The sequence below is a fragment of the Lacticaseibacillus saniviri JCM 17471 = DSM 24301 genome (assembly GCF_001311785.1).
GTDB classification, from domain to species: Bacteria; Bacillota; Bacilli; order Lactobacillales; family Lactobacillaceae; genus Lacticaseibacillus; species Lacticaseibacillus saniviri.
In genome coordinates, this window is the sequence record NZ_BBBX01000020.1 from 1 (window position 1) to 54,072 (window position 54,072).

The window sequence follows — 54,072 nt, forward strand, 5'->3', positions numbered from 1 at the left end:
ACCAAAATATGGCATACTTTGTTATAGATGAAGAAAGGAAGCGAGGATATGAGTAGTAATGGGTTAGAAGATGTCGAGGGTATCTTCAATCGTGAATTGCATCACCTGGATACCTCACTCAGTACTAGTGAAGTCGAAATCACCAAATTATTCCCAGACGCCTTTATGGCAGCACACACAAAATCGACTTCAATGGATCAGTTCATGGCTGATTTGGGCATCAATAGCGAGGAACAGCTGCATGAATATCCAATTGATCAATTGAACGCCAAAGTCGCGGCCGAAAGTGATTTTGCCAGCTGGGATGATATGTTGAAAGCAGCCGGTAAAGCTTATCTCGAAAATAAATAAACGAAATCCCGATTATCGATGACTGATAATCGGGATTTTTTTGCGTATTTCAGTTAAGAATGCATTTCGAGAAAATAAATAACAAAATCAGATTGTTATTCGCATCAGTCTCAAATATACTAGTTATTGAGTTATTAGATTTTAAACTGATTACGCCTGCTCAAAATATTACTCTATCGAAAGTTATTTTTTCACCAAAGTACTGTTCCTTTTAACGTTGTCATGATATAAATGATAATTTATAAAAATAATTCGCAAAATATTATCCATGTTGTTCAGGAGGGCTTCCAATGACATTAGCACAGCTCGCTAAATCCAATCGATATCCAATAGTTTTATTGGTTCTGGGATTTCCAAAAGGTACCTTTCAAATTCTCCTTCGTGGGATGACTTACTCAAAACATTATGGACTGAAGCTGAAATTGATAAGGACTATTACTATTTTATAGATGAAAATAACCACGACGACAGCGGAGCGACATATAACGATAACTTCTTTACTGCTAAGACTGCGGCTGGTAATGAACTTGAACAAGTTTTTCACAAAAATTCTTTGCTGGTCAATTAGTCATTGATGGACTTACGAAAGAGACTGCGCTGTTTGAGAATCTCTCGCCACTAAAGTTTCGTATTGCTCAACTACTACAGGGTTACAAGTTGAACAGTGAAACAGAAGCTGAATTACCGCTATTTAGAAAATTTTTTATCAAAAGCAAAAATGATAGTTACGACTAATTATGATACTTTCATTGAAGATCAACTTGCTCAAGAAAATGGGGAATCTCCCACCGTCTACATTGGAGAGAACGGCTTCTTTAACGATACTGACGGTACAGCAGAAATTTTTAAAATTCACGGAAGTGTAAATAAGCCAAACTCATTAGTCGTAACCGCAAATGACTACCAGCAATATGACGAGACAAAACTACTCATCAGTGCCAGACTCCTAGTAGGTCTGCTCCATTCCCCTATAATTTTTCTAGGATACTCTCTGACTGACAGAAATGTAGTTAACCTTCTAAGTGATTTTTCAGCACACTTTCCAGGGTCGGATATAACAGAAATCGCAAACAAAATCATTGTTGTTGACTATGACAAGAACAATCGCAGACTTGAAGAAACGGTTAGAGTTAGAGAAATCCCCACTTCGAAAGACATCACTTATACTTCCCTAAGAACCGAAAATTATGCGCCGATCTATGAACAAATAAGTAAAATTGACGAAGGGGTCAGTCCGGCTGAAATTAGAAAATATTCAGGTTTAATCAAACGGCTGATTGTCGATTCCGAAAATCACGGCACACTCCAAGATACATTGGTAGCACTCTATCCACTGGATGAGCTTGAGTCTAGAATCGATAATGGACAAAAATCGCAATAGCGTTAGGTGACAGAGAAAATTTTCAAGTTGCAACCTTGGCAAACTACATTGAAGACTATTTTTCTGAGCATCCTAAATATAGAAATAAAGATGCACTATCATTTGTTGCCTCAAATAGCACTAATGCTCGGACTCCTTTTGCGAGAATCTGGAACAACACGGACCATTTGCCGAACAGTTTAAGTAAGTCAAAAGTAAAAAAACTTAACACCATGATTAAGAAAAATGGGACGCTCCAAGCTATCAGAAACCACACAACTAAGTCATATCACACTAAGCTTCCTGAAGGGTTTTTACTTGCCGAACAAGATTTGTCACAAAAATCAGTAGAACAGCCGATTTAATCATCTGGAATATCGAGGCTTTTAATCGCTCAGAGCTTAAAACCTTTATGATGAAAACCGTCCTGCCGCGACTATTAGCAAATATTAAAACTGATGCTTCCGGTAATGATCGAAGCTATTACCGAAAGCTATTGATGGCATATGACGTACTGATCAACGGAGATATGACGCAAAAAAGCCCACAGATTAAGCCGGGTTTAGAGAAAGAAAAATGAAAACCCTCTTCGCAGACTTGGATCTCATCTATCTGTTCATATCAATCAATAAAGCGTGACTTCTTAGCCCATTAATAAAATCGATTTCTGTCACGCTTTGCTGGTTTAAAAAAAAAATTTTTCTGACAACGAGTTTCATCTCTCTGGACAATACAATTTGAATATCGTAAATATTTGAACTTTCAGGCAAAATAACTAAATTTCCGAATTACCAAAAAGTAGGAATGCTGATATATCAGCATTCCTACTTTTTTACGAAGCTATTCAAAAATTAGTAAGGAGAGTACAGGATTTGAACCTGCGCGCCGGTATTAACCGGTTCGCCGGATTTCGAGTCCGGTGCATTACCACTCTGCCAACTCTCCAATAAACAACAAGAATATTATATCAAACTATGCCAGCCTTGCAAAGCAGAACTTCTAGTGGGCACAGAACGCAAAAAAAGGATCTCACCTTTCGGCGAGATCCTTTTGATTAGCAATCAGAGATTATAAAGCCCATGGAGACAGGCCAGCAGCGTTGTATAAACGGATGGCGTCTGAAATTTGGGTGTCAACACTGTTGCTACCATTGATCCAGAGGCTTTGGAATAAGCCGTGAGCTGAACTTGATGGGTTCTGAGCAGTTGACTGCCAGTTAGATTCACGAGTGATGATGGCATCCCATGTTGATGCGGAAACACCAGTTGCAGCAACCATCTTGTTTAAGACGTAGCTCTTCAAGTCAGAACCGTAGTTGGTTGTGGTTGAAGCTGTTGCGGCTGTGTTAGTTGTTGTCGCAGCCTGAGTTTGTGTTGCCTGCTGTGTTTGTTGTGCAGGTTGTGCTTGTGTTGTTGTCGTGTTTTGGGTTGTTGCTTGTGTTGCTGTACCGCCAACCTTCACGATTTCGCCTGGGTGGATTAAGTCATAACCACCAACTGTGCGGCCATTGAGTGTTTCAAGACTTGCCACACTCATGCTGTGTGCGTTAGCGATGCTCATGTATGTGTCACCAGCTTCAACGGTCACTGTGCCGTTACCGTTATTAACGGCTGCGTGTGTTGTGCTTGTTGAGAGACCTGCGACACCTAATGTCAATGCTGCTGCGGTAGAGAATAAAAGAGTCTTAATTTTCATAGTTTAAAATTTTCCTTTCGTGTTTGCCTTTGCTTATGTATACAAGATTAAAGCATCAGCATTACAGCGACATGTAGCTCAAATTACGATTAAATTACCATATGGGATTTTGCAACGTCGCTGTAACATTCAAGAATTATTTCATTTTTTACAAAAACAACGCCTGTTTTCTGTAAAATCACCGCATCAGTTCCCTCCTAATAGATTAAAATAGCGTGCTGCCTCGGCCAACAAACCGCGACAACACGCTATTTCATTTGTGATTGAGACTCTTAATGATCAGCATCATGGGCCGCCGCCACTCATTGGCCATTTCTGGCAGATCGCGCAATTCGGCTGCTGGTGTTGGCTCCACAACATCGGCGATGACAAACTGATGTGTCACCAACGTGTGCAAATATGTCGTCAGACTGCGGTGATATTTGGTGACCTGCGAACCTAAGAACTCGGTTTCGCGCTTTCCCTCATCAAAGTAACGATCAACGGGAAAAACGGTTCGTTCGCCGCTTTGAACAAAGTCTTGATCACCGGATGCAGTGAAGACGGGATGTTCCACGGAGAATAAGAAGATGCCATCAGGCAACAGGAATTTGCGCACATGGTCCACCAATGCGGCAAAGGATGGCAAGTAGTGAATCGCCAGTGAGGAGAAAACCATGTCAAACTGATCAACATCAAAGTCGACCTGACTGATGTCTCCTACCATATAGGTAATCCGTGGATCGCCATTCTTTTCCTTAGCCGTTGCAATCATTTTCTCTGAGAGATCCACGGCGACAACTGATGCAGCACCGTGATCGACAAAATATTTGGCGTGCCAACCATAGCCCGCACCCAAATCCAATATCTTCTTATCGGTTAAGTCCGGTAGCATCGCTTCAAGCGCTGGCCATTCACCGGCCCCTTTTAGCCCTTCTTCGCTCCGCCGCATATGGGCGTATTGATCAAAAAAAGTAGGATCATCATAAGGATTCATTTTGCTTCGCCTCTTCGTTTCTTTAATGTCGCCACAATATTGGCATAGGATGTTTCATCTATTGTTAGTTTATGCCGATAGACCCAATAAGCCAAGACAATTCCGATTAATGGAATCAAAGTAATCAATCCGAGCAACAACTCAGTTCGGTTCAATGGCACATTGTGAATCACCTGTTCAACCGCGCTTTTCTTAGCTACTGCAGATAAGGTGCCCCGTTGCGCGTCTCGCTCTAATGTTGAGATGTGTTGTGTGGCCGCAAAGATGCCAACACCGGCATAAATCACGATGGCCAAGAATTGCCCGGCCGCCATCCCAAGTTTGGTCACAAACGGCCGCACGGAGAAGATAATCCCTTCATTGCGCTGTCCCGTCAGATACTCATTGTACTCAACGGCATTGGCGATATTAATAATCAAAATGAGGTAGTAGATACCATTACCAACAGAAGGCAAAATATTCGCCGCTGACAGCAACCAAGCCTTGCCTGCGCCCCAGTTATCCGGCACCAGTAAGCCGACCGCTAACAGCAATGCATAGCCGATAACGGCCATGATGGTCGCAGCCCGAATCAAGGTCATACGACTGAAGCGCTTGGAGAGACTGGAGAAAGTGGTAAATACCACAACGCCCGCTGCCTGGCCCAACAGAATGAAAATAATATTCCATGAACCCGAATAGCCAAGCGAGAAGATCAGATAGAAGTTAAACACAGTGGTACTCAGGGTGGTCACAATCATATAGATGAAAAGCAACAGCGCGTTCCAAAGCACCTGATCATTTTTCTTCAGGACGGCCATGATGGCACGAAACGATACTTTGACTCGTGGTGTGTTCTCCTGCTGCGCAATGACAGCAGGGTCCTCGTGCACCCCAAATACGGTCAAGCCCTGTGTGAACAGCATGAGTCCCGTAAAAATAATTGCAATCCACGCGTACCCACTGACAGTGCTGCCGCCTAGAGCATGGTCCCCGACGGTAAAATATTGCACCAAGGTATTGGTCAGGAATGCACCAATACCCGCCATCAATGAGGTTAGCGAGGTCAATGCATTGCGATCATCCGCGTTACTCGACAGCGCCGGTAACATCCCCCAATAAGCGATGTCGTTCATTGTAAAGAAGATATTGAATAAGAGATAGAGAATCCCAAAGGCCACGATATAAGGCCAGCCCTGTAAGGTATTGGTGAACGAAATCACCACGATAACCGCGGTGCCCAGTACCCCAATGACAATCCAGGGTTTGAACTTACCGAAACGCGTATGGGTGGCATCAAGAATATTCCCCATGATGGGGTCCAGAATGGCATCGATAATCCGTGCGACCACAAACACAATACTGATGACAAAAAATTCTTGGACGCTGAGTTGTTTTGTCAGCATCACATAGGTAATGAGGTAATTGAGGAACAGACCGGCTGCGGCCATATCGCGACCAACCGTCCCGAGCGCAAAGGCCCACAAGTTCCCCTTACTGAGCTTATTCTCCTTCATTCAAGTCGCCACCATTCCAATTTTTCCAATCAATTAATGTTAATTGCGTTTCTTGCTTCAAAAACTGCCAGACAAAATGCCAGTATGTGTCCCCTGCTGTGAGCGCAGCCATCCCGTGTTGTGCCCCCGCCACCAGCATTTTGGCTTTTGGTGTGGGTGCCGCGGCATAATTGGTCCAGCATGCTTGCGGGCACAAAAGTATCCGCGTCCCCATGAAAGAACAACATCGGCACGCGGGCTTGCTTGAGTGCTTCGAGCGAACTGGCCGCTTTTAACCGCCAGTGTAGTCGCCACTGAACCAACCAACCAAAAGTCGTGATGAGGGGCCAGGATGGCACATGATAGAGCTGTTTGAGTTGGTAGCGGAATTCATCAGCAACGGAAGTGTAGCCACAATCTTCAATAATCGCTTTCACATTGGCCGGCAGGGGTTCGCCTGCGGTCATCATCACCGTGGCACCGCCCATCGAAATGCCATACAGAACAATTTGTGCTTCCGGATCACGCCGCAACAGGACCTGAATCCAATCCACGATGTCCAGCCGGTCCAAGTAGCCCATTTGGATGTAATCCCCTTCGCTCTGGCCGTGGCCCTGGGCATCGGCCAGAAAAATATTAAAGCCGAGCTGATCGAAAATGGTGCTTTGTCGTACATCTCTTCGTGTCGACCGCCGAAGCCGTGACACAAAATGGCCCATTGATGCGTGGCTCTTTCGGGATGCGTGTAATACCAGCCTTTCAGTGTCAAATGTTGCCGATTGACCATTGAATCTGGCTCAATGGTCACACTGTCCAACCAGTCCTGCTTGAATTGAGCGAGTTTTGCCTCATTCAAATCTGCCGGGGCGTCAATCTGATTGTGATCTGCCTCAAACACTGCCTCGCGGCTACCCGCGCGCTTGAGGGCGAGATTGAATAGAAATTGTGTGGCTACTGCGAGTCCGCCACACAGAACAACAATAATCATTGCTAGAATCCACCAGAGCATTGTTTAGCCTCATTTCTGTGTATCAGCTTGTTGACGTTTGGCAAAATTGACCATCGATGTTGGCACACTGCCATTATAATCTTGCCGCGCAATCGCTGTTGTCTGGTCCGAAAACGCCTTGGTCGCTTGCTGATACGTCGCGTTATTATTTTGAATCATGGCGTCCAACACCTGATCGGCCTTATCGATGTAGGCCAATAACCGTTGATTGGCCTCCGGCTGGGCGGTGTTGTTTTGTAAAATCAAGCGGATATCAGCTAACTTTGTTTGCCCGCTTTAGCATCGGCCACCAATTCACTCTGCTTGGCACCATATGAAGCGGCATTAATGGGCTTCATCACCTGATCACAGATGGCGTTGAACTGTTTTGGCGCTGCGCTTGTGTGAGTTGTGTACTCTTAATGACTGTTTTTGGTGCATTCGTTGAGGCTGGTTTCTTAGACTGACATCCCGCCAATCCAAATCCTGTTATCAAAATAGCCGTCCAGTAGATTATTTTTCTCACGGTGCATCCCCCTTTATGTGTATTGTGCCATAAGCTGGTGCCTACCAGCAAAAGAAGACGACCATTATATAACGTTTATTATGAATTTAATTTATAAAGTTATGTTGATTATAAGTTTAACTAGTGATATATTATTTCTACAGACAAATAGAAAATTCTAAAAAGAGGTGCTTCAGATGCAGACACAATCCTATACCGTATTGATTAACCAGTATTTAGAACGCTTACTCGTTTTTGAAACCGTTTTTAGCGAATACAATCAAACAACACGTAATATCGTTAAGGGAAACTGCTACGCCAGCGAAAGCCTGGAGCGCATCAAAGACTATTTTGCTAAGAATGCGATCCGTTTCGATCGCTTTGTTTCCCAGATCAACCAGGTGCAAGCACCCGATGGTTATCTCACCTTCAATCAACGGTTACTCGCCGCCCTTGAACAATTTAATACCGGCGTGTTGACCACTTTCAACGCGATTTCGTGTGACAAAATCGATCAGGAACAATTTGAAACCGGCATTTCCTATCAAGAATCTGCCAAAGCTGAAATTTCCGCCGCTTTTGACTATATCGGTCAGCCCATCATCTAGTATACTGAGAGTAACAAGATGAGGTGATGAATTTGGTAACATGGCACTTAATGTTTCACGAGCCTGAATTCACTCGCAAGCAAATTCAGGCGCTGGTTGCGCAATTGAACGCAAATGATGAATTCGGTGGTTTCCCCATTAAATCTCAGTTTGGTACGGCCACGAGTCAATTCATTGCGGTTGATTGCCAGCTTCAAGTGGTCAATGCGATTGATCACCTCACGCTCGAACAGATGCTCAAGTTTCTACTGATTATGGCAAACCAACTCGAGCAAGCACCGCCTGCCTTGTATTATGGCGTGATGGCGCAAACCATCGAACAATTGGGCATCGAATGGCACCCACTCAACAAGCAAGCCATCGATGTCATCTATTGGCAGAACATCCCCAGTCATTAAATCGGACGCCAAATACTTATGTGAACGACAAAAGAGAGGCTAAAGCATCGCCCATTATGGGGATGTTTCAGTCTCTCTTATTTTTCTATCAGCAACACTAACCTTGATAGTCGTCAGCGTCTGTTGAATAAGCAATTTCTTTTTGCGCTTCAAGCGCCGACAGCCGACCCGCTAACGCCTCATGAATTTTCTGGTAGGCATCGCTACCCAATGTCATCCGCAATGCCCCATGGCCATCTTCCACACGGGCAATGATTTGGTGGGCCATCTTGGCTGGGTCACCGGCAATCATCTTAACGTAATCAGCAACGTCCATGCCCGGAATCTCGCCCTTCATCTGACGCATTATTTGGTCGACTGGTGTGTTCTGATAGGCCGTCATCTCAGCACCAAAAGCACCATTACCGCCAACAAAATTCGTTCGAATGCCACCCGGTTCGACAATCGTTGTTTGCACATTAAACGGCGCGACCTCTGCAGCTAATGCTTCAAAAGCAGCTTCAACCGCCCATTTAGAAGCACTATACATGCCCATTGCTTGCGTTGAATACTCTCCGGCCATACTTGAAATTTGAACAATCTGACCGTGCCCCTGCTCCCTGAAATGAGGTAGAAATGCTCTTGCGGTACTCAATGAGCCAAACAAATTGACGGCAAAAACATCTGCCACCTGTTGAGCGCTAATACTTTCCACCGCACCATATAATCCGTAGGCCGCATTATTGAGTAGAACATCGATGGTCCCTAGCGCAGCGAACGCGCGATCAACAACCGTGTGAACCGCTTGATCATCCTTGAGGTTCATTGTCATCGCCCACAATTGATCCCCGTATTTTTGCTTTAAATCGGATAAGGCGCCCTCACGACGGGTAGTCGCTGCCACGCGATCACCTCGCTCGAGCAATTCACGCACGACCGATGTTGCCAAACCGCCAATTGCACCAGTAATAAACCATGTCTTCATCCTAAAATACCTCCATCTTTGTTTTAATTGTTGATGACAGGCTGTCTTCGACCACGTGCGCCGCATTAACCGATAGTGCTATCGTCAAACTATACGGTGAGTATAGCGATAGTTCTATCGCTTGTCAACTCATTATTCGTCGATAATCGAATCTTAGGCGATAGAATTATCGACAACTGTCTGCTATCATGAGAGCATGAAACCTAAAAATGAAACTGTTCGCCGGCAGATTATTGATGCCGCCACCGACCTCATCATCGAAACCGGTATTGCCGGCACCTCGACAGTTAAGGTGGCCAAACGCATCAACGGCGCCCAATCCAATATTTATTCTTATTTCAAGAGCAAAGAAGCCCTCATTGCCGGTGTCTTTGATTACCATCAAAAATTGATAACGGCAACGCTCGCTCCCGCCCTTGAGGATGCCACATCACCAAAGGCACTTATCACTTCGGTCGCTTCGGCATTATTTGAGTTTGCGACGACTCACCCAACTTCGATTCAAATCATTGCCGCTTTTCGCGCTCAACCGAGTCTGCGTCATCAGCTACCCGCGATTGATGAAAATGACGTCTTCACCAAATTATTCGGCCTGTTCCGCCGCTACCAACAAGATGGCCTCATCAAACCCATTCCCGCCGAATTTCTCGCTGAAGCGACGTTTTCAATTATCGTGGACTACTGCAACGCCAAATTGGCTGGCGAGGCGTATACGAGTGCACTCGATGAGACAACGGTAGCCCAGTTGATTGCTGATTTGGTTCTGCTCCGGGCATAAAAATAGGCGTTGCGACATAACCCTGTGGTTACGTTGCAACGCCTTATTTTAGTTTGCGATTAAAGATCCAGATTACCCTCACGCTTACCTTCACTCGGTAACAGAATCGTCTGACGATTGCCGTCATCGTATGCCATTACCTTAGCGGGAAAGCTGGGCTGATAATCAAATGGCAGATCAACTGAGAGTTCAGTTGGATCGTCTTCTTGTGAGAAATGCATGGTGACTTGACCATCATGATTCTCGACAGCAAACGTCAACAAGTTGTGCAAGTCGACGACACCTTGCAAGTTTGATCGATTATCATCCAGATGGAATCAATTAATTCGCCCGGCAGACTTGAAATCACGCCGAATGTCGCAAATCGACTATGTGTTGGATCAAACATGGCGGTTCCTCCTACATGCTGCAAATTTTGGTCGTAGCTTAAGCTTCTTCGGCAATATCTGCGAACTTTGCCTTCACAAATTTTGCCAAATCGTTGGCATCCACCTTAACCGAACGGCCGATCTTACCAGCTGAGACAATGATTGCTTGGCCCTTTGCTTCATCCGAAATAAAGATAGGATACTTTGGGTAGCGTTCATAGATGCCAATTGGCGTGTTCGCGCCATGCTCATAGCCTGTGGTTGCGATCAGGTCCTTTAACGGTACCATGCCGACCTTCTTGTTGCCAGAAACAGCACTCAGCTTCTTGTAATCAATATGCCGATCAAGTGGCACCACGCCCACAACGGGCCCCGTCTTGTTACCGGTCAACACCAGCGTCTTGTAGATTTCGTGATCCGAATAATCGAGATGATCGACTGATAATTGCGCCACATCACCTTCTTGATGGGTCGCAAAACTGAGTGATTCGTAGCTGATATTATGTTTGTCTAATATTTTTTCAACTAAGGTTTTACCCTCAGTGTCTTGATGTTTCTTACTCATGGGTTACCTCCCAAGATTAGGCACCCTCATACTCCATCAGGGTGAAGATGTCATAATCTTTAATCTTCTCGCGACCATGCAGGTCCTTGAGTTCAACCAAAAAGGCTGTACCGACAACAATGCCGCCCAACTGTTCAACCAATTCAATGGTTGCGGCAATGGTGCCGCCAGTGGCTAACAAGTCATCGCAGACCAAGACTTTTTGACCAGGCTTGACGGCGTCCTTGTGCATGTATAATGTGGCTTGACCGTATTCCAGATCATAGCTCGCACTCACGGTTTCGCGAGGTAACTTCCCCTTTTTACGCGCTGGGGCAAAACCAACCCCCATTTGATAAGCGACAGGACAGCCCACGATAAAGCCGCGTGCTTCAGGTCCGATAATCATTTCAACGCCCTTGTCTTGGGCATAAGCGGCGATTTCATTCGTGGCTGCGCGGTAGGCATCACCATCCGCCATCAGGGGTGAAATATCACGAAAAACGATACCGGGTTCTGGAAAATCTGGGACACTTGCGATGTAGTCCTTAAAATTAATTGTCATGTTGTTCCTTCCAATCATCATTATACTCAAGCAACGTTGGCGTCAATGCCTTGATTGGCGTCGTCTGTAACCTGTGAGCGAGCGCTAAGAATGTTTGCCGAGCTTGATAAGCCGGAGCGCTGTCCAGTGCCCGCTTTGCCGGTTTTGCGACCGGCGAAATGAAAGCACCGTCTATTGTAACAAATTCGAGTTCAAAAAACACCTGAACACTAAAATCACTTGGGAAACCGTCAGATGCGTTTCCTTTGCTACCAGGCCGAGTTGATGCTTATCAAACTGTGGATGCGCAATCAAGAAGCGCATCACCAGCCCGAATTCCTCGCGATTTGGAATGGGCACAAGATCCGTGGGACTTCCATAGAAGATGACACCCAGCGGTAATTGCACCTGATGAATGGCTTGCTGCAACTGTGCTTCGCTCGCTGGCAAGTCAACCAACACAACACTTTCACCTGGTGTCAGGTCATCTATCATCTTGGTTGGGCCACCGAATTGGAACCGTTGTTCGAGTTCTTTTTGACCCGTACATCAAAAAACACATAGGTCTTCGAGGTGTGAAACTGTTCAGCACTCAGCTTTGGCAAGCGGTAATCGATCACTTGTGGCTGCACCACTTGCATGTCTTTCAACATCAATTGCAGTTTGGTTTGATTCTTCCACGTGTTCTCGTCCAAATGCACCGCGAGTTTGGTTTGCGATGGAGCTGTCAATGCAGGTGCCAGCTCACCAAAGCCAAAGCCAATCACGTCGACCCCGTTATCGACTTTCATCTTGAGGTGATTGCCACCCTGGCCAATCTGACGAACATCTTGAATGGCTTGTGGCTTCACTTCAAAGGTCGGTTCCGGATTCCCCGGGCCAAATGGTGCGAGTTGTCGCAACTCTTGATAATGATCGAGCGTCAAATCACTCGGTTCGAGTCGCGCACTAATTTCAAGTGGTGGTTTGGTCTGGTCCGCTAACTGCGTTTTGGCCGCTTCTTCCATCGCTTGGTGTACGGCTTCAATATTATCCGTCGGCATGGTCAAACCCACAGCCATATGATGGCCACCAAAGTGCGTCATCAATTCCTTGCTGGGCGCGAGGCTATTAAATAGGTGGTAAGCCGCCACTGAACGCCCCGACCCCTTGGCTTGCGTACCGGCATCGTTGATGTTGAGCACCAAGGTAGGTTTACCGGTGGTTTCAACGACACGGCTGGCCACAATCCCAAGCACCCCTTCGTGCCAGCCCTTTTGGCGCAGAATGAGTGTTTTCTTGCTTTCATTTTCAGGTAAGGCAGCTTGTGCTAACGCATCCTTGGTGATTTTTTGACCAGTTGCTGGCGTTGGTCGTTTAATGTATTAATTTGTTTGGCCAAATCCATGGCCAATTCATCGTCAAAGGTGGTCAGCAGTGTGACCCCGTCCTTGGCATCCCCTAATCGACCCAAAGCGTTCAGCCGTGGCCCGATGACAAAACCAATGGTCGTCTCGGTCACAGATTCTTGCGCGACATCTGCCACTTCAAGCAAGGCGCTGAGGCCAATCCGTGGTTGTGTGCGAATCATCTGGAGCCCCAACTGCACAAGCACCCGGTTCTCATCAACCAATGTCACCAAGTCAGCAACAGCGCCCAATGCAGCGAGATCCACACTCTCAACGGGTGGTTCCTCTAACAAGGCAGTGGCAACCTTAAAGGCCACACCGGCCCCGGACAAGTCACCAAAGGGATACTGGCTACCCGGATACCGCGGGTGCACAACGGCGACTGCGTTTGGTAGCTGGTCAGGCAATTCATGGTGATCAGTGACCACAACATCCATCCCTGCAGCCATTGCTTCATCGATTACGGCCGCACCTGCAATCCCGTTATCGACCGTAATCAATAATTGGGTGCCACTCTTTTGTAAGTAGCGATAGACATCCGCATTGGGCCCGTAGCCATCCGTGAAGCGATTAGGAATGAAGACCTCTGCTTCAGCACCGATACTCTCAAGCGTTTCAGCCATAATCGCGGTACTCGTCAGGCCATCGACATCGTAATCGCCATAGATAGTAATTTTTTCGCCATTGGTCACCGCCTGTTGAATGCGAGCGACCGCTTTATCCATATCGTGTAACAAAAAGGATCGTGCAGCTGACTGAGATCGGGATGTTGGAACTTATCCCAAGCATCTTTGGTCATGATGCGCCGCCGAATCAACTGTTGCGCTAAAAACGGTGACACCTTGAGCGCTGCTGTCACCGCATTAATTTGTGTATTATCTGGTGTATCGAGGTATTGCCAATCATAGCGTGAGTCCACAATATCCGTCCTTTCTAACCGTCCCAGTATAGCAAAATTTCATGCGAAAATTAAGTAAAGTTGTTGGTTAATTTTACTAAAGATGCTAGAATGACTTTAGTAAAGAAGGAGGTCATTGCGATGATTACCAAGGATCAGCTCATCACTGCTTTTAACAACCAATATAATGAAAACCCTACCAATTTCTATTTTGCCCCCGGCCGCATTAATCTCATCGGTGAACACACCGATTACAATGGTGGTCATGTGTTCCCCTGTGCCATTAGTTTGGGCACCTATGCCGCTGTGGCACCGAATCACACTAATCAATGGCGGATTTACTCCCAGAATTTCACGGATCAACCTGTGCAATCATTTTCGCTGGCTGATTTGACCCAACAACCCGGTGGGGATTGGGCCAATTACGTGACCGCCATGCTCGATGTGCTGCAAAAACAACATCACACATTTGACGAAGGCCTCGATGTCCTGATTTGGGGTGATCTGCCTAATGGTGCCGGACTCTCCAGCTCCGCTTCCCTCGAATTATTGATTGGGACCATCGCTAATTTGCAATATCACTTGAACATCCCGATGCTCGAGCTGATTAAGGCCGGCAAGGTGGTCGAAAACCAATATATCGGCGTCAACTCTGGCATCATGGATCAATTCGCCATCGGTATGGGTAAGGCCAACCACGCGATTTTGCTCGATACCAACACCCTGGAATACGATCAATTGCCGTTAAACCTCGATGACAACGTGATTGTGATCATGAACACCAATAAACGACGCGAGCTTGCCGATTCCAAATATAATGAACGCCGCTCTGAATGTGAGGCCGCCCTGGCCCGCATTCAAACCAAGTTCGACTATGCCAGCCTGGGTGCGATGACGGAAGAAGAATTCGATGAAACCACCAGTTAATCAATGATGGCACCTTAATCAAGCGGGCCCGCCACGCGGTGTTTGAAAATCAGCGCACATTGCGGGCCGCAACCGCACTGGATGAACGCGATCTCGCCAAATTGGCCGACTAATGAATGCATCGGGTAGCTCTTTAGCGTATGATTATGAGGTAACGGGTATCGAACTCGATACCCTGGTCTCAAGTGCTTGGCAGCAGCCAGGTGTCTTGGGCGCCGCATGACGGGGGGCTGGCTTTGGTGGGTGTGCGATTGCGATTGTGAATCAAGCACAGGTCGCCAACTTCACCAAGGCGGTTGGTGAGCGGTATCGTGCAGTCATCGGCTATGACGCCGATTTCTACGTGGCCGAAATTGCTGACGGTCCTCGAGCAATTTTTGAAGCATAATTAGCTCGAATTCATAGGAGGTAACGTGATATGACAATTGCAGTATTAGGTGGTGCCGGCTACATCGGTTCCCACACAGTCGCACGACTAGTTGAAGCAGGTGAAGATGTTATCGTCATCGATAACTTGGTGACAGGCCACAAGGGTGCCATTAACCCAAAGGCACGGTTCTATCAAGGTGACGTACGCGATCGTGATTTCTTGCGCAGTGTCTTTAAGCAGGAACAGGTCGACGGGATCGTTCACTTCGCCGCTAGCTCCATCGTGCCCGAATCGATGCGTGACCCACTGAAATATTTTGACAACAACACCTATGGCATGATTGCCCTACTTGAGGTCATGAACGAGTTCAACGTCAAAAACATTGTCTTCTCTTCGACCGCAGCCACTTATGGCGAACCTAAGCAGGTCCCAATCAAGGAAACGGACCCACAGGTGCCAACCAATCCTTATGGCGAAAGTAAGCTCGCCATGGAAAAATCATGCACTGGTCCGATGTTGCCTACGGAATTAAGTTCGTTGCCTTGCGCTACTTCAATGTGGCCGGCGCCATGCCGGACGGCTCCATCGGTGAAGACCACAATCCTGAAACCCACTTGATTCCTATTATTTTGCAAGTGGCTGCAGGCACACGTGACAATCTCCAGATTTTTGGTGACGATTATCCAACAAAGGATGGCACTAACGTTCGTGACTACGTTCATGTTGTCGACTTGGCGGATGCTCACATTCTGGCAATGAAGTACCTGCAAGACGGTCACGACAGCACAGCCTTCAACTTGGGTTCCGCAACCGGCTTCTCTAACCTCGAAATTCTGGAAGCAGCACGTAAGGTCACAGAAAAAGAAATTCCTGCTTCTATCGGTCCTCGTCGCGCTGGTGATCCAAGCACGTTGATTGCTGCTTCAGACAAGGCCCGGGACATTTTGCACTGGCAACCCGCTTTTGACAATATCGATGACATTATTGCCACAGCTTGGAAGTGGCATGAAACCCACCCCGAAGGATTTGGTGATCATTAGTGCTCGCACGCGAACAATTCACACAATTCATCATCGATACGAATCCCGCTTATACAGCAATGGATCGTATCTATCTCAATAATCGCATCATGGCACTTGTCGGCGATGACAATCACACTATCGCTGAAACAAGTGATGATGCTTTGGCCCTTCTAGACAGCTTGGTGCAAACCGCAACGGTCAATCATGTTGTGCCCGATCGCTTCACGTTAGAAGAACTCGAAGCCGAATTGATGGCGCTGGCGACACCCGCGCCGAGTGCGGTTAATGCCCGTTTTTGGAGTGATTATCAGGACTCACCCGAAGAGGCACTCAAGCACTTCTATCAATTGAGTCGCGCCAACAATTACATCCAAACCCGCGCCATCGCCAAAAATACGCAATACACGGTGAAGACCGATTACGGCGACCTAGAGATTACGATCAATCTCTCAAAGCCCGAAAAAGACCCCAAGGCGATCGCGGCAGCTGCCAAAGCGCCTATTTCCAGCTACCCACTGTGTCAGTTGTGTATGACCAATGAAGGTTATCTCGGCCGCATCAACTATCCTGCCCGTGGTAATCATCGCATCGTTCGGCTCAACCTGGGTGGTCGGACTTGGGGGTTCCAATACTCCCCTTATGCCTATTTCAATGAACACGCAATTTTTTAGACGGTGTGCACCAGCCGATGCAGATTACACCCCAGACCTTCAGCAATCTCCTCGAGTTGATCACACTGTTTCCTGAATATATGGTTGGCAGCAATGCGGATTTGCCCATCGTTGGTGGTTCCATGTTGAGTCACGACCACTATCAAGGTGGCCTCCACACCTTTGCGATGGCTAAGGCTCCCATCGAGCGCCGCTTTGATCTGGATGCCTTTCCTGAGGTGTCTGCCGGCATCGTGAAATGGCCGATGAGTGTGATTCGGCTGACCAGTGCGCATCGCGATCAATTGATTCAAGCTGCCACAATGATTCACAACCACTGGCAACAATACAGTGATGAAACGGCTGATGTGCGTGCCTTTACTGACGCCACCCCGCACCACACAGTGACACCGATCGCTCGCCGCGTGGGTGATGACTATCAAATCGATCTGGTGCTGCGCGATAATCAGACCTCTGCCGAATTTCCCGATGGCATCTTTCATCCACATCCTGATGTGCAGCACATCAAGAAGGAAAATATTGGTCTGATTGAGGTCATGGGACTCGCGATTCTGCCCGCTCGCCTGCAAACTGAATTGCAGGAAGTGCGCCATTTCTTACTCAGTGAACCAAACCAGATGCTTGCCATGCATCGACCTTGGGCTGAATCTCTACAACGCCCTGGAATCACGGCAGATAACGTGGATCAAGTGATCGATGCTGCCGTGGGCCAAGTATTCTTACGCGTCTTGGAAGATGCGGGTGTTTTCAAGCGCAATGATGTTGGTCAGGCCGCATTTGACCGCTTCACACAAAGCCTGAATTAACTTGCGCCATTTTGATCAATTAGTGCTACACTAAAAGTGAAGCCACCTCCAAGCGACTTCATATGAAGCGCGAACAGCCGCAATAGACCGCGAGCGTGTTAGGGAGGAAATTATTATGGCAATTGCTACAACAGTTATCGCTGCCGCTAAAGCAGCACTCGAGAAAAACGGGTATGTCACTGAACTCGATGTCCCCGAACTCAAGGATCGTGATGTGCTTCACGAAATTGAAGAACAACTGAGCACAAACGAACATGATGCCGGTAATCTCGACTACCTCTATGCGGAATCATTTGATTACGCTGGTGGCCGAATCGCCAACATCATCTGGGATATGGATCAAATTCCAACCCGGCACGAGGCAATGCTGACCCTGGGCAAGGTTCTCGATTTGAGTATCCCTACCGTAACCATGGGTGCCGCCGATAACGTCGAGTACTAATAATATATCGCACCAATAAAAATAAGCTGTGACCAGACCGCGTTGGGCCTGTCACAGCTTATTTTTATTTCACGTACCAGGCGTCGAACAATTGCACACTGCCTGCCTGTTGACTGGCGGGCACATCAACAAGACGTTGATTGCGACTGCCGCGGAAACTCAACGTGAGATCCTTTCGGCCTCAAGGAACCGGCCATCCACTAAGACATCAATGGTATCGAGTAGTTCCAGCTTATCAGCGGAATCTTGCAATAGTTCTTCGTAGGTGTAGCCGCTCCAACTCCAAATATTTTTATCCGGATAGCGTTCGCGCACCGCTTTTGCCAACCGCAATGCAATGCGGGTATTGAGAAACGGCTCGCCACCGAGCAGTGTTAACCCCTGATAATAGGGCTCAGCTAGCGCTGCCATGATCTCCTCAAAGTCTTGATCGGTGAACGGCCGGCCGTAGCGAAAGCTCTGCACAGCTTGGTTGTAGCAACCGGGGCACTGGAAGCGACATCCAGACAGATACACCGCCACGCGATAACCCGGGCCATCGACAGCATCGTGATACTTGATATCGGCCACATAGTCTTGACTGAGATCGGGTGCGAGCCATTCTTTTGGCGCGGGATTCTTGGGTAGCCGAGCACTTAATTCTTTGGCACTGATATGCATCTTGCTCCCCTCCTACGCGTGTGTATTGAATGCATCGTTGCTGAACTGCAGGTGCTTGACGCGATGATTGATTTCTTCCTGGCGACCGTGAACCATTGGCCGCTGATTCGGATTTCCGAGATACCCACATAATCGCTTGACCACATCACACTGAGCTGGATCGTGGTTGCCACAATCAGGGCAGACATAACCCTTCGCGGTGGCTAGGAATTCCCCTTGGAAACCGCACTTGAAACACTGGTCAATCGGCGTGTTGGTTCCCAAGTAACCGATGCGGTCGTAGGCGTAGTCCCAAACCGTTTCAAGGGCATCTGGATTCTGCTTGAGGTTTGGATATTCACAATAATGAATAAAACCACCAGCGGAGTACTGCGGATAATCCTTTTCAAAGTCGATTTTCTCAAATGGTGACGGGCTCTTGCGCACGTCATAATGGAAACTATTGGTGTAATAGTTCTTGTCCGTGATATCGGCAATCTCACCAAACTTCTTGCGATCAGCTTGGCAGAACGTATCCGTCAACGATTCAGAAGGTGTCGCATAGACAGAGAAATGATACCCATATTCCGCTTCCCAATCCTTGCAGGCCTGATCCAGAACCTGCAATACCTTGATTGTGAATGCCTTAGCTTTAGGATTCTTCTCCCACTCTGGGCCAAAGAAGACCGTTCCCACTTCATAGAGACCGATATAACCCAGAGAAATCGTGGCCCGTGAGTTCTTAAACAACTGGTCCACATCGTCATTGACACCCAAGCGCTTACCGAAAGCGCCGTATTGATACAAAATGGGTGCCTGCTTGGGTGTTGCCTGTTTGGTCTGTTCAATTCGATACAACAAGCCCGTTTTGACAATGGCCAATCGTTGTTCGAGTAAGTCCCAGAAGGCCGCTTGATCATCCCGGGTTTCCAGCGCAGTCCGTGGCAGATTCATGGTGATAACACCGAGGTTCATCCGCCCAGAGTTAACCGCCTCACCCGTTTCGGGGTCCTGCCAACCCTGTAGGAAACTCCGACAACCCATAGGCGCCTTGAAACTCCCCGTCAGATCAACAATCTTGTCGTAGCTCAGGACATCGGGATACATCCGCTTGGTGGCACATTCAATGGCGAGCTGCTTAATGTCATAGTTGGGATCAGTCGCATTCAGATTCAGGCCCCGCTTGAGTGTGAACACTAACTTGGGAAAAATTGCAGTGCGCTTGGTCTTACCCAGGCCATTGATGCGAATCTGCAGAATCGCCTTTTGAATGGCGCGTTCAATCCAATTTTCACCTAGCCCAAAGCCTAGTGTGACAAAAGGCGTTGGCCCTGCGTGGAATAAAGTGTATTCACTTGATATTCAAAGGTCTGCATAGCCGCATTAATATCGCGAATCGTCTGTTCGCGCGCGAATTGTTCACGCTTGTCAACATCGTCGGTCAATTCTTCGACGACGTGCAAGTGATGTTGATAATTCTTTTCGGCAAATGGTGCTAATACCTGATCAGCCCGATCAAATGAACAGCCGCCGTATTGACTTGAAGCGACATTGGCAATGATTTGCGTGGCCTGCGTGACCGCGACACCAATTGAGTGTGCCTGCTCAACGGCCGCATTCCCAATTTTAAAGCCATGATTCAGCATCTCGCCAAAGTCAATTAAGCAACAGTTGGTCTCTGGCATAAATGGGCTGTAATCCAAATCGTGCCAATGGATGTCCCCATTTTGTGTGCTTCAGCGACTTCCGGTGGCAGCATGGCCAATCCCCGGTTCTTGCTGACGACACCAGCCGTGAGGTCGCGAAAAGTCGCAAAGACCTCACTGTCCTTATTTGCATTTTCGTGGACCACGCGTGAATCCCGCGAGATTAACCGATCAACGGCTTGTTCAAGTGATGTTGCCATATCAATTCCCCCAATTACTAACGTGTTATCATCATACCACAATATATGGGGGCTAAAGATTACATAACACAAGATATATGTATGTATTGGTTCTGATGCTTGTTGATGGGCTTAAAATAATTTGGTGCCATTGACAGAAGTTGTGTTTGCGCTTACACTTCAAGTAAATTCAAAGGGAGATGTGCTTGATGTTCAATGACCTACAACAGGCAATTAAAAAGCCAACCGTCATCACTGATGAAGAATCCATCCTCTTCCTATACAGCATCTCGGAACAATGGCATCCAAAGCGCACCGACAAATTAAAAACACTGCTGACGGGATTCGCGACACAAGGGCAAAACATGAGTAGCATGAACAGTCTACCCTATGCCAAACCCGAGTTTGTCAAAACAACACGAAACCAGTTGGCGCACACCAAATTTCCAATTCAACTCACGTTTGGCCACCCACAGATGATCAATGCGCTGCACTTTATTGAGGCGACGACGGATTTTACGGATTTCATTAGTACGCTACAGCGAAAAACAGTGACGCTGGTGAGCGCGGCGGAACTGCGCGTACAGTAATGTTAGTATCTGTTTTCAAACTAAAGGGGTTGTGACAAAACGTAGTTTTGTCACAACCCTATTTCTATTTCCGAACAAACTAGACTAATCGCGTTCCAAAAGACTGAGAATTCCGGTTAACTTGGATTGATTTAAAAGCCTAAGTTCGGGCTTTATCATCAATCCTTGTTAATCCTCATTCTCAAAGCGTCTTTTGTCACAGCTTCTTTTATATTGCGATACTAAAAAAGTTAGCAAAGAAATGCAGCGCAATCGAATCGAGAATATTGCGGGTGCGACTGTAGATCCACCCCAAAATCAGACCCATAATAAATGCAAAAAGCACTTCACCAACGGACAGATAACCGGTATGCATCAGAGCAAAAATAGTGACGACCATAAAATTTGCCGACCAACGTGTGATGAATCGGGATTAATCAGAACGAATCGAAAGGCGAACTCTTCTATGAATGGTGCAATGAGCAGTGGCACTATCTGAAAGATAACTACCTGCCATTTCGGCAGAATAACCTCTGGCGTCGGGAGCGCAGGTAGAAAGCCATTCACTTGATGTGCCAAGAACTGCACCGCGCCCGCTAGCAAAATATAACCCGCCAAACGATAGACCTGCCCCAGCCATTTGATGGGTTGTCCCTTAGGAAAGGCGCGTCTAAACGATGTCGCATACACATCATGGAAAAAGACAATGGTCAGTAGCAGTAGAAACAATCTGATGGCTAAACTCGTGCTCAACAAAACAATCATATTCTTCACAACAAGTGATGCCAAAAATCAACTGCGAACGCCGCAAGCACAATGAACAAGTACGCTTTTCGTTTCATCTCGAATCACCTCACTGGTGTCTGTATTTATCCGTTTTCATTATAACATGTACCCTTAAACTCGCATTTATCGTATACTCGAGATATAAATTCAAAAAAAAAAGGAAACGTGATGGGGCGCTTTTTACTGACCTCACCGGACAACGCGGCCCGGTTAGGCTATAACGAGGAACTCGTTGAATTTACGTTTGATGCCAGCTCGCAAGCCATTCACTTCACCAATAGTCGCGTGCCAAATCAAATCTTCTATCTGGTGAACGTCTGGTCCTACGGGTATTCAACAACCGAAATCAAAGGTCATGGCGGATTTGGTAGCACTGTCATCGGTGGCGTTCTTGCCGGGCCAGCTGGTGCCATGGCTGGTTTAATGATTGGTCGGCAATTTGATGAGGTCAGCACCGAACATCCCGGCCCCATCATCCTGCGCTTTATTTCTGAATCCAACTTAATCGCAGATAATCCCGATTTTATTGATCTTCAAACTGGCGGGACTCGTGCTCAAGCGAACCAACTCGGGCAATTGGCAGCAGATATTTTCACCATCCAAGATAGGTTAATCGCTCGACATAGGCATGAAGCCAACAAGCCTCGCGCGCCTATGACGCTAGCCGAGTATGACCAAATAAGTGCTGCAGCTCAGCAGGAAAAGGTACCAACTTATGATGATCAATGGTGGGACAACTATATTGCCGAGCGCAAAGCCAGAGAAGCCGGAAAACAGCATCGGTGATGGCGATGATTTTGATTTCTTTAAGCTCTGAAACAAATTTAGCCGACCATTAGCGATAAGGCGTCGCGACTAACCCGATTTCTTTAGTTTAGCCAGAGCAACATGCTAAGCTTGAAATAAGGGGGAATAACTATGATTGCAAAGCGTAAGATAAACTGGCTACACCTTTTATTTTGTTGTTGTGGTTGAGATGACTGGGATTCTATCCGGTGTTCTAGCGGGTGACATCAAGACTCACTATCTCGCACTGAATTTACCCATTTTCTCACCACCTGCCGCAGTATTTGGCCCAGTTTGGACAATTCTGTACTTAATGATTGGTATCTCTGGCTATCTTGTTTTAAATGATAGCGCGTCACGCGCCACAACCCGGATCAACTTCTGGTTGTTTGTCAGTCAATTAATACTTAATTTTTGTTGGAGCATCGTCTTCTTCGGTGGCAACCAATACTTCATTGGACTCATCATCATCATTTTGCTCGACGCAGTGGTCATCATGTGCATCCGCAGCTTTAAACCTGTAAATCGAGTGGCGGCCTACTTACTCGTTCCTTACTTACTCTGGTTACTATTTGCCACCTATCTCACATTCGGCGTGGCCCTTTTAAACTAATTGGTTGATGATCCAAAAAGCCACCGTCCAGAAACTTTCTGGAAAGTGGCTTTTATTTTGATTTCATCGCACTTCTCTCGCGGATCACTTTGACTGCTGAGACAATAATGGCCGCGAGGAAAAAGAACGCAAGCAACTGAACCAATAATGAACGCGGATCAATCACGGTAAGCACAATAAAGATGAGTAACAGGGCCGCGAGTCTTTGCTGACGACCTTTTAGCGTGTTTGGCTTCAATCGATTCATCAAACCCCTCCTCAGTCTCGATGTTTCCAGCGCTAAACGTTATGTCAAGGTCAATGTACGACTTTTTCGCTTTTCAACAACATTAAGCACTCGAGGATTGACTTTCGCGTTTACTCATTGTATTATCATCAAAAGTTAACTTCATCGACTTTTAGATGGTTCTGAAGACAAGATAGGAGGAAGCGCATGCGTATTATTTTATTTGCCACTATTGCGATTTTGACTAAGTTTCTCGCATTCGTTTTACTGATTGCCACCGTTTGGCAAGTCACCGACGTTGTTAAACATCAATGGCAACCACAGACCTCATTCTTGGACAAAAGCTGGCAAGTAATCCAGCTAGCAATCACAATTCTGCCATTGGCCTAGCTTACGAGAAAAGACCACTAACACCTGCTTGTGTTAGTGGTCTTTTTGACATTTCAAGCTTCTCAACTAATGTAAAAAGACCGTTTCGATCATCTTCCTCGCCAATGCCGCTGCAGCCCGTGAACCAAAAAATCCCATAATTGTCAGCCAACATTGCCGAAACAATTATGGGACGTTGAATTAATTACTTGCCCTTAGTATCCTCTTCGTTCATGTTCAAAATGCTCATAAAGGCTTCTTATAATGTCCTTTGATTTCAACTAAATACTCTGATTTAATCCGCTTATATCGCTTTTAAATTCAGACATTATAAGACAATTTCAGCTCCAATTGAACTATTTCTTTTATGTGATCTTTATTTGATTAGAAATTCCGTCGGCAAATCGTCGGCAAGTCGAAATTTCTCTTGAATATTTCGAACGTATGTTCGATAATATTTGAAGGAGGTGATCGCATGAACCAGATTGTAATCATAGACAAATTTTATATAAGTAGGAAAAACTGCCCTGCTGGCATGACCAAAATTAGAGTTGCTGGTGAAACTATCGGATTAATTGAAACTGTTAAGCTGCTGGACGATTTACCTCGCCTGTTGAACCGATCACTGACAGATGCCGAACAAGCCGAGATTATTAATCTGGCACCACGGTCCCTATCAATGATTGCATGAGGTGAAAATATGGCACACATTAAACCAGTTGACGACCCGGAAGCAACAGCAGCGAACTTTTTCAAAAATGACTATCAAGATCGAGGAATGGTAAAGTGGCAAGGTTACTTTTTAAGCGACCACACCAGCGCACTCAAGACTGAAGCTAAAGAAGATGAACAGATGTGGCATCAGCAGATTCCCGATCCTATGATGCCTACCCGCATCAAAGAACTTCTTGAACAGGCACAAACGAAGAGCCAGACAGTCATTATCTACACAAATGTCACCGACCTCAACCAACGCTTCCAAATCCCCATCATTGGACGCATCCAAGGCTGGGAAAATCAGATGCTTTATCTAGGCGACGCCAATTTGTCGCAATCAAAGACATCCGGGCCGTCATCATCGATTCAGTCGATTAACACTTTGATTGGGTTTCTTCTATAGTAATTGATTCCGTTTTTAGCGGCCGTTCTTCGGAGTGGTTGCTTTTTAAATTATTCTAGATTCGGGTATAGACTTTTTAGCTTCTCAGGTATTTCTTTATATGTAGGGCAACAAAAAGAAAGGACCCTCCTCATGACAACACACCATTTTCTTAGTGGTAAGTATCTGATTACCATCGAAAAATCCGACAACATTCTAGTAGAAACTCGCTTGCTTGTATCTAAAGATAAGCGGCTTATTGATCAACACTATTTAGCCCGCATGGATAAACTCATTGAAAAGTATGGCATGCCGCTGGAGCCTATTCATATCGATACCTTCAAGGATTAGCGTATAAATTTTGCCCTACAGGCCGTGGAAACACGGCTTTTGCGTAATCTCTATGTAAAAGGAGGTTAGCGTATGAAGGCTCAAACCTTTGCACTTTCAGGCGGCTTAACAATGGAAATCATCAGCGATGGTCAAACAATCTCGGTGGCACTTGTGGCAATAGGCTCACACAATGATATAGATCGTGTTTATCATCAGATTGTGACACTGGCAAAAGAGACATACGGCTCACCGATAGCTGGTTTTGAACTATAAAAATAGGCCGCCTTTATGGGCGGTCTATTTTTTGAGTGTACTCTATGCTTGACTAAGCCGTTTCCCTTCTGAAAATGAAAAAAGCTTTCGCCGACAGAGAAATGAATGATTATCACCAACGTGACCAACGTAATACTGGCAATCATCGCACCTCTCGAATTTCTGCAAAAGCTAAAGAAATCAGGCTTGTAACCTATTTCTATTCATTAATAATACTACTAATACAAATCTTCTAAAAGCTCAAATTCACATCAATTATGAGCAAAAAAAAGAGCCACCAACCGCGTTAGCTGTCAGTGACTCTATTATTATGGCTTGCCAGGGCCAAATTGTGTGTATTGCTTTGGCAAATAGGTGCTGTTGCCGACTAGGTACATCGGCTTGCCATTGATGGTCTTGGTACCGTTGTTCTTCCACTGTGTGCCTGTCTTGAGGCGCCGGCCCCAATACTTGCCGTTACCATCATACACATTGACGCCCCAGCCCTCTTTGTAGTTGACCGTGAGAACAGCGTCGTCGATATTTGTGTATTTGATAGGTAGATACTCGTTACCGCCATTGATTTTGCCGACCAGTAACATTGTCTGGCCCTTAATCACGCGGCGGCCTTGTACCTTCCAGCGGGTACCATGAGCAAGACGGCGCCCAGTCCACTGTCCATTGTCATAATAGGTGTTCACTCCATAGCCTGGTTGATAGACAACCTGAGCGACAGACTCGTCAATCGCCTTGTGTGGCCATGATTCGACAACACCGGTGACGCCATTAAATGCTTCCTGATCCCAAGCAGCTAAACCGTTGGCCTCAATGGTCGAGATGATTGTTGCGGCGTAATTTGGTGCCGTGGCATAGCCGTCAGATTGTACTAAACGGGCAAATGTCCGGTAGTCCTTAACGCCCAAAAGATTGTGATACCGACTATTGTCGACAAAAACTAGCATGATCTAGCACGCTAGTTGACCAATCAGGATATTTTCTAAACGCATCATTAATCGTGTAGTAGCCAGCTGCCGCAGACCATTCTTGCGTCGGGAACCACACCGATTGACCGTTATAGGTACCTTTGATACCAAATAAGTTGTTATTTGGTGGTAAAGCAAGCTGTGATGACCCCCAAGCTGATTCGATAGCTGCTTGGGCCGCCGTCACAGATGGTAGAACTCCTCGTGACCATGATTTCAATGCTCCTGCTTTAATTGCTGCGAAAAATACTGTTGGATTAGTCACTCATAGGGCCTCCTCCCTGTTCATCCGTTGATACATCGACTACACCTGTTTGAATTGGCTCATTGCTATTCTCCAGGGCTGTTATTTCAGCCAATTTATCTTCAAGCGCCTTGGTTACCTCGCTAGCATCGATTTTAATTGTCGAAGCACCGACGGTCTTGGCTGCTGGTTTTGTGTGTCATACGCAAGATGCATTGCACTGACTGCTGATTCAACAGCTCCAGCAATAACTTCATCGCCTAAGACCGGTAAACCGAGTGTCTGCAACGTAGATTGCACTAGCTTAACTGCCTGAACCTGCTTGTCCTTGTTATCAAGATCACCGGCCTCTAACTTGTGCACGACAAAGACTGCGGTCTTATTGACGATATCCAGAGCTGTTTTAGCTGCCTGATTATCCTTAACTGCAGCATCAATCTTAGCCCGATGCTGCTGATAGTAGGTATAAATTACACCAATAATAATTACCAGAGCTTGTGTGACCAATTTAGACATTTGCTGATTCATTCATTTCGCCTCCATCCACTGGTTGATCTGTTTCATTACTCTCTGCCGTACCGGCGGTGATAAGCTCAGTTGAATTTTGCGTGGATTAAGATAAAACCCAAGTTCTTGTGCAACCGCGCCACGCAATGCTGGTTCAACGTCATCAATGGTGCCACGCTCGTTTAAAATATCGGCGACACGCAACATCACCTGCGTTGAAGCCATACCCTCGTTTTGCTTTGCCTGCATACCTTGTTCAATCTTAGCTGCCATGTTATCCATTCTCCTTTTCTTCTAGTTGTTTCTTTAGTGACTCGTTTTCCTTTCGAAGCCTGTCGTTGTCAGCGTTGACTTTGTCATAAAGGTCCATCATCTCGTCGTGTTTTGTTTTGCGCTTAGACTCGCTAAAAGTTAGCAATCCAATAAAGGCCGTGATGATACCAGCCAAATAAGGCGCAATTTCCAGAATATTATGATTCACGCGTATCACTCCTTCGTGCCATGATCAGCACAAAGGCTGTGATGATTGTGTTGGAAATCCAACTCATATAATGTCCAGTCGCTACCCAAATCAAGAACTGATATGACGATAGGAATCCCATCAAACACGCGGCTATTGTAATGAAGCGCCTGTTCCACTTAACCGAAACACTCCCTTCCAAAAGCCAAAGTAACAGTCCCAATCCATCTGCCACGAAAAAACCGCCAAACAAGTCATCGTTAAAAAATCGACTGCATACGGCGGCCACATAAAAAAGCGATCGTTTGTGATTAGCCACACTCCGATCGCTATCAGACCTACTCCGAGCCAAAAATGCTCAGGATAGGTTTTAACTTTGTCCCACATATCCTTCCCCCTAAGCTTGAATTTGCTGATAGACATCAACCATCGACCCATTCTTAACATAAATATTTCCACGCAAATCCATGCTGACATTAGTTACCGCCGCGCCCTTAACCAGGGTTGACCACTCCAAGGTCAAATCATTTTTAAACTTTGATATTTCCAGATTATTTACGCCATTTGAATTAAGTGAACCTGAGTATCTAATCAAAAATAAGTTACCTAATTTATCCATTAAAAATGTCCGCATCAACAACTGAGCTGATATTTGGCAACTTATATTGGAACACTTGAAGATTTGTCGTGATCTTGTAAAGGCGTGGTGTATCTGTGGCATAAGTGATAACCACAAAATATTTCCCGCCGCGTCGTAAGTCATTTGCGTTGAGTTAGAGACATTTCCATGGTCTCCAACAGTAATAAATGTCTGAGAATCATCTTTGGTGGCAACAAGATTTCCATCAATATCATATTTATTCAACTTAATTCCATTTACTCCTTGAGAATAGAGCACGTAGAAAAATTGTGATAGTAGCTGATTCCAAATGCGTTAGAGCCAAAAATAATATTTCTTTGTGAACTAGCGGCTGTTTTAAAGTAATCCACACGTCGATAGTAAGTGCTAAAGGCCATAAATTCACCCGTTTCCGATACGGCCAAAGCATTGTAAGGTACATCAGACCCTCCGATCTTTTGTGTGATGTCACTAGGACTTGCGAAATAGCTTGAAGCTAAATCATTCCGAATAACCGCCAATCTCTGTTGTGGATCAATGGCGCCAGAATACATTGGTTCTGGTAGCTTGAGGGTTGAAATGCTTAAATCAGATTCAATAACATTAGCAGGATTCGCTAAAAAGCCGTATACCATACGACCATCTGGTAAAGCCATCCCTCTGTAATAGGTATTAACCTTGACAGAATATGCTAAACCAATATTAGTGTTCGGCGTAGTCCATCCATTAGATTTCCAAAGTGGTATATTTCCTTTTCTAATTTCCAATACTGGGCGTTTGCCGTGATAAATACCTTGAATGCTACTCATACCATCACCTCAAATTTTGCAATAATATAGTAATCCCGATTGTTATCATAGGCATCCAACGCCTGATATTCGGCTAGTGTGCCATACCAATTTCGATAGGGATCTAAGTCTGCTTCTTCAAGCGCCTTTTGCCAAGATGACCATGTTTGTCCATGATAAAGCTCGCGATGCCAAGATTGGCCGCTTGCGGTATCTGGCATGAATGTCTGGACAACACTTCCGTACACGTCACGCACCTCAAGTCGACCAAATTGCCCATCCACCGGTGCATTGTTGGCAACTGTTGTGTTGCTAACAGTGAAGTTTCCAGTAATCGTCATAGTATCGAAATTAGGATTATTAGTGGTACTAAGCTTGCCATATTCTTTATTAAGGTCGCTTTTCTGCATAATTTCCGCAGCATCAATAACTTTGGCAGAATTGGGATCTTGCCAGCCAGATACAAGCAGCAACTTTTCATCCGCCGCCACCACACTTGATTCTCCGTCCTTTGACACTGCGGGAAATGTCGAAGGCATAGTTCCTGAGAGAATCTTAGCCACAATATCAGAACTGCTTTCACCTGCTCCAATGACTGTCAAACCACCACCACCTAGGCGAACGATGTCACCCAAATTGGTTCCAGCGTTGTATCCTTGCAGAACCGGATTATCACCGGTCCCAGAGCCAGTGTTCATGGCCAGTTTTGGCGCACCATTAATTGTCAGATTGTCTGCAAATTTAAAACCTGCTGCCAGTTGATCGGGTTTGTCTTTGTAAACGATATTTTCTAATTTCGGTGCAATATCCTCGGTCACTTGTTTTCTCAGTGCTTGATCTGCAGCGACGCGGTCTTTTGCTTCCTGAGAAATTGCCTGGCTATTGGCCTGATCTGCCTGAGAGCGAGTAGTCGCTTCATTTGTATTAGCTTCGACACGAAGTTTTGCTTCGTCCGCAACCAAACCTTTTGCATTTTCGGCCGCATTTTCGATAACTGTAATATTTTCAGAACTGATATATTTTTTGATCTCTTCTAAATCATTTTGTGTCAATAAGGCTGCCTGGTTGATTTCAAGCGAGACGACAGCAGAGTTCGAAATTTTGAACCCTGTATTATTTGCATATTGGTAGAAGATTTTGAATCCTTGTCATAGGCGTTCATATATTGGCCTTGGTTGGCCTTCAACACTGCGAAAAGATGTTGCTGGTCGTTTACTTTAACCAAGATAAGGACTGAGTTCAGCGTGTAATCAGCTGCTACAGACGTGCCATCTAAAACAATTTCAAAATAAACAGTGTCATCATTTTTAACTTCAACGTTAGAAATCCAGCCTGTCTGGTTCTGTGAAGCGCTTGTTAGGGCAGTGTCTGTCAGTTGTTTTAACTGGTCATCCGTGTATTTTGTCGTTGAGCCAATCACTGACAACAATTGCAGTTTAGTACCATCGGCAATGGCCTGACTAATTAAGCTGACGCCAGTGGCCGACACGGCTCCAGTAAATTTTTCTGTCATGTCATTCTCCTTTCTATTCGAATGGTTCTTCACGATTGAAAATCATCGCTGTATTAGCTGCGATAACGGTATTAGCAACGAATCCGGCATTATCCATAAACTGAATTGACTGCACATGAACTCCCGCCGCAACAACGCTTTTGATTCGGTTGAACAAGTAATTTTGTTCCCAATCAGTCTTAGCGATATCAACGGGCACGTTAGTGATTCGGATAGCCAATGGTTCCTGTGGATCTGTTGGATTGGGCCGTATTGTCTCGATTCGAATACCTTTTGCGGTCACATTCAGTGAGCTTTGAATAGCACGAAGAATACCATCGACCGTAGCGTCACCTGCTCGAATGATGATTTTTGATTTAATCATCACTCGGTAAAACTCATCGTCTGCGGGACCACGCGCTTGGCCATACTTTTCACCCAACTTATCCAGTGCCGCACCATCTGCTTTATCAATGTTTCGGTAGGCTTCGACACGCTCAAGCAATTCTTTGGCCTCAGACATCGGCTCAGTCACAAAACGAGCAAGTTTTTGTACATTCGTCCCAAATCCATTAATGGATCCGGGCAGTAGTGAAATAAAATCATCAAAATAACTCATTCGACCACCACCGAATCCAATGTGATTGTGGCACGTTGAATATCATCGAGCTTGATGTCCTGCGGTGATAGAGCGGCATCGTCAGTTCCAATAGTGACGTCTGCAACTACAATCCCCGGGATTGAATCGTAGATAGTACGATATAGGTAACTATAGTGAACCGTTTCGCCCATCCCAACTGATTTCACGTAGTCAGCCACAGCTTGCTGAATGAGCGCTGGACCATCTGTCGGATAATCGTCATTAGTCTCAACCTTTACGTGCGCATAAACGCTCAATGGTGAAGGTTCGTCGTAATAAACGCTGTGCTCGCTGCCGCCAATATCCTTGACCCGCACTTCAATACCGCCATATGACTGAACACCAGCAGCGATACTGCCGAAAATAGCTTTCGCAATATCATCTTTATACCCACCATCGACATAAAAGTGCAGTGTCTTTGGGGGATTACCAGATTCATCAACTTCTAAAGAGTCGTTTGCCACGATTTTAATCGCATTAACACCGTTCACCTCGTACAATGCTGAAATCAAGCCATTATACGGGCTACTTGGTGCTTCTTGGCTGGCTTGTTCAAGTCTGTTACGCAACTGATCATCTGTTTCCAAATCGGCACCACCGTTGATTTCACCGACTTGTACTAAAAGGATTTCTTCAACGGGCGTCACCTGATCTGCAGGGTATTTATCATAAATCCCTGGTTTGTTGTATTTCACACCGTTGCCATTTGCATAGAGTAGTTTGCTCTCGCCAATCCCAATATTCTGGTCGTTATAACTCAACACACCGAATCCTTGCTCCGTGAGATCAATTTGCTTTTGACCTGTATCAACAAGCGTCACAGGTTCACTATTCATGTAGATCAGTCCATCCTTAGTTTGGAACATGACACCTGCGGGCACTACATAACCAGCAACACCATAAAATTTGATTGAGCCCATTGCTGCCTGGGGTGAGCGCCGCACTAGTCCGAGATTGGCTGCTAACTGATCAAGCGTTGGCCCTTCGGCGCTATCAATAAATTGTGACTGGTAGACCGACTCAGATAGCTCATAGACTTTATTCAGAAAAAACGCAATTAAGCGTATAAAATACCACCAACAGAATTGGTGGCCGTGTTAGCTTGTTCGCCGAATAATTGGTGCCATTTGTCAATTAACTGCTCGACTAGTTCGTTGTATGTTGGGCGTGTGAACCCTTTGTTGTTAAGCAAGTATCATCACCTCCGTGCTTGAAATTCGGTCATCCGCCATAAATTCAACTGTTGCTACCAAATTGCGGTTTTCAACAACTGTCAACGAAATATCATTGACTGCGGTCACCCGCGAGTCCTTTTGCATGGCGTCAGTGATGGCACCCGTCGCATAGGCTTCGTTGTATGCTTTACCGAGCACATATTCTGTGTCCAATCCCATTTCTTCATCTGCAAAGAATTCACCCATTCGTGTCTTCAACAAAATACTGACAGCTTGCATGACTTCATCGATTCCTGATGTCTCAGCAATATCATCAATGTCAAAAACAACATCGTCATCATGGTCTAGCTTGAAATCAATCATCACAACACCCCCACAACTACAGCATCATTGACGTTGTGCATTCTCAAAGATCCCAGCGTAAAATCGCTGTTACCGCCACCCCAGTTTTCAACGGAGCGATCCAGAAAAACCACGATGGCCACATCACCTTTTTTATTTGGTCAAGGTAAGAAGATTCGCCTCGAGTCTTATTTTTTGTTGCAAGTGGCGCGCAACTGCGACATTGAGTAACATACCGCGTTTAGAACCTGATTGATTAAGAGCCATTGGCTGAATGTCTGCCTTCTTTTTGTCAGCAGAAACAGAGACGACGCGTCCTAATTGGGCCACATTAATGCTAATGGCCAATTGAGTAGCAAATTCGCGGAAAAACTTAATATCATTATCACGATTAGTGCTCATTGGGTGACCCCCTCAAAACTTGTTGTCGGTTGAGTACCATCAAAGCTGTGTTCACCGTTAAGCACTCGCATAGTAGTATTCACGTACTGTGTTTTCACATGGACCGTCGAGAATGTGGTCATATGGTAATTCAATATTGAGTCCACGGACCATGAGAATTTACCCAATCCATCATCATCGTCAGCATCTTGCCAATCCTCATCACGATCCTCACGAGTAGGGATCTGAAGCAGTCCCGAAGCATAAGCCAGCTCAAAGTTATCTGTGCCTTTGGTTGAACCATAAATGTATTGGACCGTCAGTTGACCGCGCAGATAAAACAGCGACGTTTTGCAGTCGCCTGCAATTGTCGTCAATGTGTCCATTGGCTGCTCATCTGCTGTATAACCATCTTTGTACTTCTTGTCCGTCTTCAGCGAGACAAATTTAAGGTTGATTCCAGCTTTGGCAGCTACTTGCCTAATGATTTGGCTACCGGAAGCTCCTTTAGCAAACGTCAGATTCTGCTTCTTGAGTTTGGAATAGTCCTGGCCTTCAAGGATTCGCAGAACATAGGCCGTGTCGGCGTCTTCCAGTGATGGAATGGTGGTCCGATAGATAGTGCCGCTCACCAGCAGTCCAACATCACCAGAGTACCCAGCAAACACCTTTACGCGATCACCTTTGTTAATACGATTAAAATCGCTCGGATTAATGTTGTAAATCGTGATTTCTGAGATATTTTTGTCTGGCTGGTCCGAGAACGGCACGCTAAAATGAATTTCTACCCAGTCTGGCATCTTGCCATAGCGATAGACGAGGTTTCCGCTCTTGGTTGCCACTTCAACTCGAATTTCAAAGTTGTACTGCTGTTTAGCCATTTGCTTCCTCCTCATCCGACAAAATTAATGTGTCCTGATACAGAAAAACCGTCTTACCGAAGTTATCTTTGGTAATGGCGGTTTCTTTATTTGCTTCATCAAGTGGCACAAGGTCGATTTTTGGCACTTCTGGATCCACCAGTCGCCGCCAAAGTCGCTTACCATACACTAGCCGCTCACCCATCACTACAGGCTGGAAGTCCGAGTCATAAAGGTCTGCAGTGAAAAAATTGGCCACTTTCGTTGTAATTAAGACCGATGTACACATTTTGATTGCCAAATTGAGCCTCAAAAATAATTGGCAACTGGTCGTAATCGAGTTCAAATCGTCCTCTAACTGACATTACTTGACCCTCGCTTTCGCACCGATGGGGATTCTAGTATCCGCCCACTTATTCCATGAGCGGAGCGTTGGGATTGAAGTCCCATAGCGAGATGCCCATGCCCAATAGGTATCACCGGCCTTAACCGTGATGTAGGTGCCCTTCTTTGTCGCCGAGCCCTTAGTTGGCGACTTTGGACCGGTGTTCTTGGCACCTACAAAGCTAGAGGTCACTGTCATGACCCAGGTCAAACTGATATCAATCTCCAGTGCGTTCTTATAACCGCCTTCATCATAGGTCTTATGCAGTTCCGAAATTAGCATGTTACCGTGGTGCACCGCTCCGTGATAGGTCAACAGATTGCCATAAAATTGCCAATTAATTAGCTGCTGAAATTTCTTGTCAATTTCAGTCTGATTCTTGCCAAAAATTTTGCCCTTGAACTCCCATGTCTGGCTTTCCCGCTGGGTGTGGTCAACGATTGGGTTGCCACGTTGGACGGGATGAGTCGCAATTGTGTTTTGAATCGCTTCTTCTTCGCTTTCAAAAGAAATTTCAACTTTCTTCTTGCCATCAGATAGAACTGCCATTAAAGCACCTCACTTTCTCTAAATTTCACCAACAGGCATGATCTGGCGCAGACGCTCGCCGATCGCATTACCGATTTTTGACCCAAACTTGTGGCGTCTTGGCCACCTCCAGTACCACCGCCATTTACGTTCACGGTGATGTTGATAATTGGCGCGTTGCCACCGCTACGTTTCATCATGGCGGCCTTAGAGCCTGGTGTCCCAGTCTCAAGCCGTGGGAGCCGTTTGGTGTCATCACCATTCAGTACTTGAGTACCTTCATCGAGATGGACCATCAGATTGCGAATTGCCGGGAATTTGCCCATTCTTCCGTCCTTAGTCATAAAGGATTCGCGCCAATTAGCGCCTTTGGCATCGTTGACCATGTATAAACCGGCACTCGCGCCACCATTGCCAGACCAATTGGATCGTTTGCCCTTGCCAAACATCGGTGTGCCACCAGCAAGATACCCTTTAAAAGCAGATAAGGCACCTGGTGTCCCGGTTGCTAACTTGCTAGATCCTTTGCCGGCCACATTGGCTGTAATGGTGATTGTCTTTGATTTGAGCGAGTTAATAGCCGTCTGCAATGCCTTGACCTTTGAAGCAGCTGCATCCGCCGAAGCACCAATCTTGCTCATCGCTGATGAAATCCGAGAAATCGCAGATTGTGCTGAACTAACCATTTTGTCAAAAGATGACGTCATGGTGCTGGCTGCTTTGGCCATACCACCTTTAATAGCAGATGACACTTGGTTCATGCCATTTGTCACCGCACCTTTTGTTTCGCTCATGCCTGATTTAGCAGCACTAGTCATCTTATTAAACTGACTTCGGACGCCACTGGTCATACTATTAAGTCCGGATTTAACTGCTGTGGCAATACCTTTAGAACCAGACGATGCTGCAGACTTTGCTTGTGACAATCCAGATCGAACTGCGCTAGTAATCCCCTTAAATGACGATTTACCAGCAGAATCTACTGCTTTTAAGCCAGATTTGACGGCAGTCACAATGCCTTTAGTCCCAGACTTAGCGGCAGACTGGGCGGATTTAAGCTGTGATTTGATGTCTGATGTTAAGGACTTGAGAGAACTCTTAGCACCCTTGCCGGCATCTTTTAAGCCGTTCTTGATTGCTGTCGAAATACTCTTGGCCCCACTCTTGGCAGCAGTTTGCGCTGACTTCAGAGCGGACTTAACATCCTTTGGCACTGACTTCAAAGCTGACTTGGCACCCTTACCTGCATTCTTCAATCCATTTTTAAGTGCATTGGAGATATTCTTTGCACCGCTCTTAGCCGCCGTTGTGGCACTCTTCATACCTGACTTCAGAGCCTGACCAACTGCTTTAGAGGCAGTTTTATAGTTCTTTGACATCGCGGTTGCAGCGGTCTTGTCTGCCTTTGAAATCTGTTTAGTGGCTTCGGCTTTAACTTTTCTTCAAATTTGCATTTGATTTTTTAGCTAAGCTTTCCTGTTTCTTGGCCTCTTTTTCAAAAGACTTGGTCTGTTTTGCAACTTCAGCCTTCTGGGCTTTGGTCAGGCCAGAAAGTGCCTTAGCACTAGTCTTTGATGCCTTTGAAGCACTGTTACCCAATTTGGAGATTTTTTTGCTGGAATTTTCAGCTTCTTTACCCGTCTTTTTAACTTCATCAGTAGTCTTTTTGGCATCTTTGGCACCATTGGACTTTTTGGACTTGGATACAGATTCATTTCCCAACTTAGTGCTGGCCTTATCAGCTTTGCTGGCGGTTTTTTCTGCGGCAGAGGCAGATTTGGCACTCTTTGATGCCTTATCTTGCGCCTTTTTTAACTTTTCTTGTGCCTTAATCAATCGGTCGGTGTTCTCTATTTGAGATTGACGATCCATCGTGGGCTTCTTGATTTCTTTTCCGCTTGTTTAACAGCTGATTTGGCGCTAGATACAGACTGCTTATCGCTTGCAGCCTTTTCTTTGGCCTTGCTTGCTGCTTTAGCCGTATATTCAGCGGTGGCTTTGGCAGTTGCTACTGATTCCTTTTGAAAAGCAGCATAATCGCCACTTTCAAGAGCTGAACTGGCTTTTGCTGCATGAGCTTGAACATCAGCGCTCCGTGTCCCTTGTCCTGATTGGACAGCTCGCATTTGGGCTTTTGCCGTAGCAGCGTTCTTTGCCCCTTTACCTTGAACAATCGCCTGTGCTTGTTGATCAAGTTGAACATTTTGTTCTGCTTCTGCCTGATACTGAGCTGCAGTTTTTGCGCCCTTACTTTTTGGCTTTGGCTTACTCCCACCAAATAATCCGCCTAACCAATTGCCAGCTTTATCACCTAACCATTGTCCTGCTACCCCGCCAGCAACAGTTCCTAGCGGTCCAGCTAGGCTACCAAGCGCTCCACCTAAAGTAGCACCAACACCGCCACCGACTGCACCACCGACTTTTTGGTGCCGTTCTAGACTTCCCGCTTTTGTCGTTGTGACGGCATTCAAAGCATCAAAACCAGCAAACAATGCGTTCATGCCAGGCATACCTTTACCTAAAAACTGCCTGCTTTGCTCAAACCACCTGTTACCTTTGCTATTCCTGAGCCTAATTTCGAGACACCAGAGCCTAAGAACGATCCGCCAATCTTTTCGCCAATTCCCCCGAGCTTAATTAGAGAATTGCCTTTTAGCTTGGTCATCCATCCCACATTTTGAGCCATACGAGGCCCAGTTGATTCGAGCATACTTTCGCCTTTAGCAATCATCCTGCCGCTGCGGCCTTGCGATAACGCAAATGATTTTTCCTCAGCGGCCAGATCAATTTGATACTGTTTGCGGCCACCATTACCTACATAATCAGCTGGACTAAGTGTTGATTCAAAACTGCTTGCGGCTTTATTCTTAGCCACATTAGCAGCACTTTCAGGGCCCGTAATTCCTTTGCCGTTCATCTTATCGGCTGCCCCGTCTATTTTATTCGCGGCACCCATCATTTTGTCGCCAGCAGTATCTTGTTTTGGCTTGATACCAAACACTTTAGAAATCAGCCCATCAACAGTTTTGCCAACCCCGCCCAGCTTGCCAAGCATTGAGCTAAATGGCGCAAAAGCCTTCGACACAAGGCTTCCCATGCCAGGCAACTTTTGAAAGCCCCGCATCGCGACTGCGAATGCAGTTACTTTGCCGGCGGCTGCCCCAATATCGCTAAGCAAACCCTTAGGAAGTAGTTTCCCAGCGCCTTGGCCCAATGATTTAATCCCGTTGTAAGCAGTCTTCGCATCATTAATGACGCCTTTAATAGTGCTAGTAAATCCTTTGCCAAATCCACTAGCAAACTCTTGCGCGAGAGGGGCAAGATCCTTGCCAACACTGGCTGCTTCTTTTCCCATCTTGCCGATAGCGTCTGCTACCTTCGCCGAAGCTTTAGCCATATCGGTGGCTACACTATCCATTTGCTTCTGGTTGTTGAAGAAGCCAGCAGTCTTTGAAAGAAGGCCGCCTTTGCCTCCGAAAGATTTATTTATTTCTGAGCCGAATGTGGTTTCAAAACTGGTAGCCATGTTCTTAAGGCCATTTTGAACCGATCGGGCAACCCCGCCAATCGTTGAATTATAACGTTCTGAAGCCTTACCAACACCACCGCTATTACCGTACTTATCCAAGCCAGCAAAAGCAGTTTCAGCGTTGACTGCTTCGTAATCCCAATTACCAGATTTATTTTTACCTAACTCATGACCATTTCGACGCTTATATTCATCACGAATGGATCGTGTAATTTTACCGTCCAATAGGTTAAGACTTTTGGCGCCATTCCCTGTCATCTTACCCAAGTCACCAATATTACCCACAGCAGTTTTAAATTGTTCCATTTCCCGCTGGGTAAGCGAATTGGCATCTTGAATGTTAAACATCCCTGTTACGACGTCTTGTGTCTTCTTTAAATTTCCCGAATAGGAGCCAGCATCTGAAGAGTAAATCTGTTTAGCCATTGAGTTGGCTTCTTCAAAGCTGTTACCAGCTTTGATGGAAGTCGAAAGCATAGCGATGTTCGCAGCTGCGGATTGCTTGTTAAGTTGCGCATCCGACATTTCTGGATGGGCATCCTGAATCGAGGTCGCCCACATAGCTTGTCCTGCCTGGCGTTCTTTGATTCCTTCAAAGCCACTAGAAACAAGGCCTTTCGCACCGTCAACGGCACCTGTTACTGCTTGCGCACCGAGCATACCGACTGAAAACATAGCAAAGCTATCTTTGACAGCACCCTTAATCTTGCCCCACGATCCCTCGCTTTTGGCTGATGATTCGCTAAACTGAGCGGCACTTTGGGCCGTCTTCGGCTGGTCATTGGCTGCTTGGTGATATGAATTAGATGCCTTTTCGGCATCAGCAGCCGCTTTGTTCTGAGAACTAGCAACTTTGTCCTGAGCTGAAGCTAAACGTTCTGAAAGAGAAACAGACTCTTTCAGTGAACTGTTCAGCTTCTCACCACCGGCTGCTGTTTTGTCCATGCTTTCTGTCATAGCAGAAAAGGCGCTAGTGCGCCCACCGGCCTCACTAGCGCCCTTTAATTTGGCTTCCAACTTATCAGCACTGACAGTTGCCTTTTCAACATCAGCGCTCAATTTTGTTGCAAAACTGGAACCTGCGCCTCCGCTTGAAAGTCCTTGAGCGGCAGCCTTCAGCTTTTCCAATAAAGAATTAGCTTTTTCAAGGTCGCTAAGACCTGTCACAGCATTTTGTTGTGATTGTTGTCTCGTTAGCCATTAACTATTCCTCACTTCCATGCGTTAGCTCCCACTTTTTATTAGCTAACTCGTTATAAAGTTGCACCTCCTCCACAGTGGCTAAATCCATCGTCTCCTGGCTCACAATCCCCATCATGACTGGGAACCATAAGCCCATCTGGTCGTCAGCTCGACGGCTAATGACAATGTCGTTTTTTCTAGTTAAAGCGTGATCCACAAAACAAATCTGCCGCAGTCATGACCTCTTTGTAGCCTGGCCGAGTGTCAAAATCATCAAGGGTTAGTCCATGTGGTGCGACAATGACGTTTTCGCAAAGCATTTCGTTATACAGCGCTTCGGAAAATACGCCGTTGTCCAAGCGAGATGAATCGAGCATTTGCTGCATTTTTCGGATACCAGGGAACTGGAACGTGTAATGCCATTCATAGCCATTTTCGTCTGTGAATACGTAATCCTCGTTGTGAGCTAAGCGGTCAATCTTAACGGGTTCTGGAGCCTTCTTTGTTTCTGCTAATTTTTGACCATTTGCAACAGCTGTTAATGTTGCTGGCGCTTGTTGTTCTGGCACTTCAGGGTTCGGGGTGGCTTGCAAAGATGCTGCATTCACTGGTGCTTCTGGTGCCACTTGCTGGCCCTGAGTTGTTGGTTGTGTTTGTTGTGTGTCTTCTACTTCTGTCATTGATTGATTCCTCCAGATTTTTATTTGTGGTGCAATAAAGACGTCGGGAGTCGAACCCAGCGCCTTTGAGTTGATGCTTATTTTGGATCCATCTGCATGTCCAAAGCTTCGATTGTAAATGTCCGCTTAGGTGTGTCCTTACCGTAAGCTGCAGACGGTTGCCGAGCGATCAAGCACTGATTAGCAGTGATTTTTTCAATTGGCGTAATCACAACAACTGAAAAAACCTCGTGAGTATTTGAAAGAGTGAGCAGCGTCTTATAATCTCGAGAACTACCAGACAAGTTCACCGTGATTTGGCCTAGGTGGTTATTGTTAATTGCCATTGATGGTGAGCCTTGTGCATCCACATTTGTCCGGACCTGGTCTTCTTTGTATTGAGCAGAGAACATATCGTTTTCTTGAAAGCCTTGGATAACACGTCCATTGATTGAAATGGACACGTCCATAGCGTTATAAACTGGAATATCTTGTGCCATATTTTGTTAGCTCCTTCCTAAAGTAAGACCGTGCCGCGAACAGTGACGGAATGAATTGCGCCTGAACGACGGTAACTAAATGACAATCCGGAGTAATGCCGTTGAGCGATATCTTCGGCAGAGGTGTTATCGCGAGATTGTGCCGTAACGGTGTATTCCCCGGCTCCAGTCTTGTCATTAATCAAAATCACGCCGTTGGCTGTGGCTTGGAGCATAACTGCAGTGGCTGTTGCTTCGAGTTGAGAAATCCCTGTACCATCGAAGCTAATCTTTGAAGATGTTGATAAAAGCTTCTGCAAGTCACTTTCCATGCTGGCCTTGATCCAGTCATCGCCGTGGAGGGAATCGATGAATTCACCAGATACAGTGAAACCTTCAGAGGTCTGTTCAATTCCTGCTTTTTGACGTAAGTGATGATGCCGTTCTTGTGTAGCTTGTCGACCTGAGCCGCGTTGTAATTGACTGCCTTGACACCAACCAAGTTCTTGAACTTCCAAGTGATACTGCCCACTGTTTGGTTTGCTAATGCGCCAATCAGCGCACCGATACCGTAGTTAGAGCCGTCAGCGTCAGCCCCAGAAGCAAACACAATAGTGCGTTGGTTGCCGAAGAACTGTTGCTTAATGGTTTCAGCCTTCGTCACTGTTTCATCCGTGGCCACTAATCCGGTCACATAAAAACGGCGAGCCTTACCCTCCACATAATTGGAAAGGGTCATAGCATCGCGTCCTTGATTGGGTGATCAGTGCCATTTGCTACCAAGGTCGCAAACTCCCAGTTATCAACGAAATATGTGTCCAATGCTGTTGTTAAATCGGCATATGTGATGACATATAACGTCTTTGAGTGCATTGCCTGTGCAAAGTATCCGCGAGCAACGGATAATGCATCCGCGCTTTCGATATCAGCAGACAAATCATCAATAGACAGATAGGTCTTTGAGCTGTTTGCTGTTCCGGGCATAAAAATAGCCAACGTCCCCATGTTTAACGGGGAGGCTGGCTGTTGGACGGTGAGAGATACCTCAACGTCAGATAGTGAGTTAATCGCCATATTTATTCTCCTTTTGATGTAAATTCAATGTTATCAATTTGGTAAGGCACTTCTTTTTCATCCGCTTGTAGCCGGAGCCGTGCGTCAAAACCGACCATTTTGGCGTAGTTGCCAGCTTCAGGCAGATAGCGGACATTCGGATCCATCCGTTCGACAAGTACAATGTGGTTTTTATCGTAGAAGTCCCACGAATCAACCTCGTTTAGCTTTTCTCGCAACTGATTAGTCAGATTAAGGGCTTGAAGCTTGTCCATGGCGTAAACCGTAAATGAGACAATACATTCAAATGCCCGACTGCCGTCATCTTCAAGAAAGTTAAGCTTGATATGCGGACTGATAATATCGAACGCAACAAATGGTGGTTTAGGTTGCTTTCCACCGCCATTCATTTCGATCATTGTTAGCCCCATATTGGCGACAATCTTGCTAAAGACCATGTAAAGCTTCTCGTAGTCATACACTGACAGCCGCCCCCATTTCGTCTTCATAAGCGTTGAGGTAATAGATAGTGACGTTTGAGTAGTTGCTATAGTCATCGCGACCCACGACAATCATTTTGTCCTCGCCATGTTCGATAATAGTGCCGTCAGAATAATCACCTAGAGAGAGCCACATGGCTTGATATTGCTCAATAGCGCCAATATCACGCAGTTGGAACATCTGTGAATACTCACCGATTCGATTTAGCGGCACCAGAACTTCACTAACGGTTGCCGGTTCCGCGATTGATTCAATGTAGCGGCCATTCACCCAGTCACCATTCTTCTGATAAACCTTCAAATCAACGCCAAACGAATGAATCAAGTCGGCCATGTCCAGATAAAAAGCCATGTTATTCCCCCTTTCTCCAGGTGACAGCGCCGATCATGTCACCGGTATCAATTAACGGTTGACTGCTGCCCTTTTTCTTAATCGTGGACGGCGCCAATGGTGCGAAACCACCCGCTTTGATGGTCTGCTGAATACTAGTAGCCATTTTGGGACCCAGTTGAGCAGCAACGTCCGCTTCAGAACCGTTCATAACTGCCACCATGAGTGGCCGTACAAACGCTGTCCATTCTGACCCGTGCTCATACAACGTGTTACGTAAAAAGGGACGTGCCGGAATCCCCCGAGACGTCCCATATTCGTTCCACATTGCCTTTTGTGCTGCAAAGCCACCAAATACCCCGGCAGACACAGATTGCCCGTCAACCTGCTTTAATCGGGCAATCATTTCTTCGAGACCTGAGTCTCCTTCAACACTGCCTTCAAGTTCGATCATGCCTTCACCGCCTTAATAAAACATCGCCACATTCTTGCCGGCCAAATCATCTAGTCCGGCTTTCATGCGCAAATACTCATCAATATAAGCATCCTTGCCGCCGGCATCGAAATACTCACGTGACAAGACAGCAGCTTGTTCCTTCTTGACGTGTTCGTTACGGTTAAATGCAATGAAGGCATAATGAGCGGCAAGATAGCTAGCAGCTCGAACAATGTCATCACCACTAAAGCCATCCTTACCGGCCTGAGCATATGCGTCCGTTGCAAAAATCTTGAGCGTAGCGTCATCAATGCCGGTGATTTGTGGCGCAATCAGTTTGAGTCGCGTTACTACGCCATCAAATGTATCCATAGGTTAGCCCCGCAGTTCGAAATAGATTGTTCGGCCAACTTTAAGCACATTGGAGCCCAAGTTATTAACAAACTTGACCCAGCCGACTGAGACACGGTGTACCGTGGCCACCGTCGCAATGTCATCGCCTTGTTGGACAATGTAGCCACCATCATCTGGAACGGGCGTAGGCGCGTCCTTTGTAGCTGCTGCACTCTTTGCTGTTGATGCCGCTGATGTGGCAGCACTAACAGCTTGGCTTGAAGCACTCTTTGCCGTTGATGTTGCCTTAGACGTCTCGCTGGCCGTGCTCGTTGCTTGAGAGCTTACTGTACTGTCAGTCGTAGCCGCTACATCAGATTTTGGATCATCATTACTAGTCTTCGTTGTTGCCATCTGCTTCTACCTCCTCGTTACTCTCTTCAACGGCTTCGATAAAGCCGCCATTGACCAGCTCTTCAACACGAGCCTTAGTCTTGGACCCAAGGTAATTCTTGAATGGGTAGTTATCCCCGCTCCAATAAATGTGCTTTTGACCGGTTGGGTCGGCAGACGCACTGTTTTTATCAGTGAAGTCCTTAATAACCTTGTACATTAGCTACCTCCTATGCTTCTGGTGGTGTCACGCCACCTTGGACAGTTGCTGGCTTTTCGGCTGTTTCAAAAGCGTGTAGGACGTAAACGCCATCGACCTTTTCGAATGTTGGTGTGACCTTTTGAGATACCTTGGTGACCGTAGTTACCGGATCGTTTTCTAAGGTTGTAACAACTGCGACACCAGTATCGACAATCCGCATATCAATGTCTGGTCGAGCAAGCAAGTCAATTTCTTCTGGTGTTGGTGAAAATACTGTTGCACCAACATTTTCAGCTGGCAAGAACACTACATTACCGTCTGGAATAAACTTGACCATCTTGCCTTGTTCATCGACATAACCCTTGTTGTAGACTTCAATAGCCAGGCCAAATTCATCCGCAATGTAGTTGGTCAACACATTCCGTGGCAAGCTGACAGCTGCCGTGTTGGCATTATTAGCAAGTAAAGTGGACTTGATACCGTTGCTAGCAATCAAGGCGTTAAATGTGACTGAGTTCATGATTACACGTGTCAAAGAGCTACCGTTTTCTTCACCGATTAAATCGATAGCACGGCGAATATCTTCAGTTGGCTTCGAGTTATCCTTGTCGGTCCAAGCCGTTGAAGCGCCCGCAATACGATTTGCCTGCATCTCAAAGTCTTCATCGTATACTTGACCGTTCCCGGCAATATGATATTTACCGGTTTGTAAAACGCTCATCCGCATAATTTCGCGAACAAGAGCTGCACCACGAATGAGTTCCGCTGGTTCATCGTAAATCTTAGATAAAATAAGATCCTTTTCTGCTTGATATGGTGAATTGGCTACCCGAACTAATTGTTCGCGAAGTTCTTCGTCGATATACTTTGCTTCCTTGAAGTTCTTGGTAGTCACGTGAATCTTTTCCATACCTTGGCGATCACGCATGATGGCCTTAGTATCTGGCGCTGATGGTGATAAAGGCTTTGGTGCCCGGCTCAAGCCACGCACATAGTCGATATCTTTAGTTGCACGCTTTTCGTTTGGAAAAAGAAATTCACCCAAATAAGGTGCTTCCAATTGTGCTTTTGTTTCCCAGTAGGCTGCAATTTCCGCACTGTTAATGTCTTCAAAAATATTTGGCATGCTGTTCCTCCTTTACTTATTCCGTTTGAAGAATGTGACCTTGCCATTTAAGGCCGTCTTAGCTTCATCCGTGATTACGACACCGTCAGGCAAACGATTCTCGTTGATGTATCCATTAACAATCAAAGTCCCATTACCCTGGCCGCTAGTCACATCAACATCATGTTCAAGTACCCCTTGCGCTTTGTCGTTATTAGAAACTACCAAAACCGCTTGTTCATCCGCTAAAGCAGAATTGTCACCACCAACTGGTGTGCCAGCTGGAATAATCTTGCGACCTGTAGCATCTGCAGGAACGCCCGTGCCGCCTAAAACGACGCCAAGAGCCACTTTATTGGCGATTGTGCCAAGCACTTGCTTGGTTGCGCCAAATGTTTCTTTACGCATATGTTTTCCTCCTAATGTTCAAAAAATTTGTGTTGATTGGCAGCTGATTGAACCTGTTTCTGGGCTAATTGGGCACCTAAGCTCCCAGCCTTGGCAGGCTTTCCAGCACCACGTTTAATTGGATCTCCGCTCAAAAAGTCCTTTTCAGCCGACTTTCGAATACGCTTTGCTAACTCGATTAATTGGCCCACGTTGGCTTTCGTTGAATCAGCTTCCGTTGTTACGACAAGGTTCAAATCATCATCTGTCACTTCGAGGCCAGCAGCATTGAAAAGGCCACGAGCTGTGTCGCGCATGTTGCGCTTGTCCAGTTCGGCTTGTAGTCCGGCTGCTTTCTCTTCAAGTACCTTCCGTTCCTCAGCTGCGCGATCGTCATCGCTCATACCTGCTAAACGTTCAGCTTCTGACTTTTGTTTTGCTTGCTGTTTTTCCCACTTTTCGCGTTTGGCAGCAACAATCTTGTCGACGTCTTTGTCGGTATACTTTAGTTCTGTGTGTTCCTCGCCTTCATCAGTAGCTGCATCGTGGCTTTCACCGCTTTGGTTTTGGCCCTGAGTCTCTAAAGTAGAGTTGTCGGGCCCACCCGCAGCACCGGTATCAGCATCAAACAGACGAACTAAATGAAAATCTTTGTTGAACATAGTTAAAACTCCCTCCATAGCTTTTAAAAGTGAATCAATGCTTGCACTTCCATGGCTTTTAATGACTTCAATGCTTGGTCAAACCTATTTTTGAGCACAAAAAGCACAACCAAATGGCTGTGCTATTCAAAGTGTGGAACAATGCTACAACGACAATTCCTATGTGTGTCTTCGGGAATGTTTGGTGCTGCGTCGATCATGAACGGACCTTGAGCTGATAAAGCAGCACATCTAGCACAAACGCCTGGCTCAGTGTGCAAATCTACCATTCAACGTCGTTCTTTCGATAAGCCAGCATATTAATCTCGAACTTCATCTTCGCCGATTGCGTGCGCACAATCATTGCAATTGTTGCTGTCTGGGACAACAATAAATCGCTCATTGATTTCTTTCTGGATGACCCGCTGCTAGTCTGCGATGACAGGAAGTCTTGGAACTCTTCCGTACTGTTAAAGCCTGAAAGACGTTTAACGAGTTCACCAGAAATGGTCATGATAGTGCGGTCACCAGTCAGCCAGACGTCATTCATCAGATTAATGGCTGGGGGCAACTCATCTCGTGTAATTTTCTTGTCGAATAGTGCGTTCATTCTGTCGAATTCTGCATCTCGATCACTGTTAATTCTTGCTTGTGCGACTTTTAAATTCTCTCTTGTCATCTTGAGTACTGCAAGTGACGCAATAGCGCTCATCATCATACCAACACTAACTCCGGCTAGTTTGCCCATGGCCGTTACACGAGCGTCTTCTTCGGGCAGCCATCCATCCTCTTTGAGCTCATCAATAGCAGCTTGCCACTGTTGAATATCCCACTTAGACACCTTCTGCATTACCTGGCTAACAGATATTCCCTCATCGGTCGCATAGTGGGTATAAAACGGCAGGAGATGGGAACTGATATAAATCAGTGCTTCCTTGGTCTGTTTGTCTAGCTTCGTAGACGTGGCCTTATCCGACGCGATTAGTTGCTCAATCCACTGTTGTTCTTGCTGGTCCGTTATCATCCGCTACACCGGCTTTCTGCTGATCAGTTTGAGCTTGAGAAAGTGCTTTCTTGACGACCTCAGCTGTGGCGTCTTGCATTTCGCGTTGTTCTTGCTTGATTTGTTCCATTTCTGCGTCTGGATCCTCAATAAATGGCAACTGCTTAAACAGTGTCTTGTTGCTGATCTTGCCGTACAAGTAATTGACTGCTTGACCATCCTCAAGAAGGTTTGTTGGAACATCTTGGGTAAACTTAAACTGCAGCTCACGCCAGGCGTCTGTTGGTACATCAGCATAAGACACCGCAAACACACACTGAAACACCTTCCGCAAAGCCGAGCGGAACTTCAGTGACTTGTCTCGGGCCATGTTTTGCATAGCTTGATACTTTAGGCGAAGCGAAACACCGCTGGGATTGCCACTGAAGGATTCGTCATTAAGATTCGTGACGTTGGAAATCTCATAAATCCCATTGGATAGCCGATTGATGAGGTTTTCTTGACTAGTGTCAGCGTCAGGCCGATCCAAATACCGAGCATCTGAATCACCCGCGCTTTGTCCTTTGATATTCAACAGGCGGTTATCCTTCATATCAGCAATTTTGTCGGAATCAATCGACGCATTCTTAATAAGCAGCATTGCATCCGCAAATAATCGATATCGTTAGCCTTTTGACTGACGGCCTTGTCGAGTTGGTCAATTAGCGTCGTGATGTCTTCAAATAACCCCATACGCTCCGTGTTCTCGGCCACCTCGATAATTGGGACCATCTTATATGGATTAGCAATCACTCGGTCCTGGTCAAAGTAATTCGCGCTGGATGAGCGCATCACCAAATCACGCCGATAGTTGCTATCGTACAAAGTCACTTCAAGCTCTTTCTGATAATTGCGATGATAAATGACTCCATAACGCACGTCATGGGCTTCCGTGTCATCGTAAATCAAAAATGCATTGAGTGGACTCATTGGCGCTATTTTGGCTTTGCCATCCTTTGACTGATAAACCAAGAAATAGGCATGACCATACATCGATGATTCCTTGGAAATCTCTGCTGAGACGTCTTCAAAGTCGTTCACGTTGATCCATTCGGCGATGAAATCATCAACCGTCTGGTTAGCGTGATCAATCTTCACGGGATTACCGATAAAATAGCCATTAAACGTGGTCACAGCCTTCCGTGGAAAATTGAATATAACTCGATTGTCCGGCTTGTATTTAGGCTTGCCAGGCTCCTTGAAGATGTCGTGCTTCCCGCGATAATAGTCGCGTTCCTTGGCATACTTAGGCCGAAGATGACTACTGTGATAGTCAATCAGATTCAACAAATCAGCAGCAGTAATCTCAACATCCGCTGGATATGTGAATTCATCATTATAAGTAATTCCAGCGCGGTCCAGAAAGTCTGGGTCAAGTCCCGGAATGTCAACTTCTAATGCCATCTAATTTCTCCTTTCTAATCAATTTTGAACGTTTCGACGACCGCTGATGGGTGATGCTGCGTATAAATTGCATATCTAATTGCATCCATCACGTCATCATTTTGTTTAACTGGTTCGCCGGTCTTTTTCATCCCAGATGTACTGATAAATCTCGTCGAAGAAGTAACCATTGTGATCACGGTTCTCAAGGTCAACTAGGCCATCACGAGAAACAAAAAGCGACCAGTCTTCATCAGCTTGGCCACTTCTTCAATTCCGGATAGTTTTGATTTGTCCGCATAGAATACATTGATGCCTTCTTCGTCAAACCGCGCCACATGTTCCGGCCGCGCTGAATCGGCATACATTGGGATTCGACGGCCGTACTTACGTTGCACCTGTTTAGCCTGATCAACCCAATAGTCAATTTCTTTATGCTGCGCCGTTCGTTCTTCGAGCAAAATAGTATTACCAGTGCCATCGTCCGCCAGCACAACAATCGTGCCTTTGTGCTCGTATCCCCAGTCAACGCCACAATAGACAGTGGTATCAGCTGGCAAGTCGATGTGGTCCTCAACCATGCTGCGCTCATCAAAGTCAGCGTACACGACGCCTTCGCCATTCACCCATAAACCTTCAATCGAGCGGTCGTAGAGCATGCCAGATGGAGTTGCCGCCTTTTGCGATTGAATGTACTCAGCGGGCAAAAATTGGGCATTATCATCAAGTCGAAAGTGATTCGCCATGATGCGTGCTTCTGGATCATGATTATCGATGTAATTCTTCTTTAGGAAGTGGTTTGGATTGTCAGGGTTGGTATCACAGATGATTCGGGCTCCTGGCGCAGAGCACCGGTCATTGATTTCAACGAATACTTCTTTGTTAGCCAGGCTGGCTTCGTTGATGTAGGCACCCCAGGCTGTCATCCCACGAATAGCACCAAGACCGGCAATGGACCCTGTAAACGTCTGAACAACCTTAACGCCGAAAAGCGTAAAAGAATTGTGTTTATCGAACTTGAAGTTGAATCCATACTTGTTACTTAGTTCTTGCAGTATGTTGTTTTGAATCGACTTAGACGAATAACCACCCAGAATGTACATCGGAGTTTTGACCCCAAATTCGGTAGCATTTTTGCGCACTCGCCGCAGCTCCATCAAAAAGAGATCGTTATCGATGACAGTCTTGCCAGACCGCTTAGCACCGTGATTAATCATCATACGCCAGTCGGTTGTGACCGCCTCTTTGAGGACCTTAATTTGCTTTTGTGTATAAATTGCTTCAAGCCCCATCCTCGGTCACCTCCTTCTTTGCTGTATCTGAAATCTTGTCGAGTACATCAGCCAGCTTGTCTTCGTAGCCTTCACCGTCATCCGTTGCTTCCTTGGCATGTACTTCAGCAATTGCAGCCTCTGCTTTTGTCTTATCAACGGTTGCCTTCATGCCTTCTAACTTAAGGCGGCGCTCGTCATGAGCATCCGTCATCGCTTCAAACTGTTTGATGAGTGAACCAAGCGTTGTCATGGCCCTTGATTGTGCCGCCAAGAAAGTGGCTTGCTTGTCCCATGCATACTGGATATCAAAAGCCGTCGCCATGGTCCCAGTACTAGAAACATCACTGCTTACATCTTCATGATCAGTAACGTGCATGATTTTCTGCGACCGGATAATTGCAGCGTATTGGATCATGATATTGTTCCAGATGATATCGCTAGGTGATGATTCGCCAATGGCATCAATCAAATCCCTTGTGTCTTCCGGCAGCCAATTTGCAAACAGGCCATGCGAAACAGCATTCTTATTGCCAGATGGAGCACCTCCACCAGAATTACCTGTGGCGTTCTGATTCGCCCGCAACGTTCCGTAACGCTCCCTTTCAATCGGAGCGCTCCTTTTCGCGTTACTATCCCAGCCGTCCTCCGACTTCCACTTTCGAATCGTACTGGGAGATGTGCCAAGTTCATCAGCAATATCCTTTAGTTTTCGTTCCCCACCGGATTCTTGCCACAACCGAAAAGCTTCATCCCGTTTCGGATTTTTAGGTCTTGCCAATCATTTCACCACCCCCTCAACCGTGTTTGTTTTGTAAATAACGCATAAAAAAAGACGCCTAAGCGTCAGTCGTTTGTAATCTGTACTTTGTAATCCTTGTAGAAGGATATAAGGATATCCATTTGGTTTACGAGCCGAATAAACATCGCAAAAGTGACTCTATCTGGTGGAAATCGGCCATGCATGTATGAGTGCCTTGTGAAAACGTTGATGCCATTCAATTGAGAGAAATCCTCGGATTCATACAGTGGGCGTAATAAGCGTAAAGCAGAGTTAGCAGCTTCAGTAAATATCCACTCTTCAATTTTGTTGTTGTTTAAAATATGCCTAATGCTAGTGTAACCGAACGTCCATTTGACTTGCACTGTGCCGTTATCAAAAATAATGCCAGCCCTTTCCATCAACATAAAGAGGTTAGATACGCATAGTTTATACTTGGTCCAATCTTGTTCCAGAAGTTCAGCCATTTGCTTACATAAATCCTTATATTCACTTTCCACGTAGCCGTCTGCCCACTGATACAACGTGGTCACAAGGACTTCGCAGTTGCGTCTGGTATATTGCTTATACATATACTGATCGAATTCGATTTTGCTGCGTCGTTTAGCCTCAAACAAAACCGATTTCGCAGTCAGCGGTAGCGGTAACGCCCATCCATACTCCTCCAGTTGACGAACATCAAATGATTTAGGATTAAATTGAACACGATTTGCAATTGTCTCAATATTCTGACGCACGGCTGTTAAAACCGCTGTTAAAGCGGAATCAGGGATGCTTTTAAAAATTGGCAATTGACTATATATCGATTGCGAAAATGTTTGTGCAATTTTTGCGTATTGCTCAGATTGTCTACGGCTGTATTCAACTACCGCATCTACTGGTATAGCAGAAGACAAAGCGCTAGCCGCAATCGAATTAGCAAAGGGAATATTCATTGAATTAAGGACTTTTGCCTGAACTGCATATTGCTCCAGTAGATGTTGAACCGGTCTTTTAATCTGAGCAAATGGACTCATCCTTGTATTTAACTGATTAACAAGTTTTTGTAGTCTGCGCTCTGCCTTTCACTTAGCCAATCTCCAGTAGGCACAACGAACTTCTTCATATGAATCGCCTCCACACTAAATACTACTTGATATTGTGGTTGGCGTACATAAAGAATTTATCAGTCAATCCTTCCATACTGGCTGATTGCTTCTTTATCAAAGTCCACGAATACCTCAAGCAATCGAGCGCCTTTGAACACACGGGCCAACGGGTCACCTTCACGGGCCTTGCATTTGCGCGTCGGCATCACCCGAAATAGAGCGTTTGAAGTGTCTCGCCGTATGTTGTTATTGGGATCAAGATAAACTGTTGCATGATACCCGTTTTTCTTGTTTCTCAAGAATGCTTCCTTCTTATCAATCTCATTTAGGTGCTTTTCTTCAGTCATATTTAAATTCTCCAATTTTAATTCAAGACAAAAAAAGACGCCCCATGTCGGCGTCTCTTACCCAAAAACTAATTTCTGATATCAAATTCACTCTGGCTTAATTTACCGAGAGTGACGTTCTTATTGTTCTTAATAGTTCCTGGTAAACGAAAATTAAGTACTGTTTCGGAATTTACAATTTCAACCTCAAAAGCAATTGAAAAGTCAACCTCGCTCGACTTGTACATAGCCATTTCAGACAAATCTATGTTAACGTCTTTCACATCTATTAACTCAGTATCTGGAATATTCCGATACTCTGTTTTTGCAATTTGGCTTCAAGTTCAGCTAAATCCATTAGAGAATATGGATTGTTTGTTGCTTCAAAGCGCCCCTTAATTCTAATTACTTGCCTTTTTCCAAAAGCCATACCGTATAAAGAAAACTGAAGCTTTCCGGAACTATGACTTTCTTTAGAATTAGTTGAATCAATCCAAAATAGAATTTTTTTCTTTGGCTCGTGGAATGCCGCCATCAAGGATATAATGACTGCAAGTGTAGTAGCTGTTCCACTAACCCAATCTGCAACTGACCCCCACTCGACTACTCCAAAATTCATATAAATCACCTCAACAAAATAGTACCCGATTATCAAATCAGATACTACCTTGAGGCAAAGCTATTCAGTTTTTAAGTCATTCACGGTGAGGTACCGTAAACGCATGATTCCGGTGGGTCTCGAGCCCACATTACCGCTCATAATACAATCGTTACTATAAGGCGTTGTTTTTCCATTAAACTACGAAATCAAAATGGCCGTGGCAGGATTCTAACCAGCGTGCTTAATATGGGATTTTACACGGCCAATGCAACCAGCAGGAATCGAACCCACAGCTGTTAAGCTAGACCACTTAGTGATTGCGCCAATTCTAAAGGAGGTTTACTCATGAATCATCCTGGCATACCCATCTCTGGGTAATACCAGCCAGCAGTTTGACCCGACTGACCGGTGGCATGGATACCGCGCCATGCTCGCAAACGCCCAGTTTTACCGTACTGTCAGACGAATCGCTACCGATTAATCATCGGCAAAACGGTGAGCGGGAATCAAACCCACTTGTGAGCCATCCACCGCCATTTCCTTGGAGGAGAAAATGAAAATCTTCAAGTACCCGGCTGCTTAAACTTGGTACTCTATCATAATAAGACTGTTTCACTCCGGATACAGTTCGGAATTAGTCCTGATTTAGTCCGGAAACACTCCGGTCACGAATTCCGCTGGTTAAACACTAGCAGTTCGTTTGGGAATGGTGGCCATACCTCAGCGAATGCGCATAACGCCTGCTTCTTCGCATAATAGTATGCAGAGTGGCTATAGCCAAGGCGATCCATAATGACCTCATCAGTGCCGAGTTGTTTCATGTAGTAATAGTCCAGTATCTTTGCCCAATTCTCGTCCTGCGCGACGTCAGGCATAATCTCGCGTACAATAACCTCACACTTCTTCACGAATTGTTGATCATCGACGTGCCTTGTGATTTGCTCTTCCGCTTTATTCCCATAGCTGTCCGACCGTGGCATCCCAGTAATTTGTGGTGACTGCAGACTTAGACTCCATCGCGAAGCCATTGCGCGCCGACGTGGGTAATCGCTGAGCACCGCTGCCGCATTATCCGCTGTCTTATCAATGTTGATCCTGCTAAATCGTTGTGTAGCTCGCCCCATTCGTTGCACCCCTTATGCTATAATGTTGTTTGTGTGAACACTATTCAAAAGTGGTAGCGTGTCTTTCGGGGCGCGCTTTTTTGTTTAAAACGGAATTGCTCCGTAACTCCCAACACGATTCATTTCCTCAATGCTGAGACTGTTGAATGCAGCCTTAACTTTGGCTGGAATCAATTCAATTCCTTCC

At 45.9% G+C, this 54,072-nt stretch carries 68 protein-coding genes, 1 tRNA gene and 10 pseudogenes; 18 read left to right on the forward strand and 61 right to left on the reverse strand.

Annotated features, from left to right (window positions below; genetic code table 11):
- Positions 1–48 precede the first annotated feature (48 nt).
- The 3 genes from JCM17471_RS10130 to JCM17471_RS10140 all read left to right on the forward strand — a co-directional run bounded on the left by JCM17471_RS10130 (position 49) and on the right by JCM17471_RS10140 (position 2,076).
- The gene (locus JCM17471_RS10130; protein WP_054777788.1) at positions 49–351 is read left to right on the forward strand and encodes a hypothetical protein; all 303 of its coding nucleotides are present in this window, start codon (positions 49–51) and stop codon (positions 349–351) included.
- A 664-nt stretch (positions 352–1,015) separates the two neighbouring features.
- Entirely contained in the window at positions 1,016–1,732 is a 717-nt protein-coding gene (locus JCM17471_RS10135; RefSeq protein ID WP_054777789.1) for an SIR2 family protein, read from the forward strand.
- A gap of 35 nt (positions 1,733–1,767) precedes the next feature.
- Positions 1,768–2,076 carry a hypothetical protein gene (locus JCM17471_RS10140; RefSeq protein WP_054777790.1) on the forward strand — a complete coding sequence of 103 codons (309 nt, stop codon included), beginning with the start codon at positions 1,768–1,770 and terminating at the stop codon, positions 2,074–2,076.
- A gap of 492 nt (positions 2,077–2,568) precedes the next feature.
- On the opposite strand, the gene JCM17471_RS10145 is transcribed toward JCM17471_RS10140, so the two are convergent.
- The 6 genes from JCM17471_RS10145 to JCM17471_RS10175 all read right to left on the reverse strand — a co-directional run bounded on the left by JCM17471_RS10145 (position 2,569) and on the right by JCM17471_RS10175 (position 7,112).
- A tRNA-Ser gene (locus JCM17471_RS10145) sits at positions 2,569–2,656 on the reverse strand.
- Between the two features lie 123 nt (positions 2,657–2,779).
- Positions 2,780–3,406, reverse strand: coding sequence for a LysM peptidoglycan-binding domain-containing protein (locus JCM17471_RS10150; RefSeq protein ID WP_054777791.1), 627 nt, complete (start codon positions 3,404–3,406; stop codon positions 2,780–2,782).
- A gap of 253 nt (positions 3,407–3,659) precedes the next feature.
- Entirely contained in the window at positions 3,660–4,382 is a 723-nt protein-coding gene (locus JCM17471_RS10155; RefSeq protein WP_054777792.1) for a class I SAM-dependent methyltransferase, read from the reverse strand.
- Positions 4,379–5,878, reverse strand: coding sequence for an MFS transporter (locus JCM17471_RS10160; protein WP_054777793.1), 1,500 nt, complete (start codon positions 5,876–5,878; stop codon positions 4,379–4,381). The genes JCM17471_RS10155 and JCM17471_RS10160 overlap by 4 nt, the downstream gene beginning before the upstream one ends.
- A 29-nt stretch (positions 5,879–5,907) precedes the next feature.
- Positions 5,908–6,576, reverse strand: a complete 669-nt coding sequence (locus JCM17471_RS10165; RefSeq protein WP_082395297.1) for an alpha/beta hydrolase — start codon at positions 6,574–6,576, stop codon at positions 5,908–5,910.
- A 299-nt stretch (positions 6,577–6,875) separates the two neighbouring features.
- Complete coding sequence (locus tag JCM17471_RS10175; protein WP_054777796.1) at positions 6,876–7,112, reverse strand: hypothetical protein; 237 nt, start codon at positions 7,110–7,112, stop codon at positions 6,876–6,878.
- Positions 7,113–7,547: 435 nt separating this feature from the next.
- Here JCM17471_RS10175 and JCM17471_RS10180 point away from each other — a divergent pair, with 435 nt between their 5' ends.
- On the forward strand, positions 7,548–7,958 hold the full coding sequence (locus JCM17471_RS10180) for a hypothetical protein (RefSeq protein WP_054777797.1): 411 nt from the start codon (positions 7,548–7,550) through the stop codon (positions 7,956–7,958).
- Positions 7,959–7,990: 32 nt separating this feature from the next.
- Positions 7,991–8,356 carry a hypothetical protein gene (locus JCM17471_RS10185; protein WP_147661057.1) on the forward strand — a complete coding sequence of 122 codons (366 nt, stop codon included), beginning with the start codon at positions 7,991–7,993 and terminating at the stop codon, positions 8,354–8,356.
- A gap of 97 nt (positions 8,357–8,453) precedes the next feature.
- Here the strand turns inward: JCM17471_RS10185 and JCM17471_RS10190 are convergent, their stop codons facing one another.
- The gene (locus JCM17471_RS10190; protein ID WP_054777799.1) at positions 8,454–9,320 is read right to left on the reverse strand and encodes an SDR family oxidoreductase; all 867 of its coding nucleotides are present in this window, start codon (positions 9,318–9,320) and stop codon (positions 8,454–8,456) included.
- A 196-nt stretch (positions 9,321–9,516) separates the two neighbouring features.
- On the opposite strand from JCM17471_RS10190, the gene JCM17471_RS10195 reads away from it, so the two are divergent.
- Entirely contained in the window at positions 9,517–10,098 is a 582-nt protein-coding gene (locus tag JCM17471_RS10195) for a TetR/AcrR family transcriptional regulator (protein ID WP_054777800.1), read from the forward strand.
- A 59-nt stretch (positions 10,099–10,157) separates the two neighbouring features.
- Here JCM17471_RS10195 and JCM17471_RS10200 read toward each other — a convergent pair.
- From JCM17471_RS10200 to JCM17471_RS16240, 7 genes and pseudogenes are all read right to left on the reverse strand, one after another.
- A pseudogene (locus JCM17471_RS10200) lies at positions 10,158–10,486 on the reverse strand (DUF960 domain-containing protein).
- Between the two features lie 38 nt (positions 10,487–10,524).
- On the reverse strand, positions 10,525–11,031 hold the full coding sequence (locus tag JCM17471_RS10205) for an aminoacyl-tRNA deacylase (protein WP_054777801.1): 507 nt from the start codon (positions 11,029–11,031) through the stop codon (positions 10,525–10,527).
- A gap of 16 nt (positions 11,032–11,047) precedes the next feature.
- The gene (locus JCM17471_RS10210) at positions 11,048–11,575 is read right to left on the reverse strand and encodes an adenine phosphoribosyltransferase (protein WP_054777802.1); all 528 of its coding nucleotides are present in this window, start codon (positions 11,573–11,575) and stop codon (positions 11,048–11,050) included.
- Positions 11,565–12,049: pseudogene (locus JCM17471_RS16620) on the reverse strand (single-stranded-DNA-specific exonuclease C-terminal domain-containing protein). Before JCM17471_RS16620 ends, JCM17471_RS10210 begins: the two are co-directional and overlap by 11 nt.
- Entirely contained in the window at positions 12,046–12,780 is a 735-nt protein-coding gene (locus tag JCM17471_RS16230) for a DHHA1 domain-containing protein (RefSeq protein ID WP_439646760.1), read from the reverse strand. The pseudogene JCM17471_RS16620 and the gene JCM17471_RS16230 overlap by 4 nt, the downstream one beginning before the upstream one ends.
- 83 nt (positions 12,781–12,863) lie before the next feature.
- Entirely contained in the window at positions 12,864–13,679 is an 816-nt protein-coding gene (locus JCM17471_RS16235; protein ID WP_305068970.1) for a single-stranded-DNA-specific exonuclease RecJ, read from the reverse strand.
- Positions 13,631–13,861 carry a hypothetical protein gene (locus tag JCM17471_RS16240; protein ID WP_305068971.1) on the reverse strand — a complete coding sequence of 77 codons (231 nt, stop codon included), beginning with the start codon at positions 13,859–13,861 and terminating at the stop codon, positions 13,631–13,633. Before JCM17471_RS16240 ends, JCM17471_RS16235 begins: the two co-directional genes overlap by 49 nt.
- A gap of 120 nt (positions 13,862–13,981) precedes the next feature.
- On the opposite strand from JCM17471_RS16240, the pseudogene JCM17471_RS10220 reads away from it, so the two are divergent.
- From JCM17471_RS10220 to JCM17471_RS10235, 4 genes and pseudogenes are all read left to right on the forward strand, one after another.
- Positions 13,982–15,155: pseudogene (locus JCM17471_RS10220) on the forward strand (galactokinase).
- 30 nt (positions 15,156–15,185) lie between these two features.
- Positions 15,186–16,177 (forward strand): annotated as a pseudogene (gene galE / locus JCM17471_RS10225) (UDP-glucose 4-epimerase GalE).
- A pseudogene (locus tag JCM17471_RS10230) lies at positions 16,177–17,636 on the forward strand (UDP-glucose--hexose-1-phosphate uridylyltransferase). Before galE ends, JCM17471_RS10230 begins: the two co-directional pseudogenes overlap by 1 nt.
- Before the next feature lie 115 nt (positions 17,637–17,751).
- On the forward strand, positions 17,752–18,078 hold the full coding sequence (locus JCM17471_RS10235; RefSeq protein WP_054777803.1) for a hypothetical protein: 327 nt from the start codon (positions 17,752–17,754) through the stop codon (positions 18,076–18,078).
- A 64-nt stretch (positions 18,079–18,142) separates the two neighbouring features.
- Here JCM17471_RS10235 and nrdG read toward each other — a convergent pair.
- Positions 18,143–18,738: pseudogene (gene nrdG / locus JCM17471_RS10240) on the reverse strand (anaerobic ribonucleoside-triphosphate reductase activating protein).
- Between the two features lie 12 nt (positions 18,739–18,750).
- A pseudogene (nrdD, locus tag JCM17471_RS10245) lies at positions 18,751–20,599 on the reverse strand (anaerobic ribonucleoside-triphosphate reductase); the annotation flags it as partial.
- Between the two features lie 212 nt (positions 20,600–20,811).
- On the opposite strand from nrdD, the gene JCM17471_RS10250 reads away from it, so the two are divergent.
- Positions 20,812–21,192 carry a hypothetical protein gene (locus tag JCM17471_RS10250; RefSeq protein WP_054777804.1) on the forward strand — a complete coding sequence of 127 codons (381 nt, stop codon included), beginning with the start codon at positions 20,812–20,814 and terminating at the stop codon, positions 21,190–21,192.
- A gap of 208 nt (positions 21,193–21,400) precedes the next feature.
- On the opposite strand, the gene JCM17471_RS16625 is transcribed toward JCM17471_RS10250, so the two are convergent.
- Both JCM17471_RS16625 and JCM17471_RS10255 read right to left on the reverse strand, forming a co-directional pair.
- The gene (locus JCM17471_RS16625) at positions 21,401–21,571 is read right to left on the reverse strand and encodes a CPBP family glutamic-type intramembrane protease (protein ID WP_082395298.1); all 171 of its coding nucleotides are present in this window, start codon (positions 21,569–21,571) and stop codon (positions 21,401–21,403) included.
- Positions 21,547–21,960: a hypothetical protein gene (locus JCM17471_RS10255; RefSeq protein ID WP_054777805.1), complete on the reverse strand. Its 414-nt coding sequence runs from the start codon at positions 21,958–21,960 to the stop codon at positions 21,547–21,549. The genes JCM17471_RS16625 and JCM17471_RS10255 overlap by 25 nt, the downstream gene beginning before the upstream one ends.
- 165 nt (positions 21,961–22,125) lie before the next feature.
- On the opposite strand from JCM17471_RS10255, the gene JCM17471_RS10260 reads away from it, so the two are divergent.
- Complete coding sequence (locus tag JCM17471_RS10260) at positions 22,126–22,743, forward strand: hypothetical protein (RefSeq protein ID WP_054777806.1); 618 nt, start codon at positions 22,126–22,128, stop codon at positions 22,741–22,743.
- A 132-nt stretch (positions 22,744–22,875) separates the two neighbouring features.
- Positions 22,876–23,356, forward strand: a pseudogene (locus JCM17471_RS10265) (TspO/MBR family protein).
- A 52-nt stretch (positions 23,357–23,408) separates the two neighbouring features.
- Here JCM17471_RS10265 and JCM17471_RS10270 read toward each other — a convergent pair.
- Positions 23,409–23,603, reverse strand: a complete 195-nt coding sequence (locus JCM17471_RS10270; RefSeq protein ID WP_054777807.1) for a hypothetical protein — start codon at positions 23,601–23,603, stop codon at positions 23,409–23,411.
- A 186-nt stretch (positions 23,604–23,789) separates the two neighbouring features.
- Between JCM17471_RS10270 and JCM17471_RS10275 the strand changes: the two genes are divergently transcribed.
- The 5 genes from JCM17471_RS10275 to JCM17471_RS10295 all read left to right on the forward strand — a co-directional run bounded on the left by JCM17471_RS10275 (position 23,790) and on the right by JCM17471_RS10295 (position 25,656).
- Positions 23,790–23,972, forward strand: coding sequence for a hypothetical protein (locus tag JCM17471_RS10275; protein WP_054777808.1), 183 nt, complete (start codon positions 23,790–23,792; stop codon positions 23,970–23,972).
- Between the two features lie 454 nt (positions 23,973–24,426).
- Positions 24,427–24,642, forward strand: a complete 216-nt coding sequence (locus JCM17471_RS10280) for a hypothetical protein (protein ID WP_054777809.1) — start codon at positions 24,427–24,429, stop codon at positions 24,640–24,642.
- 9 nt (positions 24,643–24,651) lie between these two features.
- Positions 24,652–25,071 (forward strand): hypothetical protein, encoded by a 420-nt coding sequence (locus tag JCM17471_RS10285; RefSeq protein WP_054777810.1) that lies wholly within the window; start codon positions 24,652–24,654, stop codon positions 25,069–25,071.
- Between the two features lie 132 nt (positions 25,072–25,203).
- Positions 25,204–25,401 carry a hypothetical protein gene (locus tag JCM17471_RS10290; RefSeq protein ID WP_054777811.1) on the forward strand — a complete coding sequence of 66 codons (198 nt, stop codon included), beginning with the start codon at positions 25,204–25,206 and terminating at the stop codon, positions 25,399–25,401.
- Between the two features lie 72 nt (positions 25,402–25,473).
- Positions 25,474–25,656, forward strand: coding sequence for a hypothetical protein (locus tag JCM17471_RS10295; protein WP_054777812.1), 183 nt, complete (start codon positions 25,474–25,476; stop codon positions 25,654–25,656).
- Positions 25,657–25,964: 308 nt separating this feature from the next.
- On the opposite strand, the gene JCM17471_RS10300 is transcribed toward JCM17471_RS10295, so the two are convergent.
- The 42 genes and pseudogenes from JCM17471_RS10300 to JCM17471_RS10515 form a co-directional block, all read right to left on the reverse strand.
- Positions 25,965–26,597, reverse strand: coding sequence for a glucosaminidase domain-containing protein (locus tag JCM17471_RS10300; protein WP_054777813.1), 633 nt, complete (start codon positions 26,595–26,597; stop codon positions 25,965–25,967).
- Positions 26,575–26,883 carry a glycoside hydrolase family 73 protein gene (locus tag JCM17471_RS15440; RefSeq protein WP_225354255.1) on the reverse strand — a complete coding sequence of 103 codons (309 nt, stop codon included), beginning with the start codon at positions 26,881–26,883 and terminating at the stop codon, positions 26,575–26,577. Before JCM17471_RS15440 ends, JCM17471_RS10300 begins: the two co-directional genes overlap by 23 nt.
- A gap of 114 nt (positions 26,884–26,997) precedes the next feature.
- Positions 26,998–27,390: a phage holin gene (locus JCM17471_RS10310; protein ID WP_054777815.1), complete on the reverse strand. Its 393-nt coding sequence runs from the start codon at positions 27,388–27,390 to the stop codon at positions 26,998–27,000.
- On the reverse strand, positions 27,391–27,642 hold the full coding sequence (locus JCM17471_RS10315; protein ID WP_054777816.1) for a hypothetical protein: 252 nt from the start codon (positions 27,640–27,642) through the stop codon (positions 27,391–27,393).
- Between the two features lies 1 nt (position 27,643).
- A complete protein-coding gene (locus tag JCM17471_RS10320) occupies positions 27,644–27,850 on the reverse strand; it encodes a hypothetical protein (RefSeq protein ID WP_225354256.1) in 207 nt (68 codons plus the stop codon).
- A 376-nt stretch (positions 27,851–28,226) separates the two neighbouring features.
- The gene (locus JCM17471_RS10330) at positions 28,227–28,694 is read right to left on the reverse strand and encodes a hypothetical protein (RefSeq protein ID WP_054777818.1); all 468 of its coding nucleotides are present in this window, start codon (positions 28,692–28,694) and stop codon (positions 28,227–28,229) included.
- Between the two features lie 11 nt (positions 28,695–28,705).
- Entirely contained in the window at positions 28,706–29,257 is a 552-nt protein-coding gene (locus tag JCM17471_RS10335; protein ID WP_054777819.1) for a hypothetical protein, read from the reverse strand.
- Positions 29,254–30,288 carry a pyocin knob domain-containing protein gene (locus JCM17471_RS10340; protein WP_054777820.1) on the reverse strand — a complete coding sequence of 345 codons (1,035 nt, stop codon included), beginning with the start codon at positions 30,286–30,288 and terminating at the stop codon, positions 29,254–29,256. Before JCM17471_RS10340 ends, JCM17471_RS10335 begins: the two co-directional genes overlap by 4 nt.
- Positions 30,285–30,749: a hypothetical protein gene (locus JCM17471_RS10345; RefSeq protein ID WP_054777821.1), complete on the reverse strand. Its 465-nt coding sequence runs from the start codon at positions 30,747–30,749 to the stop codon at positions 30,285–30,287. The genes JCM17471_RS10340 and JCM17471_RS10345 overlap by 4 nt, the downstream gene beginning before the upstream one ends.
- 13 nt (positions 30,750–30,762) lie before the next feature.
- On the reverse strand, positions 30,763–31,347 hold the full coding sequence (locus JCM17471_RS10350) for a hypothetical protein (RefSeq protein WP_054777822.1): 585 nt from the start codon (positions 31,345–31,347) through the stop codon (positions 30,763–30,765).
- Positions 31,344–32,288, reverse strand: coding sequence for a baseplate J/gp47 family protein (locus JCM17471_RS10355; protein WP_054777823.1), 945 nt, complete (start codon positions 32,286–32,288; stop codon positions 31,344–31,346). The genes JCM17471_RS10350 and JCM17471_RS10355 overlap by 4 nt, the downstream gene beginning before the upstream one ends.
- 264 nt (positions 32,289–32,552) lie before the next feature.
- Positions 32,553–32,906: a contractile injection system sheath initiator gene (locus JCM17471_RS10360; protein WP_054777824.1), complete on the reverse strand. Its 354-nt coding sequence runs from the start codon at positions 32,904–32,906 to the stop codon at positions 32,553–32,555.
- Between the two features lie 132 nt (positions 32,907–33,038).
- On the reverse strand, positions 33,039–33,287 hold the full coding sequence (locus JCM17471_RS10365) for a hypothetical protein (RefSeq protein WP_054777825.1): 249 nt from the start codon (positions 33,285–33,287) through the stop codon (positions 33,039–33,041).
- Complete coding sequence (locus JCM17471_RS10370; protein WP_054777826.1) at positions 33,284–34,147, reverse strand: phage protein; 864 nt, start codon at positions 34,145–34,147, stop codon at positions 33,284–33,286. Before JCM17471_RS10370 ends, JCM17471_RS10365 begins: the two co-directional genes overlap by 4 nt.
- Positions 34,140–34,427 carry a phage baseplate plug family protein gene (locus JCM17471_RS10375; RefSeq protein ID WP_054777827.1) on the reverse strand — a complete coding sequence of 96 codons (288 nt, stop codon included), beginning with the start codon at positions 34,425–34,427 and terminating at the stop codon, positions 34,140–34,142. Before JCM17471_RS10375 ends, JCM17471_RS10370 begins: the two co-directional genes overlap by 8 nt.
- A 63-nt stretch (positions 34,428–34,490) precedes the next feature.
- The gene (locus tag JCM17471_RS10380; RefSeq protein ID WP_054777828.1) at positions 34,491–35,060 is read right to left on the reverse strand and encodes a LysM peptidoglycan-binding domain-containing protein; all 570 of its coding nucleotides are present in this window, start codon (positions 35,058–35,060) and stop codon (positions 34,491–34,493) included.
- Positions 35,060–36,418 carry a hypothetical protein gene (locus tag JCM17471_RS10385; protein ID WP_054777829.1) on the reverse strand — a complete coding sequence of 453 codons (1,359 nt, stop codon included), beginning with the start codon at positions 36,416–36,418 and terminating at the stop codon, positions 35,060–35,062. The genes JCM17471_RS10380 and JCM17471_RS10385 overlap by 1 nt, the downstream gene beginning before the upstream one ends.
- A gap of 52 nt (positions 36,419–36,470) precedes the next feature.
- Positions 36,471–36,911 carry a hypothetical protein gene (locus tag JCM17471_RS10390; RefSeq protein ID WP_054777830.1) on the reverse strand — a complete coding sequence of 147 codons (441 nt, stop codon included), beginning with the start codon at positions 36,909–36,911 and terminating at the stop codon, positions 36,471–36,473.
- A complete protein-coding gene (locus JCM17471_RS10395; RefSeq protein WP_162208386.1) occupies positions 36,890–37,540 on the reverse strand; it encodes a hypothetical protein in 651 nt (216 codons plus the stop codon). Before JCM17471_RS10395 ends, JCM17471_RS10390 begins: the two co-directional genes overlap by 22 nt.
- A 17-nt stretch (positions 37,541–37,557) precedes the next feature.
- On the reverse strand, positions 37,558–39,696 hold the full coding sequence (locus JCM17471_RS10400) for a hypothetical protein (RefSeq protein WP_156321684.1): 2,139 nt from the start codon (positions 39,694–39,696) through the stop codon (positions 37,558–37,560).
- A gap of 251 nt (positions 39,697–39,947) precedes the next feature.
- Positions 39,948–40,430 carry a hypothetical protein gene (locus JCM17471_RS15445; RefSeq protein WP_225354257.1) on the reverse strand — a complete coding sequence of 161 codons (483 nt, stop codon included), beginning with the start codon at positions 40,428–40,430 and terminating at the stop codon, positions 39,948–39,950.
- A gap of 77 nt (positions 40,431–40,507) precedes the next feature.
- Positions 40,508–40,909, reverse strand: a complete 402-nt coding sequence (locus JCM17471_RS10415; protein ID WP_054777834.1) for a phage structural protein — start codon at positions 40,907–40,909, stop codon at positions 40,508–40,510.
- Positions 40,910–40,926: 17 nt separating this feature from the next.
- The gene (locus tag JCM17471_RS16820; RefSeq protein WP_500778362.1) at positions 40,927–41,208 is read right to left on the reverse strand and encodes a hypothetical protein; all 282 of its coding nucleotides are present in this window, start codon (positions 41,206–41,208) and stop codon (positions 40,927–40,929) included.
- A complete protein-coding gene (locus JCM17471_RS16825) occupies positions 41,097–41,627 on the reverse strand; it encodes a DUF3383 family protein (RefSeq protein WP_439646764.1) in 531 nt (176 codons plus the stop codon). Before JCM17471_RS16825 ends, JCM17471_RS16820 begins: the two co-directional genes overlap by 112 nt.
- A complete protein-coding gene (locus JCM17471_RS15455; protein WP_225354259.1) occupies positions 41,624–41,962 on the reverse strand; it encodes a hypothetical protein in 339 nt (112 codons plus the stop codon). Before JCM17471_RS15455 ends, JCM17471_RS16825 begins: the two co-directional genes overlap by 4 nt.
- Positions 41,963–41,964: 2 nt before the next feature.
- Positions 41,965–42,423: a phage neck terminator protein gene (locus tag JCM17471_RS10425; protein WP_175575723.1), complete on the reverse strand. Its 459-nt coding sequence runs from the start codon at positions 42,421–42,423 to the stop codon at positions 41,965–41,967.
- Complete coding sequence (locus JCM17471_RS10430) at positions 42,416–42,793, reverse strand: hypothetical protein (protein WP_054777836.1); 378 nt, start codon at positions 42,791–42,793, stop codon at positions 42,416–42,418. Before JCM17471_RS10430 ends, JCM17471_RS10425 begins: the two co-directional genes overlap by 8 nt.
- 1 nt (position 42,794) lies before the next feature.
- Complete coding sequence (locus tag JCM17471_RS10435; protein WP_054777837.1) at positions 42,795–43,226, reverse strand: hypothetical protein; 432 nt, start codon at positions 43,224–43,226, stop codon at positions 42,795–42,797.
- Between the two features lie 12 nt (positions 43,227–43,238).
- Positions 43,239–43,580, reverse strand: a complete 342-nt coding sequence (locus JCM17471_RS10440; RefSeq protein WP_054777838.1) for a DUF4054 domain-containing protein — start codon at positions 43,578–43,580, stop codon at positions 43,239–43,241.
- 3 nt (positions 43,581–43,583) lie between these two features.
- Positions 43,584–43,955 (reverse strand): LysM peptidoglycan-binding domain-containing protein, encoded by a 372-nt coding sequence (locus JCM17471_RS10445; protein WP_054777839.1) that lies wholly within the window; start codon positions 43,953–43,955, stop codon positions 43,584–43,586.
- The gene (locus tag JCM17471_RS10450; RefSeq protein ID WP_054777840.1) at positions 43,936–44,154 is read right to left on the reverse strand and encodes a hypothetical protein; all 219 of its coding nucleotides are present in this window, start codon (positions 44,152–44,154) and stop codon (positions 43,936–43,938) included. The genes JCM17471_RS10445 and JCM17471_RS10450 overlap by 20 nt, the downstream gene beginning before the upstream one ends.
- Before the next feature lie 10 nt (positions 44,155–44,164).
- Positions 44,165–45,262, reverse strand: coding sequence for a major capsid protein (locus JCM17471_RS10455; RefSeq protein WP_054777841.1), 1,098 nt, complete (start codon positions 45,260–45,262; stop codon positions 44,165–44,167).
- 12 nt (positions 45,263–45,274) lie between these two features.
- Positions 45,275–45,649, reverse strand: a complete 375-nt coding sequence (locus tag JCM17471_RS10460) for a hypothetical protein (protein WP_054777842.1) — start codon at positions 45,647–45,649, stop codon at positions 45,275–45,277.
- A gap of 11 nt (positions 45,650–45,660) precedes the next feature.
- Complete coding sequence (locus tag JCM17471_RS10465; RefSeq protein WP_054777843.1) at positions 45,661–46,290, reverse strand: DUF4355 domain-containing protein; 630 nt, start codon at positions 46,288–46,290, stop codon at positions 45,661–45,663.
- Between the two features lie 262 nt (positions 46,291–46,552).
- Positions 46,553–47,293 (reverse strand): hypothetical protein, encoded by a 741-nt coding sequence (locus tag JCM17471_RS10470; RefSeq protein ID WP_054777844.1) that lies wholly within the window; start codon positions 47,291–47,293, stop codon positions 46,553–46,555.
- Positions 47,259–48,715, reverse strand: a pseudogene (locus JCM17471_RS16630) (phage portal protein). Before JCM17471_RS16630 ends, JCM17471_RS10470 begins: the two are co-directional and overlap by 35 nt.
- A gap of 14 nt (positions 48,716–48,729) precedes the next feature.
- Positions 48,730–49,986, reverse strand: a pseudogene (locus JCM17471_RS10485) (PBSX family phage terminase large subunit).
- Entirely contained in the window at positions 49,976–50,746 is a 771-nt protein-coding gene (terS, locus tag JCM17471_RS10490; RefSeq protein ID WP_054777847.1) for a phage terminase small subunit, read from the reverse strand. The pseudogene JCM17471_RS10485 and the gene terS overlap by 11 nt, the downstream one beginning before the upstream one ends.
- Before the next feature lie 65 nt (positions 50,747–50,811).
- The gene (locus tag JCM17471_RS10495) at positions 50,812–51,762 is read right to left on the reverse strand and encodes a hypothetical protein (protein ID WP_054777848.1); all 951 of its coding nucleotides are present in this window, start codon (positions 51,760–51,762) and stop codon (positions 50,812–50,814) included.
- Positions 51,763–51,911: 149 nt separating this feature from the next.
- The gene (locus JCM17471_RS10500) at positions 51,912–52,181 is read right to left on the reverse strand and encodes a hypothetical protein (protein WP_054777849.1); all 270 of its coding nucleotides are present in this window, start codon (positions 52,179–52,181) and stop codon (positions 51,912–51,914) included.
- 268 nt (positions 52,182–52,449) lie between these two features.
- Positions 52,450–52,779 carry a hypothetical protein gene (locus JCM17471_RS10510; RefSeq protein ID WP_054777851.1) on the reverse strand — a complete coding sequence of 110 codons (330 nt, stop codon included), beginning with the start codon at positions 52,777–52,779 and terminating at the stop codon, positions 52,450–52,452.
- Between the two features lie 647 nt (positions 52,780–53,426).
- Positions 53,427–53,885, reverse strand: a complete 459-nt coding sequence (locus JCM17471_RS10515; RefSeq protein ID WP_054777852.1) for an ArpU family phage packaging/lysis transcriptional regulator — start codon at positions 53,883–53,885, stop codon at positions 53,427–53,429.
- Positions 53,886–54,072: the final 187 nt, after the last annotated feature.

What these genes read in the sequence shown, in the direction of transcription:
- JCM17471_RS10130 (WP_054777788.1), top strand. Translation starts at nt 49, where the DNA reads ATGAGTAGTAATGGGTTAGAAGATGTCGAGGGTATCTTCAATCGTGAA.
- JCM17471_RS10345 (WP_054777821.1), bottom strand. Translation starts at nt 30,749, where the DNA reads ATGACAGAAAAATTTACTGGAGCCGTGTCGGCCACTGGCGTCAGCTTA.
- JCM17471_RS10165 (WP_082395297.1), bottom strand. Translation starts at nt 6,576, where the DNA reads ATGGGCCATTTTGTGTCACGGCTTCGGCGGTCGACACGAAGAGATGTA.
- JCM17471_RS10270 (WP_054777807.1), bottom strand. Translation starts at nt 23,603, where the DNA reads ATGAATCGATTGAAGCCAAACACGCTAAAAGGTCGTCAGCAAAGACTC.
- JCM17471_RS16625 (WP_082395298.1), bottom strand. Translation starts at nt 21,571, where the DNA reads ATGGTCGTCACTATTTTTGCTCTGATGCATACCGGTTATCTGTCCGTT.
- JCM17471_RS10365 (WP_054777825.1), bottom strand. Translation starts at nt 33,287, where the DNA reads ATGAGCACTAATCGTGATAATGATATTAAGTTTTTCCGCGAATTTGCT.
- JCM17471_RS10355 (WP_054777823.1), bottom strand. Translation starts at nt 32,288, where the DNA reads ATGGGCTCAATCAAATTTTATGGTGTTGCTGGTTATGTAGTGCCCGCA.
- JCM17471_RS10470 (WP_054777844.1), bottom strand. Translation starts at nt 47,293, where the DNA reads ATGATAACGGACCAGCAAGAACAACAGTGGATTGAGCAACTAATCGCG.
- JCM17471_RS10310 (WP_054777815.1), bottom strand. Translation starts at nt 27,390, where the DNA reads ATGAATCAGCAAATGTCTAAATTGGTCACACAAGCTCTGGTAATTATT.
- JCM17471_RS10335 (WP_054777819.1), bottom strand. Translation starts at nt 29,257, where the DNA reads ATGAGTAGCATTCAAGGTATTTATCACGGCAAACGCCCAGTATTGGAA.
- JCM17471_RS10275 (WP_054777808.1), top strand. Translation starts at nt 23,790, where the DNA reads ATGCGTATTATTTTATTTGCCACTATTGCGATTTTGACTAAGTTTCTC.
- JCM17471_RS10190 (WP_054777799.1), bottom strand. Translation starts at nt 9,320, where the DNA reads ATGAAGACATGGTTTATTACTGGTGCAATTGGCGGTTTGGCAACATCG.
- JCM17471_RS10380 (WP_054777828.1), bottom strand. Translation starts at nt 35,060, where the DNA reads ATGGCAGTTCTATCTGATGGCAAGAAGAAAGTTGAAATTTCTTTTGAA.
- JCM17471_RS10500 (WP_054777849.1), bottom strand. Translation starts at nt 52,181, where the DNA reads ATGACTGAAGAAAAGCACCTAAATGAGATTGATAAGAAGGAAGCATTC.
- JCM17471_RS10235 (WP_054777803.1), top strand. Translation starts at nt 17,752, where the DNA reads ATGGCAATTGCTACAACAGTTATCGCTGCCGCTAAAGCAGCACTCGAG.
- JCM17471_RS10495 (WP_054777848.1), bottom strand. Translation starts at nt 51,762, where the DNA reads ATGAGTCCATTTGCTCAGATTAAAAGACCGGTTCAACATCTACTGGAG.
- JCM17471_RS10350 (WP_054777822.1), bottom strand. Translation starts at nt 31,347, where the DNA reads ATGAGTTATTTTGATGATTTTATTTCACTACTGCCCGGATCCATTAAT.
- JCM17471_RS10360 (WP_054777824.1), bottom strand. Translation starts at nt 32,906, where the DNA reads ATGATTGATTTCAAGCTAGACCATGATGACGATGTTGTTTTTGACATT.
- JCM17471_RS10515 (WP_054777852.1), bottom strand. Translation starts at nt 53,885, where the DNA reads ATGGGGCGAGCTACACAACGATTTAGCAGGATCAACATTGATAAGACA.
- JCM17471_RS10150 (WP_054777791.1), bottom strand. Translation starts at nt 3,406, where the DNA reads ATGAAAATTAAGACTCTTTTATTCTCTACCGCAGCAGCATTGACATTA.
- JCM17471_RS10385 (WP_054777829.1), bottom strand. Translation starts at nt 36,418, where the DNA reads ATGTCAAAGAACTATAAAACTGCCTCTAAAGCAGTTGGTCAGGCTCTG.
- JCM17471_RS10455 (WP_054777841.1), bottom strand. Translation starts at nt 45,262, where the DNA reads ATGCCAAATATTTTTGAAGACATTAACAGTGCGGAAATTGCAGCCTAC.
- JCM17471_RS10250 (WP_054777804.1), top strand. Translation starts at nt 20,812, where the DNA reads ATGTTCAATGACCTACAACAGGCAATTAAAAAGCCAACCGTCATCACT.
- JCM17471_RS10465 (WP_054777843.1), bottom strand. Translation starts at nt 46,290, where the DNA reads ATGTTCAACAAAGATTTTCATTTAGTTCGTCTGTTTGATGCTGATACC.
- JCM17471_RS10450 (WP_054777840.1), bottom strand. Translation starts at nt 44,154, where the DNA reads ATGTACAAGGTTATTAAGGACTTCACTGATAAAAACAGTGCGTCTGCC.
- JCM17471_RS10260 (WP_054777806.1), top strand. Translation starts at nt 22,126, where the DNA reads ATGGGGCGCTTTTTACTGACCTCACCGGACAACGCGGCCCGGTTAGGC.
- JCM17471_RS10295 (WP_054777812.1), top strand. Translation starts at nt 25,474, where the DNA reads ATGAAGGCTCAAACCTTTGCACTTTCAGGCGGCTTAACAATGGAAATC.
- JCM17471_RS10210 (WP_054777802.1), bottom strand. Translation starts at nt 11,575, where the DNA reads ATGACAATTAATTTTAAGGACTACATCGCAAGTGTCCCAGATTTTCCA.
- JCM17471_RS10280 (WP_054777809.1), top strand. Translation starts at nt 24,427, where the DNA reads ATGAACCAGATTGTAATCATAGACAAATTTTATATAAGTAGGAAAAAC.
- JCM17471_RS10430 (WP_054777836.1), bottom strand. Translation starts at nt 42,793, where the DNA reads ATGGCTTTTTATCTGGACATGGCCGACTTGATTCATTCGTTTGGCGTT.
- JCM17471_RS16825 (WP_439646764.1), bottom strand. Translation starts at nt 41,627, where the DNA reads ATGACCCTTTCCAATTATGTGGAGGGTAAGGCTCGCCGTTTTTATGTG.
- JCM17471_RS15455 (WP_225354259.1), bottom strand. Translation starts at nt 41,962, where the DNA reads ATGGCGATTAACTCACTATCTGACGTTGAGGTATCTCTCACCGTCCAA.
- JCM17471_RS10180 (WP_054777797.1), top strand. Translation starts at nt 7,548, where the DNA reads ATGCAGACACAATCCTATACCGTATTGATTAACCAGTATTTAGAACGC.
- JCM17471_RS10290 (WP_054777811.1), top strand. Translation starts at nt 25,204, where the DNA reads ATGACAACACACCATTTTCTTAGTGGTAAGTATCTGATTACCATCGAA.
- JCM17471_RS10510 (WP_054777851.1), bottom strand. Translation starts at nt 52,779, where the DNA reads ATGAATTTTGGAGTAGTCGAGTGGGGGTCAGTTGCAGATTGGGTTAGT.
- JCM17471_RS10315 (WP_054777816.1), bottom strand. Translation starts at nt 27,642, where the DNA reads ATGGCAGCTAAGATTGAACAAGGTATGCAGGCAAAGCAAAACGAGGGT.
- JCM17471_RS10205 (WP_054777801.1), bottom strand. Translation starts at nt 11,031, where the DNA reads ATGAGTAAGAAACATCAAGACACTGAGGGTAAAACCTTAGTTGAAAAA.
- JCM17471_RS10415 (WP_054777834.1), bottom strand. Translation starts at nt 40,909, where the DNA reads ATGGCACAAGATATTCCAGTTTATAACGCTATGGACGTGTCCATTTCA.
- JCM17471_RS10160 (WP_054777793.1), bottom strand. Translation starts at nt 5,878, where the DNA reads ATGAAGGAGAATAAGCTCAGTAAGGGGAACTTGTGGGCCTTTGCGCTC.
- JCM17471_RS10285 (WP_054777810.1), top strand. Translation starts at nt 24,652, where the DNA reads ATGGCACACATTAAACCAGTTGACGACCCGGAAGCAACAGCAGCGAAC.
- JCM17471_RS10300 (WP_054777813.1), bottom strand. Translation starts at nt 26,597, where the DNA reads ATGCTAGTTTTTGTCGACAATAGTCGGTATCACAATCTTTTGGGCGTT.
- JCM17471_RS10195 (WP_054777800.1), top strand. Translation starts at nt 9,517, where the DNA reads ATGAAACCTAAAAATGAAACTGTTCGCCGGCAGATTATTGATGCCGCC.
- JCM17471_RS10395 (WP_162208386.1), bottom strand. Translation starts at nt 37,540, where the DNA reads ATGAACGCATTGTTTGCTGGTTTTGATGCTTTGAATGCCGTCACAACG.
- JCM17471_RS10390 (WP_054777830.1), bottom strand. Translation starts at nt 36,911, where the DNA reads ATGGATCGTCAATCTCAAATAGAGAACACCGACCGATTGATTAAGGCA.
- JCM17471_RS10435 (WP_054777837.1), bottom strand. Translation starts at nt 43,226, where the DNA reads ATGATCGAACTTGAAGGCAGTGTTGAAGGAGACTCAGGTCTCGAAGAA.
- JCM17471_RS10440 (WP_054777838.1), bottom strand. Translation starts at nt 43,580, where the DNA reads ATGGATACATTTGATGGCGTAGTAACGCGACTCAAACTGATTGCGCCA.
- JCM17471_RS10460 (WP_054777842.1), bottom strand. Translation starts at nt 45,649, where the DNA reads ATGCGTAAAGAAACATTTGGCGCAACCAAGCAAGTGCTTGGCACAATC.
- JCM17471_RS10155 (WP_054777792.1), bottom strand. Translation starts at nt 4,382, where the DNA reads ATGAATCCTTATGATGATCCTACTTTTTTTGATCAATACGCCCATATG.
- JCM17471_RS10370 (WP_054777826.1), bottom strand. Translation starts at nt 34,147, where the DNA reads ATGGCTAAACAGCAGTACAACTTTGAAATTCGAGTTGAAGTGGCAACC.
- JCM17471_RS10445 (WP_054777839.1), bottom strand. Translation starts at nt 43,955, where the DNA reads ATGGCAACAACGAAGACTAGTAATGATGATCCAAAATCTGATGTAGCG.
- JCM17471_RS15445 (WP_225354257.1), bottom strand. Translation starts at nt 40,430, where the DNA reads ATGACAGAAGTAGAAGACACACAACAAACACAACCAACAACTCAGGGC.